At 66.7% G+C, this 57,366-nt stretch carries 50 protein-coding genes (2 of these 50 running past the window's edge); 29 read left to right on the top strand and 21 right to left on the bottom strand.

Going from position 1 to position 57,366, the window contains the following annotated elements:
- On the bottom strand, positions 1 to 1,588 hold the 5' portion of the coding sequence (locus ACY48M_RS01065) for a polysaccharide biosynthesis protein (protein ID WP_462818391.1). Its footprint begins 248 nt before the window's first position; only the first 1,588 of its 1,836 coding nucleotides appear in the window; the start codon lies at positions 1,586 to 1,588; its stop codon lies off the left edge, out of view.
- Between the two features lie 215 nt (positions 1,589 to 1,803).
- Here ACY48M_RS01065 and ACY48M_RS01070 point away from each other — a divergent pair, with 215 nt between their 5' ends.
- Genes ACY48M_RS01070 through ACY48M_RS01085 form a run of 4 tightly spaced genes read left to right on the top strand, consistent with a single transcriptional unit; the run spans position 1,804 to position 8,581 of the window.
- Positions 1,804 to 4,281, top strand: coding sequence for a glycosyltransferase (locus ACY48M_RS01070; RefSeq protein WP_462818392.1), 2,478 nt, complete (start codon positions 1,804 to 1,806; stop codon positions 4,279 to 4,281).
- Entirely contained in the window at positions 4,281 to 5,420 is a 1,140-nt protein-coding gene (locus tag ACY48M_RS01075; RefSeq protein WP_462818393.1) for an NAD-dependent epimerase/dehydratase family protein, read from the top strand. Before ACY48M_RS01070 ends, ACY48M_RS01075 begins: the two co-directional genes overlap by 1 nt.
- 6 nt (positions 5,421 to 5,426) lie before the next feature.
- Positions 5,427 to 6,704, top strand: a complete 1,278-nt coding sequence (locus tag ACY48M_RS01080) for a hypothetical protein (protein WP_462818394.1) — start codon at positions 5,427 to 5,429, stop codon at positions 6,702 to 6,704.
- Positions 6,701 to 8,581, top strand: a complete 1,881-nt coding sequence (locus tag ACY48M_RS01085) for a hypothetical protein (protein ID WP_462818395.1) — start codon at positions 6,701 to 6,703, stop codon at positions 8,579 to 8,581. Before ACY48M_RS01080 ends, ACY48M_RS01085 begins: the two co-directional genes overlap by 4 nt.
- On the opposite strand, the gene ACY48M_RS01090 is transcribed toward ACY48M_RS01085, so the two are convergent.
- From ACY48M_RS01090 to ACY48M_RS01105, 4 genes are read right to left on the bottom strand one after another with little or no spacing between them, the layout of a single operon-like run.
- Complete coding sequence (locus ACY48M_RS01090; RefSeq protein ID WP_462818396.1) at positions 8,565 to 10,070, bottom strand: DUF2142 domain-containing protein; 1,506 nt, start codon at positions 10,068 to 10,070, stop codon at positions 8,565 to 8,567. The two genes, ACY48M_RS01085 and ACY48M_RS01090, sit on opposite strands and share 17 nt — an antisense overlap.
- Positions 10,057 to 10,416: a DUF2304 family protein gene (locus ACY48M_RS01095; protein ID WP_462818397.1), complete on the bottom strand. Its 360-nt coding sequence runs from the start codon at positions 10,414 to 10,416 to the stop codon at positions 10,057 to 10,059. Before ACY48M_RS01095 ends, ACY48M_RS01090 begins: the two co-directional genes overlap by 14 nt.
- A complete protein-coding gene (locus ACY48M_RS01100) occupies positions 10,413 to 11,114 on the bottom strand; it encodes a glycosyltransferase family 2 protein (RefSeq protein WP_462819230.1) in 702 nt (233 codons plus the stop codon). Before ACY48M_RS01100 ends, ACY48M_RS01095 begins: the two co-directional genes overlap by 4 nt.
- Before the next feature lie 58 nt (positions 11,115 to 11,172).
- Entirely contained in the window at positions 11,173 to 12,045 is an 873-nt protein-coding gene (locus tag ACY48M_RS01105; RefSeq protein ID WP_462818398.1) for a glycosyltransferase, read from the bottom strand.
- A 122-nt stretch (positions 12,046 to 12,167) separates the two neighbouring features.
- On the opposite strand from ACY48M_RS01105, the gene ACY48M_RS01110 reads away from it, so the two are divergent.
- Together ACY48M_RS01110 and ACY48M_RS01115 are read left to right on the top strand one after the other, a co-directional pair.
- Positions 12,168 to 13,145, top strand: coding sequence for an NAD-dependent epimerase/dehydratase family protein (locus ACY48M_RS01110; RefSeq protein WP_462818399.1), 978 nt, complete (start codon positions 12,168 to 12,170; stop codon positions 13,143 to 13,145).
- Positions 13,142 to 14,323, top strand: coding sequence for a DegT/DnrJ/EryC1/StrS family aminotransferase (locus tag ACY48M_RS01115; protein WP_462818400.1), 1,182 nt, complete (start codon positions 13,142 to 13,144; stop codon positions 14,321 to 14,323). The genes ACY48M_RS01110 and ACY48M_RS01115 overlap by 4 nt, the downstream gene beginning before the upstream one ends.
- A 3-nt stretch (positions 14,324 to 14,326) precedes the next feature.
- On the opposite strand, the gene ACY48M_RS01120 is transcribed toward ACY48M_RS01115, so the two are convergent.
- Complete coding sequence (locus ACY48M_RS01120; protein WP_462818401.1) at positions 14,327 to 15,430, bottom strand: glycosyltransferase family 4 protein; 1,104 nt, start codon at positions 15,428 to 15,430, stop codon at positions 14,327 to 14,329.
- A 44-nt stretch (positions 15,431 to 15,474) separates the two neighbouring features.
- Between ACY48M_RS01120 and ACY48M_RS01125 the strand changes: the two genes are divergently transcribed.
- Both ACY48M_RS01125 and galE read left to right on the top strand, forming a co-directional pair.
- The gene (locus ACY48M_RS01125; RefSeq protein ID WP_462818402.1) at positions 15,475 to 16,482 is read left to right on the top strand and encodes a glycosyltransferase family 2 protein; all 1,008 of its coding nucleotides are present in this window, start codon (positions 15,475 to 15,477) and stop codon (positions 16,480 to 16,482) included.
- Positions 16,479 to 17,456 (top strand): UDP-glucose 4-epimerase GalE, encoded by a 978-nt coding sequence (gene galE / locus ACY48M_RS01130; RefSeq protein WP_462818403.1) that lies wholly within the window; start codon positions 16,479 to 16,481, stop codon positions 17,454 to 17,456. Before ACY48M_RS01125 ends, galE begins: the two co-directional genes overlap by 4 nt.
- A 17-nt stretch (positions 17,457 to 17,473) precedes the next feature.
- Here galE and ACY48M_RS01135 read toward each other — a convergent pair whose 3' ends face one another.
- The gene (locus ACY48M_RS01135) at positions 17,474 to 18,769 is read right to left on the bottom strand and encodes an O-antigen ligase family protein (RefSeq protein WP_462818404.1); all 1,296 of its coding nucleotides are present in this window, start codon (positions 18,767 to 18,769) and stop codon (positions 17,474 to 17,476) included.
- A 97-nt stretch (positions 18,770 to 18,866) separates the two neighbouring features.
- On the opposite strand from ACY48M_RS01135, the gene ACY48M_RS01140 reads away from it, so the two are divergent.
- Positions 18,867 to 19,853, top strand: coding sequence for a GDP-mannose 4,6-dehydratase (locus ACY48M_RS01140; RefSeq protein ID WP_462818405.1), 987 nt, complete (start codon positions 18,867 to 18,869; stop codon positions 19,851 to 19,853).
- A gap of 11 nt (positions 19,854 to 19,864) precedes the next feature.
- On the opposite strand, the gene ACY48M_RS01145 is transcribed toward ACY48M_RS01140, so the two are convergent.
- Together ACY48M_RS01145 and ACY48M_RS01150 are read right to left on the bottom strand one after the other, a co-directional pair.
- On the bottom strand, positions 19,865 to 21,250 hold the full coding sequence (locus ACY48M_RS01145; protein WP_462818406.1) for an O-antigen ligase family protein: 1,386 nt from the start codon (positions 21,248 to 21,250) through the stop codon (positions 19,865 to 19,867).
- A 52-nt stretch (positions 21,251 to 21,302) separates the two neighbouring features.
- The gene (locus ACY48M_RS01150) at positions 21,303 to 22,481 is read right to left on the bottom strand and encodes an acyl-CoA dehydrogenase family protein (RefSeq protein ID WP_462818407.1); all 1,179 of its coding nucleotides are present in this window, start codon (positions 22,479 to 22,481) and stop codon (positions 21,303 to 21,305) included.
- A 192-nt stretch (positions 22,482 to 22,673) separates the two neighbouring features.
- On the opposite strand from ACY48M_RS01150, the gene manA reads away from it, so the two are divergent.
- The gene (manA, locus tag ACY48M_RS01155; protein WP_462818408.1) at positions 22,674 to 23,819 is read left to right on the top strand and encodes a mannose-6-phosphate isomerase, class I; all 1,146 of its coding nucleotides are present in this window, start codon (positions 22,674 to 22,676) and stop codon (positions 23,817 to 23,819) included.
- A 22-nt stretch (positions 23,820 to 23,841) separates the two neighbouring features.
- Here the strand turns inward: manA and ACY48M_RS01160 are convergent, their stop codons facing one another.
- Positions 23,842 to 24,795 (bottom strand): GlxA family transcriptional regulator, encoded by a 954-nt coding sequence (locus tag ACY48M_RS01160; protein ID WP_462818409.1) that lies wholly within the window; start codon positions 24,793 to 24,795, stop codon positions 23,842 to 23,844.
- A gap of 101 nt (positions 24,796 to 24,896) precedes the next feature.
- Here ACY48M_RS01160 and ACY48M_RS01165 point away from each other — a divergent pair, with 101 nt between their 5' ends.
- The 4 genes from ACY48M_RS01165 (at position 24,897) to ACY48M_RS01180 (ending at position 30,069) form a co-directional block, all read left to right on the top strand.
- Complete coding sequence (locus ACY48M_RS01165) at positions 24,897 to 25,052, top strand: hypothetical protein (protein ID WP_462818410.1); 156 nt, start codon at positions 24,897 to 24,899, stop codon at positions 25,050 to 25,052.
- Between the two features lie 110 nt (positions 25,053 to 25,162).
- Positions 25,163 to 25,486: a WhiB family transcriptional regulator gene (locus ACY48M_RS01170; protein WP_462818411.1), complete on the top strand. Its 324-nt coding sequence runs from the start codon at positions 25,163 to 25,165 to the stop codon at positions 25,484 to 25,486.
- 130 nt (positions 25,487 to 25,616) lie between these two features.
- On the top strand, positions 25,617 to 28,484 hold the full coding sequence (locus ACY48M_RS01175; protein WP_462818412.1) for a glycosyltransferase: 2,868 nt from the start codon (positions 25,617 to 25,619) through the stop codon (positions 28,482 to 28,484).
- On the top strand, positions 28,477 to 30,069 hold the full coding sequence (locus tag ACY48M_RS01180; RefSeq protein WP_462818413.1) for a DUF5719 family protein: 1,593 nt from the start codon (positions 28,477 to 28,479) through the stop codon (positions 30,067 to 30,069). The genes ACY48M_RS01175 and ACY48M_RS01180 overlap by 8 nt, the downstream gene beginning before the upstream one ends.
- Before the next feature lie 25 nt (positions 30,070 to 30,094).
- On the opposite strand, the gene ACY48M_RS01185 is transcribed toward ACY48M_RS01180, so the two are convergent.
- The gene (locus tag ACY48M_RS01185; RefSeq protein ID WP_462818414.1) at positions 30,095 to 30,532 is read right to left on the bottom strand and encodes a metallopeptidase family protein; all 438 of its coding nucleotides are present in this window, start codon (positions 30,530 to 30,532) and stop codon (positions 30,095 to 30,097) included.
- A gap of 24 nt (positions 30,533 to 30,556) precedes the next feature.
- Here ACY48M_RS01185 and ACY48M_RS01190 point away from each other — a divergent pair, with 24 nt between their 5' ends.
- The 3 genes from ACY48M_RS01190 to ahcY all read left to right on the top strand — a co-directional run bounded on the left by ACY48M_RS01190 (position 30,557) and on the right by ahcY (position 33,813).
- On the top strand, positions 30,557 to 30,763 hold the full coding sequence (locus ACY48M_RS01190) for a DUF3499 family protein (protein WP_462818415.1): 207 nt from the start codon (positions 30,557 to 30,559) through the stop codon (positions 30,761 to 30,763).
- Positions 30,760 to 32,181 carry a phosphomannomutase/phosphoglucomutase gene (locus ACY48M_RS01195; protein WP_462818416.1) on the top strand — a complete coding sequence of 474 codons (1,422 nt, stop codon included), beginning with the start codon at positions 30,760 to 30,762 and terminating at the stop codon, positions 32,179 to 32,181. Before ACY48M_RS01190 ends, ACY48M_RS01195 begins: the two co-directional genes overlap by 4 nt.
- Positions 32,182 to 32,352: 171 nt before the next feature.
- Entirely contained in the window at positions 32,353 to 33,813 is a 1,461-nt protein-coding gene (gene ahcY / locus ACY48M_RS01200; protein ID WP_462818417.1) for an adenosylhomocysteinase, read from the top strand.
- Positions 33,814 to 33,917: 104 nt separating this feature from the next.
- On the opposite strand, the gene ACY48M_RS01205 is transcribed toward ahcY, so the two are convergent.
- On the bottom strand, positions 33,918 to 34,781 hold the full coding sequence (locus tag ACY48M_RS01205; RefSeq protein WP_462818418.1) for an RDD family protein: 864 nt from the start codon (positions 34,779 to 34,781) through the stop codon (positions 33,918 to 33,920).
- Positions 34,782 to 34,797: 16 nt separating this feature from the next.
- Here ACY48M_RS01205 and ACY48M_RS01210 point away from each other — a divergent pair, with 16 nt between their 5' ends.
- A complete protein-coding gene (locus ACY48M_RS01210) occupies positions 34,798 to 35,793 on the top strand; it encodes a stage II sporulation protein M (protein ID WP_462818419.1) in 996 nt (331 codons plus the stop codon).
- Between the two features lie 135 nt (positions 35,794 to 35,928).
- Positions 35,929 to 36,546 carry a hypothetical protein gene (locus tag ACY48M_RS01215; RefSeq protein ID WP_462818420.1) on the top strand — a complete coding sequence of 206 codons (618 nt, stop codon included), beginning with the start codon at positions 35,929 to 35,931 and terminating at the stop codon, positions 36,544 to 36,546.
- Between the two features lie 109 nt (positions 36,547 to 36,655).
- On the opposite strand, the gene ACY48M_RS01220 is transcribed toward ACY48M_RS01215, so the two are convergent.
- The 7 genes from ACY48M_RS01220 to ACY48M_RS01250 all read right to left on the bottom strand — a co-directional run bounded on the left by ACY48M_RS01220 (position 36,656) and on the right by ACY48M_RS01250 (position 44,345).
- Entirely contained in the window at positions 36,656 to 37,333 is a 678-nt protein-coding gene (locus ACY48M_RS01220) for a response regulator transcription factor (protein ID WP_462818421.1), read from the bottom strand.
- Positions 37,334 to 38,752 (bottom strand): sensor histidine kinase, encoded by a 1,419-nt coding sequence (locus ACY48M_RS01225; protein ID WP_462818422.1) that lies wholly within the window; start codon positions 38,750 to 38,752, stop codon positions 37,334 to 37,336.
- A 124-nt stretch (positions 38,753 to 38,876) separates the two neighbouring features.
- A complete protein-coding gene (locus tag ACY48M_RS01230) occupies positions 38,877 to 40,217 on the bottom strand; it encodes a DUF58 domain-containing protein (RefSeq protein WP_462818423.1) in 1,341 nt (446 codons plus the stop codon).
- Between the two features lie 13 nt (positions 40,218 to 40,230).
- Positions 40,231 to 41,229 carry an AAA family ATPase gene (locus ACY48M_RS01235; protein ID WP_462818424.1) on the bottom strand — a complete coding sequence of 333 codons (999 nt, stop codon included), beginning with the start codon at positions 41,227 to 41,229 and terminating at the stop codon, positions 40,231 to 40,233.
- Between the two features lie 20 nt (positions 41,230 to 41,249).
- Positions 41,250 to 42,419 (bottom strand): DUF4350 domain-containing protein, encoded by a 1,170-nt coding sequence (locus tag ACY48M_RS01240; RefSeq protein WP_462818425.1) that lies wholly within the window; start codon positions 42,417 to 42,419, stop codon positions 41,250 to 41,252.
- Complete coding sequence (locus ACY48M_RS01245; protein ID WP_462819231.1) at positions 42,416 to 43,102, bottom strand: DUF4129 domain-containing protein; 687 nt, start codon at positions 43,100 to 43,102, stop codon at positions 42,416 to 42,418. Before ACY48M_RS01245 ends, ACY48M_RS01240 begins: the two co-directional genes overlap by 4 nt.
- Before the next feature lie 7 nt (positions 43,103 to 43,109).
- Positions 43,110 to 44,345 carry a hypothetical protein gene (locus tag ACY48M_RS01250; protein WP_462818426.1) on the bottom strand — a complete coding sequence of 412 codons (1,236 nt, stop codon included), beginning with the start codon at positions 44,343 to 44,345 and terminating at the stop codon, positions 43,110 to 43,112.
- 140 nt (positions 44,346 to 44,485) lie between these two features.
- Between ACY48M_RS01250 and mtrA the strand changes: the two genes are divergently transcribed.
- From mtrA to ACY48M_RS01285, 7 genes are all read left to right on the top strand, one after another.
- Positions 44,486 to 45,166, top strand: coding sequence for an MtrAB system response regulator MtrA (mtrA, locus tag ACY48M_RS01255; RefSeq protein ID WP_462818427.1), 681 nt, complete (start codon positions 44,486 to 44,488; stop codon positions 45,164 to 45,166).
- A 34-nt stretch (positions 45,167 to 45,200) separates the two neighbouring features.
- A complete protein-coding gene (gene mtrB, locus ACY48M_RS01260) occupies positions 45,201 to 46,817 on the top strand; it encodes an MtrAB system histidine kinase MtrB (protein ID WP_462819232.1) in 1,617 nt (538 codons plus the stop codon).
- Positions 46,810 to 48,510 carry an LpqB family beta-propeller domain-containing protein gene (locus ACY48M_RS01265; protein WP_462818428.1) on the top strand — a complete coding sequence of 567 codons (1,701 nt, stop codon included), beginning with the start codon at positions 46,810 to 46,812 and terminating at the stop codon, positions 48,508 to 48,510. Before mtrB ends, ACY48M_RS01265 begins: the two co-directional genes overlap by 8 nt.
- A 111-nt stretch (positions 48,511 to 48,621) precedes the next feature.
- Positions 48,622 to 49,329 carry a ComF family protein gene (locus ACY48M_RS01270; protein WP_462818429.1) on the top strand — a complete coding sequence of 236 codons (708 nt, stop codon included), beginning with the start codon at positions 48,622 to 48,624 and terminating at the stop codon, positions 49,327 to 49,329.
- Between the two features lie 105 nt (positions 49,330 to 49,434).
- Complete coding sequence (gene hpf / locus ACY48M_RS01275; RefSeq protein ID WP_462818430.1) at positions 49,435 to 50,118, top strand: ribosome hibernation-promoting factor, HPF/YfiA family; 684 nt, start codon at positions 49,435 to 49,437, stop codon at positions 50,116 to 50,118.
- A 186-nt stretch (positions 50,119 to 50,304) separates the two neighbouring features.
- Complete coding sequence (secA, locus tag ACY48M_RS01280; RefSeq protein ID WP_462818431.1) at positions 50,305 to 53,145, top strand: preprotein translocase subunit SecA; 2,841 nt, start codon at positions 50,305 to 50,307, stop codon at positions 53,143 to 53,145.
- A 236-nt stretch (positions 53,146 to 53,381) separates the two neighbouring features.
- A complete protein-coding gene (locus ACY48M_RS01285) occupies positions 53,382 to 53,900 on the top strand; it encodes a hypothetical protein (protein ID WP_462818432.1) in 519 nt (172 codons plus the stop codon).
- Positions 53,901 to 53,942: 42 nt separating this feature from the next.
- Here the strand turns inward: ACY48M_RS01285 and ACY48M_RS01290 are convergent, their stop codons facing one another.
- Complete coding sequence (locus ACY48M_RS01290) at positions 53,943 to 54,434, bottom strand: Rv3235 family protein (RefSeq protein ID WP_462818433.1); 492 nt, start codon at positions 54,432 to 54,434, stop codon at positions 53,943 to 53,945.
- A gap of 183 nt (positions 54,435 to 54,617) precedes the next feature.
- Here ACY48M_RS01290 and ACY48M_RS01295 point away from each other — a divergent pair, with 183 nt between their 5' ends.
- Positions 54,618 to 55,244 carry a hypothetical protein gene (locus ACY48M_RS01295; RefSeq protein ID WP_462818434.1) on the top strand — a complete coding sequence of 209 codons (627 nt, stop codon included), beginning with the start codon at positions 54,618 to 54,620 and terminating at the stop codon, positions 55,242 to 55,244.
- On the opposite strand, the gene ACY48M_RS01300 is transcribed toward ACY48M_RS01295, so the two are convergent.
- A complete protein-coding gene (locus ACY48M_RS01300; protein WP_462818435.1) occupies positions 55,245 to 55,526 on the bottom strand; it encodes a helix-turn-helix domain-containing protein in 282 nt (93 codons plus the stop codon). It lies immediately after the preceding gene.
- Positions 55,527 to 55,640: 114 nt separating this feature from the next.
- On the opposite strand from ACY48M_RS01300, the gene ACY48M_RS01305 reads away from it, so the two are divergent.
- Positions 55,641 to 56,315 carry a hypothetical protein gene (locus tag ACY48M_RS01305; protein ID WP_462818436.1) on the top strand — a complete coding sequence of 225 codons (675 nt, stop codon included), beginning with the start codon at positions 55,641 to 55,643 and terminating at the stop codon, positions 56,313 to 56,315.
- Positions 56,316 to 56,317: 2 nt separating this feature from the next.
- Positions 56,318 to 57,366 carry the 5' portion of an AAA family ATPase gene (locus ACY48M_RS01310; protein WP_462818437.1) on the top strand. 217 nt of this gene lie beyond the right edge of the window, so the window shows 1,049 of its 1,266 coding nt (coding positions 1–1,049); the start codon lies at positions 56,318 to 56,320; its stop codon lies beyond the right edge, outside the window.

Consider the following 57,366-nt stretch of genomic DNA (forward strand, 5'->3'; position numbering starts at 1 on the left):
CGAGGATCAGTACTTCAGCGGGAGCACCGATTCCGCCGGCCTGCACCACGAGCTGGCATGCCTCTGGAATGGTCATGAAAAAACGCGTTACGTCTGGATGAGTGACCGTCAATGGTCCGCCCGCAGCGATGAGGGAGGTGAAAGTGGGGAGCATCGAACCCCGGCTCCCGATCACATTTCCAAACCGCACCGAGAGGTACCGCATCCCGGTCTCTTCTGCCGCCCACGCGGTGAGCTTCTCCGCCACTCGCTTCGAATGCCCGAGCACACTCGTCGGGTTTGCGGCCTTGTCAGTCGAGATATTTACGAAGGTTGTGACGTCCACGTCGCGTGCCGCTTCGAGCACATTGAGCGTGCCCTGTACGTTCGTTTGCCAAGCCTCACTCGGATACTGCTCGAGCATGGGGAGGTGTTTCAGCGCGGCCGCGTGGAATACGACCTCAGGCCGTCGGGCGCGGAAGATCTTGCACAGGCTATCCCGATCCCGGATGTCTGCGAGGATCACATCCTTCGTGTCCAGAAGACCGTGGCCGTCGACTGCGAGCTGGGTTGACTGGAGACCAGACTCGTCGCGGTCGAGCATCATCAGTTCGGCAGGTGCGAACTTGGCGATCTGCTGCGAGAGCACAGCGCCGATGGACCCGCCAGCGCCAGTGACTAGGACCCGCTTGCCCGCGAGATAGTCGGCGATCGACTCGACGTCGGTGTCAACCGGGTGGCGACCGATCAGGTCTTCTATCGACACCTCCTTCAGGTCCCTCAGGCCGGAACGTCCCTCAAGGATGTCGCTCAGCAGTGGAAAGACCAGCATGCGCAGCCCCGCGTCATCCGCCCTGTCCTTTATCTGGCGAATGAGTGCGGAGTCTGCTCGTCCTATGCAGACGATGAGCGTCGTCGCTTCCGTGTCCCGTGCGATCGCGGCCAGGTGGACCCCCGCACCCAGCACAGGCACCCCTGCGATTGAGAAATTGCTCTTAGCGGGACTGTCATCGATGATTCCGACCGGCAGGTACTTGGAAGCGCGGTTCGTCAGCATCTGGGGAATTACGAAGTTCGCGAGGTCTCCGGCGCCGTAGACTAGAGTTATCTCTGCGGCATCAGTGGGCTTGAGCCTTCGCTCCGACAGCAAGCGCCGAACGTAGCGCGCTGCACCCATGGCCACCAAGGCCATGGGGAGGGCGACCAGGACTGTGCTGCGAGGGATTCGGAAGATCGTTCCGGCGGCGAGGACTGGCACAGCCAGCACGATCGCCGTGGCCGTAGCAGTGACAGTGAGCGCCTGGACTTCGTGGAACGACCCCACCCTGAATCGACCCTTGTAGAGGTTGAAGACTCGACCGAAGCTGAACTGCAGCACGACGGCCACTGCACAGAGTGTGAGCATCGATGGCCAGTAGACGTTCTGTACTGCCAACTCATAGCGGAATACTGCCGCAAACACGAGAGCCAGAGACCATGCGGCGGCATCGAAGACGTACTGGCCGCCCACAGTCCGACGAGCGACCGCGAACCCCCGCTTCAGTGGACGGCGTTCCTGCCCGACAGGGGTGCTGCGTTCTCCGCCGGTCTCGGTAGCGCTAGGTGTCACGTTGTCCTCAGGTCGTTGTCTGCGTTGCCGGAACCGTCTCAAAAGGGGCGTGAGCCACTGCAGGCTCCGCGCAGTCTTACAGCTGTCAGAAGTCTACCGCTGTGAAAAAGGGGTTGCCCGGTGGGCGCTGACTTGACAGCCAGGTGCTGTGAGGCCTTCGCTTGACGACGCGTTGCTAGACTCCGGGGGTCTGTCTCCTGACATGAAAGGCGCCAATGCCCAAGCTCCGACCGGGGGTTGTCTCCGTCCTCCTCGTCAATTTCCGTGGCGCTGACGACACGATCGAGGCAATCGGGCACCTCGGCCAGCTCGACTGGCCGCAGGACAGGCTCGAGATCGTCGTCGTCGAGAACGGCTCCGGCGACGACAGCGCCGAGCGCATCCGGGCGGCGGCTCCCCACGTGAACCTCGTTATCTCGAAGACGAACGACGGCTTCGCCGGCGGATGCAACAGGGGAGTGGCAGCATCCAACGGCGAGTTCATCGCGCTGCTCAACAACGATGCTCGCCCCGATGCACAGTGGGTGCGGGCCGCGGTCGACAAGTTCGCACAGTCCGACCAGATCGGGGCCGTTGCCAGCCGAGTGCTCGACTGGGAGGGGGAGAATGTCGACTTCATCGGCTCCGCCATGACGTGGTACGGCATGGGCTACAAGCCGTTTACGGCGGAACCCATCCCCAAGACGCCGGACGTGCCGCAGGATGTGCTCTTCGGCACCGGATCCGCAATGTTCGTGCGGCGTGGTGTCTACGACGCGCTGGGGGGCTTCGACGAGCGGTACTTCATGTTCTTCGAGGACGTCGACCTCGGCTGGAGGCTCAACCTGCGCGGCTGGCGTTACGCCTATGAGCCGGCGTCGTTTGCCTACCACAAGCATCACGCCTCCATGGCTGAGTTCGGGCCATACAAGGAGACCTACCTTCTCGAGCGCAACGCCCTCTTCACCCTCTACAAGAATCTCGAAGAAGACGGCCTCCGCGAGGCGCTACCCGCCGCTACCATGCTCTCCATTCGCCGCGGTATCACCCGCGCTGGACTCGACTCGACCGCGTACGACCTGCGCAAACCCGGGGGTGACGACACCGACACCGACACGGTCTCCAAGCAGGCCGTCGCTGCCATGTTCGCGATCGACCAGCTCGTCGAGCACCTCCCGTCGCTGCGCAAGAGCCGCGACGAGATCCAGACCACCCGCACGGTCAGCGACAGCATGCTCTGGCGGCTCTTCGGTCAGGTCGACGCCCCCGTCTATCAAGAAGAGAAGTATCTCGACGGGTACACCGACATCGTGAGCGCCTTCGACGTGCTCGAACCGGCCGAGCGCACCCGCGTCGTCATCGTCACGGGCGACCCCATCGGCAAGAAACTCGCCGGTCCAGCCATCCGCGCCTGGAACATGGCCGAACTCCTCTCTCGCGACAACGACGTGTGCCTCGTCACCCTCTCCGGCGCAGAAGAGATGGATGCCCCGTTCCGCATCGAGCATGTGCGCCCGGGCGACGACGGCAAGTTCGCGCCGCTCGAAGCCTGGGCGGATGTCATCGTCTTTCAGGGTCACGCGATGGCCGTTTTCGAGTCCATCCGCACGAGCAGCAAGATCCTCGTGGTCGACATCTACGACCCAATGCACCTCGAACAGCTCGAGCAGGGCCGCGAACTGCCGGCCGCCCAATGGACACAGCAGGTCTCCGACGCAACCGACGTGCTCAACGAGCAGCTGCAGCGCGGCGACTTCTTTCTCTGCGCATCCGACCGGCAGAAGATGTTCTGGCTCGGACAGCTCGCCGCCCTTGGCCGCATCAACCCGCTCAACTATGACGGCGATCCCGACCTCGATGGGCTCATCAGCATCGCCCCATTCGGCCTCTCATCGACACCGCCAACGCACGAGCGCGCTGTGCTCAAGGGCGCCATGCCCGGCATCGCTCGTGACGACAAGGTGCTGCTCTGGAGCGGCGGCCTCTACAACTGGTTCGACCCCAAGTCGCTCATCCGTGCGGTCGCCCAACTGTCGGAACGCCGCGACACCGTGCGCCTCTTCTTTCAGGGCACGAAGCATCCGCACCCCGGCGTGCCCGAAATGGCGATCGTCAAGGAGTCCCGTGCGCTCGCCGCCGAACTTGGCGCGCTCGACAGCTCTGTCTTCTTCAACCCGTCCTGGGTCGACTATGCAGAACGCCAGAATTACCTCACCGAGGCGGATGCCGGTGTGAGCACCCACTTCTCCCACATCGAGACCACCTTCTCGTTCCGCACGCGAATCCTCGACTACCTCTGGGCCGAACTGCCGATGGTCGTCACGGCGGGAGACCACTTCGCCGAGCTCATCGCCGCTGAAGGCCTCGGAGTCGTTGTTGCCGCCGAAGATGTCGACGGCTTGGCCGCCGCCCTCGAGCGCGTGCTGTTCGACGAGGAGTTCATCGCCGAGGCGAAGGCCAACATCCGCCGCGTGCGCGAACGCTACTACTGGGAGACGGCCCTCGCGCCCCTCGTCGACTTCGTCGCCGACGCGAAGCATGCCGCCGACCATCGCGGGCTCACCGCCACCCAGCTCGCCGCCGCCGCACGCGGACGCAAGCAGCGTCGCCGCTCCGGGCTGATGCACGACATCGGTCGTGCCGCGTTCTACCTGCGCACGGCTGGGCCATCCGCCGTCATCGGCAAGGTGGCCAAGCGACTGCGGAGGCGCTGATGACCGCGTCACCGCGTCGCCGTGCATCCCGCAATCTCGAAACAGTCCACACCCCACACGAGGAGCAGCTCTTGGTCGCAAACACGCTCGGCACGGTATTAGTCACCGGTGGTGCCGGATTCATCGGCTGCGCGCTCTCACAGCGCCTCGCGCCTAGCGCTGCGCGGTGGGTGGTGCTCGACAATCTGCACCCCCAGGTGCATCCGAGTGCCGCACGCCCCGCCGACCTGCACGAGGCCGCCGAGTTCGTGCGGGGCGACGTCAGCAGCGAGGCCGACTGGGACCGGGTGCTCGCCGACCTCAAGCCGGACGTAGTCGTGCACCTCGCCGCCGAAACGGGCACCGCCCAGTCTTTGCACGAAGCGACTCGGCACTCCGAGGTCAACGTTGTGGGCACCACCCGGATGCTCGACGCGCTCGGCCGTCACGGGCATGTGCCGCGGCACTTCGTGCTCAGCAGCAGCCGAGCTGTCTACGGCGAGGGGGAGTGGCGCACCGCCGAAGGCACCACGGTGCTGCCTGGCCAGCGCTCACACGCCCAGTTCGAGCGGGCAGAGTGGGACTTCGCGGATGCCACGCCGCAGCCGAGCGAGGCATCACGCACCTGGCCCAGCCCCACCAGCGTCTACGGTGCCACGAAGCTCGCGCAGGAGCACATTCTCTCCGCCTGGACAGGTTCGCACGATTCCAGGCTCTCCATCCTCCGCTTCCAGAACGTGTACGGCCCTGGCCAGTCGCTCATCAACTCCTACACGGGCATTGTCTCGCTCTTCTCGCAGCTCGCCCGCCGCGGCGAGAGCATCCCAATCTACGAGGACGGGCGCATCACCCGTGACTTCGTCTACATCGACGATGTCGCCGACTCGCTGAGTGCCGTCATCACCGCGGCGCCCTCCGAGAACCCGTCACGCCACGACATCGGCTCCGGCATCGGCACCACAATCCTCGAGCTCGCCCAGGAGATCGCCCGGTATTACGATGCGCCAGCGCCACACATCACGGGTGCCTACCGTGACGGTGACATCCGCCACGCCGAATGCGACATCACTCGCAGCCTCGCCGACCTGGACTGGGCCCCAGCGTGGAGTCTGGAGCGTGGCATCGCCGCGCTCCAGGAGTGGATTGCGGCGCAGGACTAGCACCACATGGCGCAGAAACGGGGCGCGAGGCAGCCGAGCGGAATCGCGCTGATACTTGCAGCGACCCTTGTCGCAGGGGTCGCTGGTTACCTCGTCACCTGGCTCGTCTACCGCTTCGTCGGTCCCGCCGATTACGCCGTGTTCGCGGTGTTCTGGGCTGCCCTCTACCTCGTGGTCGGCGCCCTCGCCGGAGTGCAACAGGAGATCACGAGGGCCACACACCTCGTCGCGCTCGACGCACGCCGGGGTCCGAGCCGCGCGCGTGACTTCGGGCTTGTGCTCGCATCCGCCGTGGCCGTCGTGATCGCCGGGAGCGCGTGGGTCTGGGCGGATGCCGTGTTCCCCGACACCGGCACCGCACTCGCCTGGCCGCTCGCGGTCGGCGCCGGCTTCTACGTGCTCGTCGCCACCCTCAGCGGCTCGCTCTACGGAGTGGGCCAGTGGCGCTCGCTCGCCCTCATGATCGGTGCCGACAGCATCCTCCGCCTGGCGCTTTTGCTCCCCGCCCTTATGCTCACCAACGATGTCGTCGTGCTCGCCTGGCTCGTCGCAGTGCCGTTCCCCCTTACGCTCGCCATCCTCTGGCCGATCGTCCGAGGCGGCTTCGTCGGGCGGAGTCAGCTCGATGTCGGTATCCGCGTGCTCTCATGGAATGTCGCCCGCACGGTGCTCGCGTCCGCATCGACCGCCGTGCTTGTGAGCGGGTTCCCGCTGCTGATCGGCGTCACGTCCCAGGGCACCTCCCAGGCCCTGGTGGGTGAGCTAATCTTTGCCCTCACCCTCACCAGGGCGCCCCTCATCGTGATCCTCATGTCGCTGCAGAGTTATCTCATCGTGCGGTTCCGAGACCGACCATCCGCGATCATCCGCACGCTCGGGGTATTGCTCGCCGCCATTGCGGCGGGAGCGCTTGTGCTGGCCCTCCTCGCGTGGTGGCTCGGACCCGCCGTCTTCGAGATCGTCGCCGGGTACGGGTTTTCGCTCGACGGCTGGCTCATCGCCGTCATGGTCGCGTCGTCCGCCGTGATCGGGGCCCTCTGCGTGTCCGGAGCCGCGGTGCTCGCCCGCGGCAGACACGTTATCTACTCGGCCGGCTGGGTGGCCGCCGCAGGCGTTACAGTCATCCTCATGTGTGTGCCCGGCGTCGACCTCGTCACGCGGATCGTGCTTGCCACAGTGATCGCCCCCATCGTCGGGCTCGCCGTGCACGCGACCTGGCTGCTTGCGACGGCCCGCACCCCGCCGCCCAGCCCCATACAGCGAAACGAGAGCTCGGCGGCATGATCGCTCGGCAGAAGTTCCGCACAGGCTCAGCCCTGCGTGATTCCCGCTACACAGTGCCGGTCACGCTGGCACTACTCGTCATCGGCGCCGCCATCGGCACGCTGCTTGGGATGCCCCTCTGGCCACTCTTCGTCATTGCGGCCGTGCCGTGGACGGCGGCCGCAGCCTCGCGCTGGGGTTCACTCGCAGGCATAACCGGTGTCGTACTTGTATCGATGTGGTGGATGGTGATGGTGCTTGTCGCCTCACCCCTATTGCCATGGTCACTTCACGTCACCGTGACGATCGCTTGGGCGACTACAGGCATCATCGGGGCGGGTGGGATGGCGGTGAAGGGGACGAGGCTCCTCCGCCCCAGGCCCGTCACCCTCGCCACCTGGCTGCCCTCCTCCCTCGGAGGTGTCATATGGGGGGCGACGATCGCTGCCGGCGCTCTCCTCCCGGGCGGCTCCTATCGGTCTGCGGTGCTCCTCGGTGACTCCGCCAACAACGTGCTCTTTGCCAGGGAAGTACTCAGCAGCGGCGGGATCATCATCGGGGCAGAAGAAAACCCTGTGCCCCTCCCCTCCGCGCTCCTCGCCCTTGCCATGGCACCGGGCAGGGAAGGTCTCGACACCGGCGAACTGTTCCTCCACGACACCGGCGCACTCGTCGGCGTCTGGTCGATTGTGGTCGCCATCACCTGCCTGTTGACCGGCGTCGTCGCCGCCTCCATCACCGCCCGCGCTGAAGCCAGCAACACTCTCGTCGCGCTCGTCGGTGCGGCTTCATCGCTCGTGCCCCTCACCTGGTTCGTCACCGGTTACCCGCTTGAGTTCGGTTTTTTCAACGCACACGTCACCCTCGTCATTGTGCTCGCTGCATTTGCGGCCTACCTGGTGGAAGAGAAGCATCCGCCCGCAGCGCTCGCCCTGCTCATGCTGACCGCGACGTTGACCCTCACCGTATGGAGCCCATTCGTGCTCATCCCTGCGGCTCTCGGGCTCGTCGTGCTGCTGCGGCACCGGCGCACCCTCGCTGCCGCCCGCGGCTGGGATCTTGGCGTGCTGTTCGCTGCCACCGCGCAGTTTCTGCTGTGGGGCCTGCTGGTCACCCTGCCGGGATTTCTCGCCCTGAAAGACTTCTTGACGGCGCCGGGTGGCGCTCACTCGGTGCCTCGCTGGGTCTTCGTCACCATCATCCTCTGCGGCATCGTGCTCAGCCTGGCCGCGTTTCGCAGTCCGCGGCATCCGGTTGTGTTCGGCTACCTCGCGACGTCGGCCGGTGCCCTGCTTGGGCTTGGCGTGCTGCTGTACTTTTCTCGCAACGAGTCCGAACCATGGACGTACTATCCGCTGAAGTTCCTCTGGCTTGCTACCGTGTGCCTCGCGCTACTCAGCCTTGGCGTGGCCTCCGCAGCCATCGTGCACCGGCTGCGGGGTCGGCTTGCCCGCACACTTGCCTTCGTCGCGGTCGCCGCCGTGGTCGTGTCCGGCCTAACAGTGGTGCCGCGAATCATGGTCGGTGCCGACTTCAATGGGCCCATTCTGCGCATTCTGCTGGGAGAGGCGACGGGGGATGGCGAGGAGGTTCCCCACCAGATCGCCGCAATCGCCGAGACAGACCGCCCTCACCTGCTCTGGCAATCAGGTTCCCAGAATGAAGACATCATCAACTTCTGGCTCCTGCAACTCTGGGCAAACACAGTGGATACCGATCCCGAACTGCGGAAGGTCATCTACGGCCTCTACCTGCGCGACGACATTGGTGAACTGTGCCGCATCATCGAGCTCACCGACGATCGGGCGGTCATTCACTCAGCGAACACCGAGCTTCAATCGCAGCTCGACCAGGCGTGTGCCGGGCACGGAGCGACGGTGATCAGCGCCCAGCCGTAGCCTTCCAGCGGCGCACGCCGAACCAAGCGCCAACGGTCACCGCGAAGGTCACACAGGCAAAGGCGCCGAGCGAGAGCAGAAGTCCCCCTGGGGGAGCCCAGTCGGCGGAGGTGAGCATGTCGGCCCAACTTGCGTCGAGCCCGACCGTGTAGCGCCGGAGGGCGGTCGCGAAGGCGTGGAACTGCGCTGCCGACCACAGCACGGCGACGACGACGATGAGGCGCCGCAGCGGCGCGACGGCAGCAGGAAGCGCGTCGGAGAGCATGGTGGCGACGCCGAGCGCAGCGCAGACGAACACCGGCAAGATGTAGCGACCCTGCCAGATGATGCCGCCATCGGTGATGTAGACGGCCTGCATGATCGGGGGCAGCGCGACGGTCGCGCCGACGAGTAGCAGGGCAAAGACGAGCGCACGACCCCGGAGCAGCACTGCGGCGAGCACAAGCAACCCGCCCACGAGTGTCGCCCACACGGCGAAGACGAAGAGTGGTGCCTGGGTGTCGAGCCAGCCGAAGATGCCGATTGCGCCCTGCAGGTAGTCAAGGGTGGCCTGGAAGGTCCACCACGCGCCGTAGTACCACGGCGCCCCCACTCCTGGCGTGATCGTTTCGGTGATCGGATCGTCGACCGCCGCGCCGAGCGAATTGGTCGACAGCAACCACACGGCCGCGGCGATGAAGGCGAGCGCGGTGCCGGCAATCGCAACCTGGATGGGCCTGCGTCGCAGCAATGCCAGGAGTTCTTTGCCCTGCAGGAGCACGAGCGGCACGAGCAGTGCAACAACGAGCCAGAGCACCGAGAGTCCGCGCATATTGCCCGCGACGGCGGCGCCGGCAAGCACGATACCCGCGCTCCTCCCGAGCGGGAGGTGGCGTTCGCGCACGATCGTCAGCATCCCGGTGAAGGCGGCGAGGGTTGCTGTGATCTCAAGAGAGTTCGGATTGACGGTGCCGCCGAGAAAGAGCACCATCGGCGTGGTCGCAACGGCGAGACTGATGAGCGGGAGGGTGCGCCGTCGCCAGGTCCATACGAGCGCGGCCGACAGCGCGACGAACCCTGCCACGACGCCGGCGCTCACGAGCCGCATGCCATAGATGCCCGCGCTGTCGTCGGCGATCAGTGATGGCCACCCCACGAGGAGGTAGTAGAGGGGGTTGTACAGGCCGGCGGTGGTCGACCCATCGACGATCTCGTCGGTCGGGGCGGGCACCTCGGGGGCGCAATCTGCCTCTTCGGTTGAGTCGAAGGCATAACACGTCTGCGCGTGGGTGTACGAGACGTAGCGCGGAACCTCCACGACATGCCCGAACGAACCCTGCTCGCCGACGAACTCGCCGCGCACGACCGACGCCGCCTTAACGAGGTGTGCCGGTTCATCGGGTGCTGCGCCGATCGGGGTCGCGATCGCCCAGAGGCCCATGAGCAGCGCGACCGCCACCCAAACGGCGGCGAAGGGCCGCCAGAATGGGCGCACGTCAGTGTTCGTCACGGTCCGCTTTGCGCTCGAGTTCCATCTCAATAAGGGCGACGCGTTCCGCGAGCGTGCGCGTGCGCGCCTCGAGCTTTGTGAGTTCGGCACTCGCCTGGAGACACACGAAGAAGAGGATGGTGATGCTCACGAAGAAGACGAGGTTGATGGGCACCTCGATGCCGATGACATCGGCGACCCATTCGAGGGTGGCCGGAAAGATCCCGGCGATGAGCGCGAGCACGCCGGCGACAAACCACCAGATGGCGTGGCGCTCTCTGAGGAGGTGTCGACGGAGCATCTCGATGACGACGATAAGGATGAGCAGCGCGGAGGCGATGCCAAAGATGTAGCTCGTGACCGTCACAGTTGACCTTCCAAGCGGTACGCCGAGCGGGGCCTGATGAACGCGACGGTGAGGGCGAGGGCCGCCCGGCCCAGATACGCCGCCGACTTGAAGGGGTTGTGTGATGGGACGCCGCCAGCGCGGACCCGCATCGCGACCGGCACCTGCCGCACCACGAGTCCTGACCGCGACGCGATCACGAGCGCCTCAATGGTGTCGCCGAGGTACTCGGCCGGGTAGTGCTTGGCGAACAGCCTGATGGCGTTCGGCCCCGAGGCACGAAATCCCGACGTCGTGTCGGTCAGCCGGGCCTTCGAGGTGCGGCTGAGCACCGCTGCGAGCACGCGCATCGCCCACTGCCGGGGCCCGCGCACCTGGTAGTCGCCCTCGCCGGCAAATCGCGCACCGAGCACGAGGTCGGCAGCGCCGAGCTCTTCAAGCAACCGCTGCACCCCCGCCGGGTCGTGCTGTCCGTCGGAGTCGACCTGCACGACCGCTTCGAAGCCACGCGTGAGCGCGTAGTGAAAACCCACCCGCATGGCGCCGCCGACGCCGAGGTTGAACGGCAGCGTTGCAACGAGGGCACCGGCTTCGCGAGCGACAGCGCTCGTCGCATCCTTCGAGCCGTCGTCGACGACCAGCACGGTGGCACCAGGCACCTTCGCCTGCACCTCACGCACGACATCGCCGACAGACTCCTGCTCGTTGAATGCGGGCATCACGATGAGCGTGCGGGAAAGATCGGGGGACACGCTGATGATTCTAGCGACGCGCCGGTCAGTACGAACGGCGCAGCACGTGGCGCGTCAGGGTGCGGATGCCAAGCCGGTTGCCCTTGGCGATCGCGCCGGGAAGCTCGGTGAGCGCGTGCAGACGTGAGCTCACATGGTGGTGCGCGATGCGGGCGGCCCGCTCCCAGCCGAGCGCACGGAAGGCCTCCTCAGCCTCGACGAAGAGTGTGCGCTCCTGGCGAAACTTCGAGCCGTCGGGACCGGTCACCGCCGAGACGCTCGCCGAGTGGCGTCGGTAGGCGAAGACAACTTCGTCGTCGACGACGAGTGAGCCGCCAGCCTTCGCGATCTCGATTGTCATCGCGAGATCTTGCGTGACATCGAGATCGGTGCGAAATCCGGATGCGACGCGCGACGTGCGCCACGCAATGCTCGGGAAGTACGGCCAGAAGCCGCGGAGCACGCTCGCGGCGAGGGCTTCGCCCGAGAGCTGCCTCGCCCCGGTGCCGTTCGGGCGGTAGACCGCCTTGACCCGATCGGCGAGCGGCGACACCGGCAGGCCAGCCTCGTCGATCACGGTGACGCCGGGTTGAATGATGTCGGCGTCGGGGAACTCGGCGATGAGCTCACGCACTCGAGCGACGTACCCGGGCAGCATGATGTCGTCGCAGCCCATGATGACGACGAATTCGCTCTTCGCGAGTCCGACGCTCTTGTTGTAGTTGCGGCTGGGCCGCAGATTCTCTTCGTTTCGGATGTAGGTGATGCGCGGGTCGTCGATCGACTTCGCCCACTCGCCGGCCGTGAGATCCGGGTAGACGTCATCGACGATCGTGAGACGCCAGTTTGGGTCTTCCTGCGCTCGCACACTCTCGACGGCGATCATGAAATGTTCGACGCTGCCCCAAAAAGGCATCATGATGTCGAGGCTTTCACCTGGTGCTGGGGTTGCCTGTCCTGCGGTCACGGTCACTCAGCCTACCCATCGCCGCTCCGCGGAGGGCGCTCCGGTAGGCTTGAGCCCATGGATTCCCGCAGCGAGTGCACCCTGTCGACGACTCTGCGGGCGCTCTGATGCGTGTCGTCGTGACGGGCGCGGCGGGCATGCTCGGGTCGAGCATTGTCTCCCAGTGGGCCGAGCTCCGACCAGACGATGAGCTTGTGCCGCTCACGCGCGCTGATGTCGACCTGCGTGATGCCGCGGTCACCGCGGCGGCGATCGCGCACCTCAAGCCGGACGCGATCATTCATGCTGCCGCCCGCGTCGCCGGTATCACCGAAAAGCTCGAGCGGCCCGCCACCTTCTTGCAGGAGAACCTCCAGCTCGACACGAGTGTGATCTCTGCGGCGATCGCAGCAGAGGTGCCCGAGTTGCTCTACATCTCGAGTGGCGCCATCTACCCGGCGGATGTCGCGCAGCCGATCCGAGAGGAGGCCCTGCTTCACGGCCCGCTCGAGGGCGCGAATGAGGGCTACGCGCTCGCAAAGATCACCGGAACCAAGCTCTGCGAATATGCGAGTCGTCAGTACGGCTGGGCCTATCGCGCGGCCGTGCCGAGCAACCTCTTCGGGCCGGGCGACGACTACCGGCCCGGCCGTGCGCACCTCGTCGCCTCGACGATTGCGAAAGCGCACGCCGCCGTCGTGAACGGCGATGACACCATCGCTGTCTGGGGCGATGGCACGGCGCGCCGAGAGTTCACCTACGCTCCCGACCTTGCCGCCTGGCTCATCGGCCAGGTGGGCACCCTTGCGTCGTGGCCCGCCACCCTCAATCTGGGTGTGGGCAGCGACCATTCGATTCGCGAATACTATGAGGCAGCGGCCACCGCTGCCGGATTCTCCGGCACCTTCGAGTACGACACATCGAAGCCCTCCGGCGTCATGCAGCGGCTCCTCGATTCGAGCCGGGCTCGTGCGCTCGGCTGGAACCCCACCACGAGCCTCAGTGACGGCTACGCCGCGTGCCTCGCCGCCTATCTCGACACTCTCACCACCGATCAAGGATTTACGCAATGACCGAAGCACCCCAGGGATTCCCCCTCGCAACCTCGAGCTGGGACGAGGCGGAGTATGCCGCCATCCAGCGGGTCGTTGACAGCGGCCGATTCACGATGGGCCCCCTCGTGCGGCAGTTCGAAGCCGACTTCGCCGCGCACTTCGGGGCGAAGTTCGGCGTGATGGTCAACTCCGGCAGCAGCGCAAATCTTCTCGCTATCGCCGCAGCAGTGCTCGACCCGCGCATCGACCTCAACGCCGGTGATGAGGTGCTCGTGCCAGCGGTGTCGTGGGCGACGACGTATTACCCTCTTCACCAGTACGGCCTCATCCCGCGCTTCATCGACATCGACATCGACACGCTGAACATGGACCTCGACCTCGCCGAGCAGGCGATTGGGCCCAAGACCAAGGGCATTTTCGCGGTCAACCTGCTCGGCAACCCCAACGACTTCACCCGGCTCCTCGCCGTGGCCGAGCGGCACCAGCTGGTGTTGCTCGAAGACAACTGCGAGTCCCTCGGCGCCCGTGACGCCGGCACGTGGGCGGGAACCGCGGGCCTCATGGGCACCTTCAGCGCCTTCTTCTCCCACCACATCTCCACCATGGAGGGCGGGATGATCCTCACGGACGACGAGCAGCTCTCGCAAGAGCTCACGTCGTTGCGCGCGCACGGCTGGACCCGCGAGCTCCCCGACAAGAACCACGTCTTCGACAAGACCGGCGACCGCTTCGACGATCTGTTTCGTTTCGTGCTCCCCGGCTACAACGTGCGCCCGCTCGAAATGTCGGGTGCGATCGGCATTGAGCAGATCAAAAAGGTGCCGGCACTCGTGCAGGGTCGTCGCGACAACGCCGCCTACTTCGTCGAAAAGTTCGCTGGGCTCGACACAGTGCGCCTGCAGCGCGAAACGGGCGAGAGCAGCTGGTTCGGGTTCTCCCTCGTGCTCGAGGGCGCCCTCGCAGGACGCCGGTCCGAGGTTGCACACGCCCTCGAGGCGGTCGGCGTGGAGGCCAGGCCCATCGTGGCCGGCAACTTTGCCCGCAACCCCGTGATGCAGTACCTGCACGCGGTCGTGCCGGATGAGCTTCCCGCTGCAGACAAGGTGCATGTCGATGGGCTCTTCGTCGGCAACCACCACTACCCGGTGCATCCCGGCATAGACCTCGTGTACGACACGCTCGCTGCCCTGTCCTGACCGTCAGCCGGCGGGGTGTTGTAGTGCCTTTGTGAATGACGCGAGCGTCGCTTCGGCGACCCGCTCCCACGAGAACTGGGCCGCGCGCTGCAACCCGAGGCTCGTGAGTTCGTGCTGCCGCGCGGGGTCGCCGCTGAGCTGCACGACGGCGCGGGCAAGATCGACCGGGTCGCCCGCAGTGAAGTAGTCAGCGGCATCCGCCCCCACCTCCCTGAACACCTCGGTGTCGGCGAGGATGACGGGCAGGCTGATCGCCATCGCCTCGAGGGTCGGCAACGAGAAGCCGGTCGCGAGGGTCGAATCGATGAGGGCGGTCGCCGTCGCGAACAGGGTCGCGAGTTCTTCGGTCGAAACCCAGTCTTTGAGGTCGACCCACGCTTCGAGCCCCAGCTCGCGCACGAGCGGAATCAGCGGGTCCTCGCCGTGGCTGCCCGTAATCACGAGTCGGGGCCGCTGCTCGGCGGGGATCTGAGCCCAGGCGCGGACAACCGTCTCGAAGTTCTTATACGGGCTGCGCTGGCCGATCGCGAGAAACAGGTCGGTGCGCCGCGTCGTGCCAGTGCCGGCCGCGGCACCTGACGTGCGCCCCGCGAGTGGGATCACGTCGATGCGGTCGTCGGCAAACTTGAGGTAGCGGCGGATGGCGCTCGCCGAGTACTCGCTGATGGTGATGAGGCGCGACGCCCTCGCAGCGCCCTGGCGTTCCATCCACTTGACCGGGCCGGTGAAGAGCTTGGTCTGCATGAGCTCCGGATGCGAGAAATAGAGCAGGTCGTGCACCGAGATGACGACCGGCACCGACGGGTTGAGCGGGCCGAACATCGCCGGCCCGTGGATGAGGTCGGCGCCAGCAGCGCGGGCAGCGCGCCCCACCTTAAACAGCTCGCCGTAGGCCCAGCTGAAGCGGTTCTCGCCGCTCACGCCAGAATCGATCATCTCGCCGGGAAACCAGGAGTGGTCGCGCTGCATGAGCTCCGAACTCGCGTAGCCCACGAACTCGAACCCGCCGGGTCGCTCGCCGAGTCGCTGGTAGAGCTCGCGGGCATAGATCTCGATGCCCCCCTTCGTTCCCGTCGACTGGAGCAGGTTGACGAAGACGCGAGGCATGCGCCCAATGCTAGCGGCGGGGTCGCGCCGCTAGGCTCGACCGGGTGACAACCATCTCCGTGGCGCTGGCCACCTTCAACGGTGAGCGGTTCATCGCCGAGCAGGTAGGCAGCATCCTCACGCAGTCACGGCGACCCGACGAACTGGTTGTCGCCGACGACGGCTCTACTGATGCAACCCTCGACATCATTCGCGGCAGACACGATGACCTCGGCGATGGCATTGCACTTCGCATCCTCGAGCCGGGGAATCGACTCGGTGTCGCCGCGAATTTTGCCCGGGCGCTCACCGCGTGCACCGGTGAGCTCATCGCGTTGAGCGACCAAGACGATGTGTGGCATCCCGATCGACTCGCACGCGCGGCAGTCTCGTTCGAGCGCCGACCTGCTCTCCTGCTGCAGCACAGCGACGCCGAACTCGTCTCGGGCGACGGAAGCCCACTCGGTGTCGGTCTGCTCGACGCGCTCTGGGTCTCAGGTGCCGAGCGCAACCAGATTGCCGCAGGCCACGCGTTCGAGGCGAACCTGCGCCGCAACCTTGTGACGGGGGCGACGGTGATGCTCAGGGCGACGCTGCTCGACCGGGCGCTGCCGGTGCCCCCCTCGTGGGTGCACGACGAATGGCTCGCGATCATCGCTGCGGCGACCGGCGAGGTCGAGCTGCTCGATGAGCGACTCATCGACTACCGCCAGCACGGCGGCAACCAGATCGGGGCCACCAAACCGACCCTGCGGTATCGCATCGGCCGGATGCTCGAAGAGCGTGGCGACCGCTATGAGCGACTTGCGCGCCGCGCCGAGGCGCTCGCCGTGCAGCTCGAAACCTTGCCGGTTGACCCCGCTCGTGTGGCCGCAGCACACGACCGCGCCCGATTCGACCGTGTGCGCGCCGCCCTGCCCCGCCGCCGGCTTGCCAGGCTTGGCCCAGTGCTGCGCGAGCACCGCGCCGGCTCCTACCGCAGACTCTCGAGCCAGGGCACCCTAGATGTGCTCCGCGACCTGCTCCAGCCTGCCCATGATGGAATGAAGATCATGAGAGAGAAGACACCATGAGCGTGCTCGTCACCGGAGGGGCCGGCTACATCGGCTCCCACGTTGTGCGGCTCCTCCACGATCGCGGCACCGGGGTCGTCATCGTCGACGACCTCAGCAATGGCGTGTCGAGTCGTATGGAGGGCTTCCCGAGCTTGCAGATCGACCTCGCGACGGATGCCGCCCCGACCGCCGTCCGTGCCCTCATCGACGAGCATTCCGTCGATTCGGTCATCCACTTTGCGGCCCGCAAACAGGTCGGCGAATCGGTGCAGCGACCCGCCTGGTACTACTCGCAGAACATCGGATCGCTCGCGAACGTGCTCAGCGCGATCGAAGGCAGTGGCGTGAATCGGGTCGTGTTCTCGTCGTCCGCCGCCGTCTACGGCGAGCCGGCGACCGCGAGTGTTGCGGAGGATGCGCCGACCCTGCCCATCAACCCGTACGGCCAGACGAAGCTCATCGGCGAACAGCTGCTCGCGGCATCCGTTGCCCCCCTCGGCATCTCGGCGACCTCGCTCCGCTACTTCAACGTCGCGGGTGCCGGCTGGCCCGATCTCGGCGACACCGCGGTGCAGAACCTCGTGCCCATGGTGTTCCAGCGGCTCGATGCGGGCGGGCAGCCGCGCATCTTCGGCGACGACTACGCGACGCCAGATGGCACCTGCATCCGCGATTACATCCATGTGCTCGATCTCGCCGAAGCCCACCTCGTCGCGCTCGACCACCTCGAGGCCCGTCGCGCCGAGGATGCTGAGCCTGTCGCATCCGTGTTCAATGTCGGCACCGGGCAAGGAAGCAGTGTGCGCGAGGTGATCGATGCGATCGCCCGCGCGTCTGGCCGCGACCTCGATCCCGAGGTGGTGCCGCGCCGCGCTGGCGACCCACCGAAGCTCATCGCTGACCCGAGTCGCATCCGCGAGGTGCTCGGTTGGCAGGCGAAGCACGGACTCGACGACATCGTGCGGTCGGCCTGGCAGGCGCACACGGCCTGACCTCCACCGACAGCGCCTCAGAGGCCGGATGCACCATCCCGAGGCAGTCTCGTGCGCCAACTCAGGTTGCGCGACGCCATGACGGCGCACATGACGAGGGTGAGCCAGCCGAAGCCGACGAGGATAGTGCTCTCGGCGAGGGTCGTCGTCGCGAGCACCAGCAGCACGAGCGCAGGCCACACATACGTGATGGTGCGCCGCCGCGTCGCGAGCAGCCACGAACGCACCAGAGCGAGGCCCAGGAGGGCGACGAAGGCGATGAGGCCGACAAGCCCGAGCTGGAACACCACATCGACGAAGCCGTTGAGCGCGGAGGCGTGCTCACGCCCCGCCACCAGAAACCAGGAGTACGGCGGGATGTCGCGTGGCCAGATCCCGGCCCAGCCGGCACCCTGGATGGGGTTGAGTTGGGCGAGCGAAAGCACCTGCACCCAGAGGGTGTACCGCAGCTCGAATTCGCTGCCGGCGTTGAGCAGCTGGATGACGGTGCCGCGCGCAATCCACGCGATTGCGAGCCCGAAGCCGAGCGTGATGACGAGCGCGAGGTTGAGGATGCGCCGGAGCGGTTCGCCCGCTCGACGAATTCCGAAGAGCACCCCGGTTGCGACGATGAGCACGCCGAGCACCCCGGCGGTGACGGGGGACTGGGTCAGCGTGACGATGAGGAGCGCGAATCCGAGCGACGTCGCCGACACCCAGCGACTCACCGAGCGAGTTGCGAGCTCCACGAAGAAGGTCATGACGGCGATCGCTGCGACGACACCGAACTGGTTGCGGGTGCCGAGCAGGCCTTCGAGCGGCCCGCCCTGGTCGAGATTGCCTGAGATGCCGAGAAAGGGGATCGGCATGTCGATGAGCAGCCCGGCAAACACCTCGGCCATGAGCGAGAACGCGAGCACGACCCGCAGCACGTCGCCAACCGCGCGCACAAGCTGCAGCAGGTCTCGGCTCAGCGCGATGAACACCCCGAGAAAGGCCACGACCAGCTGATAGGCGATGCCGCCAAGCGACGACCAGTTGTATTGACTCCACAGGATCGACAGGGCACTCCACCCGACGAAGATGAGGAGCGAGATCGGCAGCATCCCGTGCCATTCGAGCTCGCCGCGCCGCACCCAGAGTGACCCGGCACCGAGCACCGCGATCGTGGCGAGCATGGCACCATAGCCCCACCAGCCGATCATCGCGGTGATGGGGTAGGCGAAGAAGACGGTGCCGAGGGTGGCGAGGGTCGCGGCCTTTGCGAACGCGGCAGACCCGAGAAACGCCCAGCCGGCGTCAGGGATGAAGTGTGCTCGCGGTTGGGATCCCATGGGGCATTCAGGCTACGGCATCCGTCGGGGCCCCGCGTGTAGAGTTAGGCGACCCAATCCGAGTCACACCCCACAATCTCCGCGGAGGAACATACCGATGAAGCGCGCACTCATCACAGGAATCACAGGCCAGGACGGCCTCTACCTGGGTGAGCTGTTGACCTCGAAGGGGTACGAGGTGTACGGCCTCGTTCGCGGGCAGAACAACCCGAAGCTCGACACGGTGCGGCGCATCCTCCCCGACACGAAGCTGATCTTCGGTGACCTCACCGACCTGCCGAGCCTCATGCGGGCGCTCGAAACCTCCCAGCCAGACGAGGTCTACAACCTCGGCGCAATCTCGTTCGTTGCGTACTCGTGGGAGAACGCGTCTATGACGACGGATGTCACGGGCAAGGGTGCCTTCAACATGCTCGAGGCCACGCGGCTCTGGGCTGGCGACGACGTGTCGAAGGTCCGCTTCTATCAGGCCTCCAGCTCGGAAATGTTCGGCAAGGTGCAGGAGGTTCCTCAGCGCGAGTCGACCCTCCTGTGGCCCCGCTCGCCCTACGGTGTCGCGAAGGTCTACGCGCACTACATGACCATCAACTACCGCGAGTCCTACGGCATGCATGCCTCATCGGGCATCCTTTTCAATCACGAATCGCCTCGCCGTGGGCCGGAGTTCGTGACGCGCAAGATCACCCAGGCTGTTGCGCGGATCTCGCTCGGACTGCAAGAGACCATCGCGCTCGGCAACCTCGACGCGAGCCGCGACTGGGGCTTCGCTGGTGACTACGTCGAGGCGATGTGGCGGATGCTGCAGCAGCCTGAGGCCGACGACTATGTGATCGCGACGGGCGAGACCCAGACGATCCACACGCTCCTCGATGTCGCCTTCGCCCGGGTTGGCATCACCGATTGGGCCAAGCACGTCACGCAAGACCCGCGCTTCATGCGCCCCGCCGAGGTAGACCTGCTCGTCGGCGACCCCGCGAAGGCACGCGAGGTGCTCGGGTGGACTCCCACTGTCGACTTCCGTCAGCTCATCGAGATGATGGTCGATGCTGATCTCGAGGAGCAGCGCCGCCATATCGCTCGCTGAGCTGGCGCTCGCTACTCGACCGGCGTGCGTCGAGGCATCCAGCGCTCTGGGCCGTCGATCGTGACCGCCGGTCGTCGGGTTGCGAACGCGAGATAGCTCAGCAGCAACCAGCCGTACTCGAGCAGCAACCGGCTCTCGGCGAAGCTCTGCACGATGAGCGCCGTGAGGAGCAGGATCGGCAGCAGGGCGAGCGCCCGGTCGCCACGCCGTGATGCGGATGCCCCGTCGAGCGCGATAAACCACGTGCGGGTCGCGACCGAGACCACGAGCGCGCCGAACACAATGAGGCCGATGAGGCCGAGCTGAAGAACGACGTCGAGCCACGCGTTGTGGGCGTGCAGCTGCTCCGTGTCGTTGCGAATGACGAGCCCGTCAAACGGTTCGACAAACGGCACCCAATAGCTCACCCACCCCCAGCCGGCGACGGGGCGCTCCGAGGCGAGGTCGGCGACGATGCGCCAGATGTCGAGCCGCCCAGTGAGCACGCCGCTGCGTTCCAGGGCGGAGAGCAGCTGCTCGCTCATGATGACGGCAACCGTGACGGCGCCCGTAGCGAGCAGCAGGAGCGCACTCCCCAGCGTGAGCCGCGCCGCTCCGATCGGAACACGGTGCACCAGCCACACGAGCGCCACCACGAGCACAGCAGCGGCGAGCGCGGCAAAGATAGTCGCGGAGCCGGTGAGCGCTACCGTCGCCACCGCGAGCACCAGCCACGCGATCGTGGTCACGCTGCGGCGACGCGGGGTGGTGGCATCCGCTGCACGCGGGTCGTCGAATGGCACGAGGTCACGGTCGACCCACCACTGGATGCTGAACGCGATGACGCCGATCAGGGCGATGAAGCCAAGGGTGCTCGCATTGCCAACGATGCCCTGGATGGGGCCGCCCTCGAATACCTCGCCGCGGGACCACGCGTAGGTGATCGGCACCTCATCGACCTTCCAGTCGGTGAAGAACGCGAACACCGGTTCGCGCACGACCACGGCGACGAACAGTTCGAAGACGATCGAGAGCGCGAGGATGAGTTTGACGGTGCGCGCGAGCACCCGCAAGAACGCCCGCCAGTCGAGGGTGAGCGCAAGCAGGGCGGCACCCGCCGTCGTCAACCACTGGACGAGCACGCCGAGCGCAGACCACTCGGGGTAGGCCGACCAGGCAATCGAAAGCGTTGCCAGCACGAGGAATGCGAGCAGGGGATACGGCATGCTGTCTGGCCGGATGTCGCGGCGACGACGAGCGAGCATGACACCGCCAACGATCACCAGCGCCGCGGCGACAACCCCCCAGCCCACCCACGAGATCGTGTTGCGCCAGGCATCGCCCGCGAGCAGGGTGAAGAGCCCCAGCGTGGCGAAGACTTCGACACCGCGCGACGGTGAGGGTGCGGTGCGGAGCATGGAGTCGATCCTATTGCGGGTGGTGCCGGACGTTTGTCGGGCGGGCCCCTGCTCAGACGAAGGCGGCCTTGCCCGTGATCGCCCGGCCGACGATGAGGGTGTTCATCTCGCGCGTGCCCTCGTAGGAGTAGTAGGCCTCGGCGTCGGCGAAGAACCGCATGACGTCGTAGTCGGTGACGATGCCGTTGCCGCCGAGCACTTCGCGGCACCAGGCGACGGTTTCGCGCATCCGGCTCGTCGTGAACGCCTTCGCGAGTGCCGAATGCTCGTCGCCCAGGGTGCCCTCGTCGCTCATCTGGGAGATGCGCATGCACATCGACAGGGAGGCGGTGATGTTGCCGAGACTCTTCACGAGCAGGTCTTGCACGAGCTGGTGGCTGCCGATTGTCTTGCCGAACTGCACCCGCTCGTTCGCATACTTCACGGCGGCCTCGTAGGCACCCATTGCGATGCCGACGGCGCCCCACGCGACATCCGCCCTTGTTGCGCGCAGTACGCGGGCCGTGTCCTTGAAGCTGTTGGCGCGCTCGAGCTTCAGGGCGTGCGGCACGACGACGTCGGTGAGCACGATGTCGGCGTTTTGCACCATGCGGAGGCTCTGCTTGTTTTCGATTTTGGTGGCGCTGTAGCCGGGGGTCGAGGTGGGTACGATGAAGCCCTTCACCTGGCCGTCTTCGACGTCTTTCGCCCAGATGACGACGATGTCGCTGAAGGTCGCGTTGCCGATCCACCGCTTCTCACCGTTGAGCACCCACTGCTCGCCGTCGCGGCGCGCGGTCGTGCGGAGGCCCTGCGCGCTGTCGCTGCCGCTGAGCGGCTCGGTGAGACCGAAGGCGCCGATGATCTCGCCCGCCGCCATGCGGGGCAGCCATTCTGCGCGCTGTGCCTCGCTGCCGCACTCGGCAATCGCACCCATCGCGAGTCCGTTGTGCACGCCGACGTAGGTGCTCACGCTCCCGTCGATGCGGGAGAGTTCGATCGCAACCCAGCCCCGAAAGACCGCCGAGTTTTCGAACGCCCGGGTTTCCTCCCAGGCGAGACCGGCGACACGGTGCTCTGCGATGCCGGCGATGAGCTGGGTGGGGAACTCGGCGCGGTTCCAGTGGTCGTTGACGATGGGTTTGATGTCACGCTCGAGCCACTGACGCAGTGTCGCGAGGTAGTCCTTCTCCTGCTCGGTGAGCGTGGACTCGAAGCCGTAAAAGTCGGCGGCGAGGGGTTCGAAAGCCATGGTGTCTCCGGTGGGTGTCGGTCGGCCCAGGCGACGTGGCCCGCGGTGCGGGTTGGTGCCGGGCAGGTCGCGTTGAGCCTAGGCTCGCCGTCGGGCCCGCCCAAAGCGCTTGGTACTTTGGTCTAACCCGCATTGCGCCCGATTCGCGGGTGTTTGTAGCCTGCCGTCAAGCGATTGCCCGAGGTGTTGTCGATGTTGTTGCGCATCACGAATGTTCCGCGCGCATACGCGTGGGGCTCCCGCACGGCGATCGCCGAGTTCCGGGGCGTCGAGCCGTCGGGTGAGCCCGAGGCGGAACTCTGGCTCGGCACCCACCCGGGCAGCCCCACGCTGGTCGTCGGCTCGGATGCCGCGGGCCTTCCATCGACGCTCGCCGAGGTGCTCGCATCCGAGGGCGCGGGTGCAGAGTCCGCGCTCCCGTTCCTCCTCAAGCTGCTCGCTGCCGAAACGCCGCTCTCGTTGCAGGCGCACCCGACCGCGGAGCAGGCGCGCGCGGGGTTCGAGCGTGAGAATGGCGACGGCATCCCGCTCGATGCGCCGCACCGCAACTATCGCGACCCGTTTCCGAAGCCGGAGATCATCGTTGCGGTGAGCGAGCGCTTCGATGCGCTCTGCGGGTTCCGCGATCCTGCGGAGTCGGCGGTGGCGATCCGCGAGCTCGCCGGCGACGACGACATTGTGACCGCGTTCGCCGACCGCGTTGTGTCGGAGCCGCTCGAAACGGTGCTTGAGTGGCTGCTCACGAGGGGCGATGGTGCCGACGCGCTCGTCGACCGCGCGACCGCGCTGGCGCAGCGGGCACCCGGTGCAGCGGCCGATACGGTGCGGATGCTCGCGGCCGAGTACCCGGCAGACCCCGGTGTGGTCGTCGCCCTGCTGCTGCACCGCGTGTCGCTTGCGCGCGGGGAGGCCCTGTTTTTGCCGGCGGGCAACATCCACGCGTACCTCGCCGGCTTCGGTGTCGAACTCATGACGGCGTCAGACAACGTGCTTCGTGGCGGGCTGACGCCCAAGCACATCGATGTGCCAGAACTCCTTTCGGTGCTCGACTTCAGGCCGCGCCCCGTGCCGTTGATCACGCCGACCGAGGTGGGTGCTGGCGTCGACGCGTTCAGGCCCGCTGAGGTCGGTTTTGAGCTGGTGCGCGTGCGCAACGGCGCATCGCATCTGGCCGCACCCCGGTCGATTGTGCTCTGCACGGCGGGTGCGGGGTCGGTGCGCGCCGACGGCGACACCGTGCAACTCGCGAGAGGGGACGCACTCTACGTCTCCGCGGGTGAGGATGCGGTCGTGGCGGCCGGCGCCAGCGCCGAACTCGTGGTGGCGGCAGCCGTCTAACCCGGCACGTCGCGGCGGATGCTCAGCCAGCCGCGCGCGGCCCGAAGGTGCGCCGATAGGCGGTCGGTGTGGTCTGCAGTGTCTTCACGAAGTGGTGCCGCATGACGGCGGCGGTGCCGAAGCCGCACGAAGCGGCGATCGACTCGAGCCCCCGGTCGCCCTGCTCCAGCATCTGCTGAGCCCGGAGCAGGCGCTGGCGATTGAGCCAGGCGGCGGGGGTCGCGCCCATGTCGGCGCGGAAGCGGCGGGCGAACGTGCGAGGCGACATGAGCGCCTTCCGTGCCAATTGCGCCACCGTGAGGTCTTCGTCGAGGTGCTCAAGCATCCAGTCGGCGATCGCCGCAAACGAGTCGCTCGAGCATTCCGCGACGGGGTTGCCGATGAACTGGGCTTGGCCGCCGTCGCGCTGGGGTGGCACCACCATGCGGCGGGCGATGATGTTGGCGGCGGTCGCGCCGAGCTCGGTGCGCACCACGTGGAGCGCTGCGTCGATGCCGGCGGCGGTGCCGGCGCCCGTGACAACGTGGCGGTCGTCAACGAAGAGCACGTCGCGATCGACCTCGGTGCCAGGGAACTCGGCGGCGAGCTGCGACGTGTACATCCAGTGTGTGGTGCTGCGCCGGCCGTCGAGGATGCCGGCGGCGCCGAGCAAGAACGCCCCGCTGCACACGCTGAGCACCCAGGCCCCGCGCCGTTCGGCGGCCTGGACGACCTCGATGAGGGCGGGGTCGTAGTTGCCGATGCTGTGTGCCGGCACGGCAATGAGGTCGGCATCGGCGGCGGCAGTGAGGTCATCATCAATGACCATGTCGTAGCCCATATTGGTCGGCACGCGGCCAGGGTTGGCGGTCACGATCGAGAAATCGAAGTTCGGGCCGCCCATCGCGCTGCGGTCGACCCCGAACACCTCGCAGACCACCCCGAACTCGAAGGGGGCCACGCTCGGGATGGCGAGGAGCACGATTTTCTTCAACACGGTGTTCTCCTGGCGAGGCTTCGGACGTTTGGCACGAATGTGCCGAACACTGGCAAGTCTGCCACTCGCGGCAGAAATTGCAAGTTCGTAGCGTTACTGCCATGGAAATCATAGGAATCGGGATCGTCGCTGCGGCGGCCATCACGGCAACGGCATGGCAAGTGGCGCGCGATGGACTGCGGCGGGTGCCGACACGCGAATATGGTCGAGACGATCCAGATCGCGAGGGAGTCTGGGCGCGCCGCAACCCTCGATGATCGATTGAGGCTTTACGATTTGCGACTTGACTCCGGCGAACTACACAGGTGTAATTATCCCAATGCGTTTTCTGCGCAAGTCGCACGCAGGGCCGAGGGGAGAGTGTGATATGGCGCCGGACCTACAACGGGGTGTTCCCGACGATTGGTTTGTCGATCCCGTCTCCCTCGGCGTTCCGGGGGTTCGCCGCCCCCGCATTGACGACGAAGACAACGTCCTCGCCTGGCAGGCGGACTCGCTCTGCGCGCAGACCGACCCAGAGGCCTTTTTTCCCGAAAAGGGCGGTTCCACGCGCGACGCCAAGAAGATCTGCACCTCGTGCGAGGTCCGCGTCGAATGCCTCGAATACGCACTGGCAAACGACGAACGCTTCGGCATCTGGGGTGGGCTTTCCGAGCGCGAGCGCCGCAAGCTTCGCAAGCGCGCCGTCTAAGCGCCGAGCCGTCTCAGCACTCGGCTGGCCATTGCGCTTGGCGGCACCTCCTGGCGGCATCCTGTCGCGACTCTCGACGCGCCTGCGTGTCTCGGAGTCCGCGCCGTGAGCAGCACGTAGTCTCGAACAAATGCGCCAGAGAGTCACCGTCGTGCTCGTCGCCCGCAATGGAGGCGACCTCCTTGAGCGCACCCTCGCGGCCCTCGCCGCCCAGACGCAACGCCCCGATCGTCTGATCGCGGTTGATGTCGCCTCGAGCGATGCGACCCAGTCGATTCTCGCCTCGGCACACCCCAGCCAGCTCCTTTCGCTGCCGCACCGCGCATCCTCGACCTTTGGTGCCGCCGTCGCCCACGCCGTCGACGGTGGTGCCTCAGACGATCCGGATGCCGAGTGGCTGTGGCTGCTCGCCCACGACGGTGCGCCGCACCCGCGTGCCCTGCAACAGTTGCTCGCCGCCGTCGAAATTGCACCCTCGGTAGCGATCGCCGGGCCGAAGGTCATGGACTGGGCGCGGCAGGATGTCATCCTCGACTTCGGAGAGTCGATGACCTCACGCGGGGCGTCGGTGGCGCTCGTGGAGAATGAGCTCGACCAGGCGCAGCACGACATCACGGAGGACGTCCTCGGCGTCGCGGCGAGCGGAATGCTCGTGCGTCGATCGGTGTTCGAGGCGATCGGCGGCTTCGATCCCGGCCTGCCGGGCATCGACGCGGGGCTCGACCTCTGCGTGCGGGCCCGCCTCGCGGGGCATCGGGTCATCGTCGTGCCCGGCGCCAAGGTTGCTGCGATTGGCGGCCCAGCAGAGTTCGACCGCCCCGGCATGAGTGCCACCCGCCGGGCGCGGCTCGCGCGCACCGCGCAGCTCCACCGACGTCTCGTCTACGCGCCATCGCTCGCGGTGCCGCTGCACTGGCTCAGCCTTGTGCCGCTCGCCTTCCTCCGCAGCCTCTGGCACCTTTTGGCGAAGCATCCGTCTCGCATTCCAGGGGAGTTTGCCGCGGCGATCGCCGCTGCCCTCGACAGTTCGGTCGCTCGCGCCAGGCGCACCCTCGCCCGCTCGAAGCGGGTGGGCTGGGCTGCCATTGCGCCGCTTCGGGTGACGGCGGCCGAGATGCGAGAGCGGCGAGGGCAGGCCAGAGAAGTATTCGCCGCCTCGGCAGCCGCCGAGCCGGCGAAGATCGGCTACCTCGGTGGTGGCGGGCTGTGGGTTGCCGTCTTTGCGGCGATCGCGAGCATCATTGCGTTCGGGCCGATCCTTGCCGCGAGTGCCGTCTCCGGCGGCGGGCTCCTTCCCCTCAGCGCCAGCATCGGCGAACTCTGGGCCAACGTCGGCATCGGCTGGCGCGAGATTGGCACCGGCTTCAGCGGGCCAGCCGACCCATTCGCCGCGGTGCTCGCCGTGCTCGGCACCCTCACCTTTTGGTCGCCGTCACACAGCATGGTCGCGCTCCTCATCGCGGCGATGCCGCTCGCAACCGTCACCGCCTGGTTCGCGGCGCGCAGGCTCACCTCCGTGCGGTGGATCCCGCTCGTCGCCGCAATCGTGTGGGCCGTGGCCCCATCCTTCCTTTCGAGCCTCATGACGGGGCACCTCGGTGCCGTGATCTCGCACATCCTCCTGCCGTGGCTCGTGCTCTCGGCCATCAAGGGTGCCCGCTCGGTCTCGGCGGCCGCCGTCGCCGCGCTCCTGTTCGCCGTCATCGCGGCAAGCACCCCCGTGCTTGTGCCGGCCCTTCTCATCGCCTGGATTGCCTGGATGGTGGCGAACCCGCGAGGGCTCGGCCGGCTCATCGGCATCCCGGTGCTCGCCGCCGTGCTGTATGCGCCGCTCGTGATCGAGCAGATTCAGCGCGGCACACCCCTCGCCCTTCTCGCCGACCCTGGGGCTCCATCGGCCGCCGGGGCCACTTCCGGCTGGCACATGGCCCTCGTGAGCGCCTCGGAGGGGCTCAACGGTTGGGCGAGTGTCGTTGCGCAGCTCGGCCTCCCGCACGGCAGCGCACACGTCATCGCCGCCGTGCTCCTGGCGCCCATCGGCATCCTCGCGATTCTCTCCCTCGTGTTTCCCGGCACCCGGCGTGCCGTGCCGTCACTCGCGCTCGCCTTCCTGGGGTTTGCCACCGCCGTGCTCTCGACCCGGATCGCCGTCGTTGCGCTCGGTGATAGCACCGTGTCGGTGTGGTCTGGCAGCGGTCTCAGCCTGTTCTGGCTCGGGCTGATCGGAGCGCTCATCGTCGCACTCGAAGGGCTCGAGGCTGCCGATCGACGGAGCCGCCTCGCTGGCATCGCGGGCGTTGTCGTCTCATTTACGACGCTCGCGGTTTCTGTGCCGCTGCTGCTCGCCATGCACCTCGGCACCGCCGACATCCGCGCCACCGATGGCCGGCTTGTCCCCGCCGTCGTCGATGCGGAGGCCCGCACCTCGCCACAGATCGGCACGATTGTGCTCACCCCGACCGGCGAAGGGGCGCTCCTCGCGACCCTGCAGCGAGGCACAGGAGCAACCCTCGATGCCCAGTCGACACTGGATGCCACGGCGGCGACCCTCAGCGATGACGAGCAGACACTCGCACGGCTCGTCGGCAATCTCGCATCGCGCGGAGACTATGACCCCTCCGATGATCTCGAAGAGCTCTTTGCGGGGTTCATCGTGCTCGCTGACCCCCCGGCAGGCCTCACTCAGGAGGAGCAGCGCGCCGCCGACGCTGTCGCAGAGCGCACGACCGACTCGCTCGACGGCAAGGTAGAACTGACCTCCGTCGGCGACACCGCCCTGGGCATGCTGTGGCGGGTGGCCGAGCCGCCTGCCGACACGCTCGAGACGAGGGTCGGCAATATCGACACCCTCGAGGGGCGCATCCTGCTCGCGGTGCAGGGCGCGATTGCGCTCATCGTGCTGCTGCTTGCGGTGCCGACGCAGCGCCGTCGCAAGCCGCGCGCGCAGTCGCTCGGCGACGAGCCGGCAACGACATTTGATGAGGAAACCGATGACTGAGCCACGCGACGACCACACGACGCCCGGCAGCAGCGGGAGTGCCGGGCGGGATAGTGACGGAACTGGCGACATCGATCTCTCGGCGACCCCGGCCCCCGTGTGGGAGTCCGGGCTCGACGCCGGGTACGACGATCCGGAGCCCGAAGTGCCCAAGGCGCCGCGCACGCTCAAGGGCGCCGCAATCGTCTCGGCGCGGCTCGTCACGGGCCTGATCGGTCTCGCGATCGCGGTCGCCGTGCTCGCGGCTGCCATCGTTCTCCCTCTACCAACGGTGTCTGCCGAACCGCCAGCGGTCACGGTGACTCCCGCGGAGGCATCGCAACAGCGTGTCTGTGCCGGGCCCCTCCTGCGGCTCGGAGACGACAGCGGGGCGCAGGCCACCACCGCGTCACCGCTCGGCGACCCGACGCTCACGATCGGCGTGAGCGACGGCGACGCAGACGAGACGGTTGCCTCGAGCGACAACGGGGCAGGGGCAGACATCCTGAGCCTTGCCGATGCTGACGGCGACGGCGCGCTCCTCGCTGGGAGCCAGGCCCAGACCGTTGCAAGCGGCGACTTCGTCGGCTCGGCCGCGGCCGAATGCCTTGAGCCGCGCGATGACACGTGGCTCGTTGGCGGTGCCACGACGACAGGGCGGACGACCCTCCTCACCGTCGTCAATCCCGGTGAGGTCACCGCGACCATCGACATCACGGTGTACTCGGATGCCGGTGCCGTGAGCGCACCCGGAACCTCCGGTATCGCGATCCCACCGGGCGAGCAGAGGGTCTACTCGCTCGCGGGGCTCGCCCCTGGGCTTGCGAGCCCGGTCGTGCGCGTGGAGAGCGACGGAGCCCTCGTCGTCGCGACCCTCCAGCAGTCCACCGTGCGCACGCTCGAGCCCGGCGGCATCGACATCGTGACGGCGGCGACGTCCCCGTCGACTGAACTCACCATCCCCGGCATCGAATTCGCCGACCACGAAACCCTCGAGGCGGCGATCACGGGGGAGGACTACCTCGACCTCAACGCCGCTCTCAGATTCTTTGTGCCCGGTGAGGAGCAGGCTCACGCGACTGTGACCATGGTGCCGCTCGCTGAGGCGGGCGGCGAGGCGGTGGGGGAGCCCATTGACATCAGCGTGACGCTCGACCCTGGGCGCGTCACCGAACTCCCGATCGCCGAGTTCGAGCCCGGAAGCTATGCCGCCACGATCACGTCAGACGTGCCGATCGTCGCCGGCGTGCGCACCGCAAACGTCAACGATGACGGCGAAAACGACTTCGTGTGGCTTTCGGCGGTCGAGCAGCTCGATGACGATGCGCTCGTTGCTGTCGCGCGCGGCACGAACCCCGTGCTCAACCTTGTCAATACGGGTGACCAGGCCGCCGAGGTGGTGCTCTCACGCGGGGACGCCGAGCGCACGATCGAAATCCCAGCGGGTGGCGGGGTGTATCTCACGGTCGCCGCCGGTGTCACTTACGGTCTCAGCGGGGCTGAAGGCATTGCGGCGAATATCGGCTTTCGAGGAGACGGCACCATCGCGGCGCACACCGTGAGCCCCAGGGCGCCGAGTTCGAGCCCGATCGTCGTCTACCCCTGAGCTCACGTGACCTGAGCCGGCGCGGCTAAATGTGGCGAAAGCGATCCGGTGCGAGTTCCCACGGGTCTTTGCCGAGCAGCTCGGCGACGGCGCGAAAGACGCAGCTCTCGATCACCATGCGCCGGTGCAACTCGTCATCCCGGTGCAGGCGTGCGAGCCGCTCGATCGGCAGACGATAGAGCACGATGCGTCGCTGGTTCGGAAACACGCTCCACCGTGCGACGCCACCCCGCAGCCCCGCCGCCCCCGGCACCGCGGCGACCTCGAAGCGGGCTTCGGCGAGTTCATCCGGCCACAGGTCTTTGAGATAGCCAGCCGCCGACGCGACAGTCATGTCGAAGACGTCGAGGCGGGTGCGCAGCGGGGGCAGGTATGGGCCGGACACCGAGGCGCGGATGCCACGTCCGTGACGATCCCGACCGCCGCCGCGCTTCGATGCGCGTGTGCTGCGGGTTCTGGGCATATGGCCAGTCTAGGCTGGTGCCAAATGGATGGACGGCCCTGCAGCAAGGTCGCGTGTGCGAGCACCGCGGTCTCCACGCTCACCTACGATTACCGCGACTCGATGGCGGTGCTCGGCCCGCTCAGCAGGCAGGCGGAGCCGCACAGCTACGACCTCTGCGAGCGGCACTCTGAGCGGCTCTCGGCGCCGCAGGGGTGGCAGGTCATCCGTCATGTAGCTTTGGGGGCATGAGCGCCTCCACCCCGATCGACCTCGCACCGTTCATTAAGGCCTACGACGTGCGAGGGCTGGTCGGCAGTCAGCTCACCGATGAGGTTGTCGCGGCGCTCGGCGCCGCATTCGTCGACGAGGTGGATGCTGCGGGCGGCGACATCATCGTCGGCCACGACATGCGCGATTCCTCACCCGCCTTCGCTGCAGCCTTCTCGAAGGGGGCCCGTGCGCGCGGCGCCGATGTCGTACTCATCGGACTTTGCTCGACCGACGAGACCTATTTCGCCTCCGGCAGCCTCGATGCGCCGGCCGCGATGTTCACCGCAAGCCACAACCCCGCGACCTACAACGGCATCAAGTTCAGCCGCGCCGGGGCCCAGGGCATCAGCTTCGACACGGGGCTCAAGGGCATCCGCGACCGCGCGACCGCGTACCTCCGCGACGGTATCGAGTCCGTCGAGACGCCGGGGTCGCAGCGTGAACTCGACGTGCTCGCCGACTATGCCGCATACCTGAGAGACCTCGTCGATCTCTCGAGCATCCGCCCCCTTCGCGTCGTCGTCGATGCGGGCAACGGCATGGGGGGTCTCACCGTGCCGGCGGTGCTTGGCACGAGCGCCGGCCTTCCCGGCCTACCCCTCGAGATCATTCCCCTGTATTTCGAGCTCGACGGCACGTTCCCCAACCACGAGGCGAACCCCCTCGACCCCGCGAACATCGTCGACCTGCAGGCCGCTGTTCGCGAGCACGGCGCCGACCTCGGTCTCGCCTTCGACGGCGACGCCGACCGCTGCTTCGTGGTCGACGAGCATGGAGACCCCGTCACGCCGTCCGCAGTCGCGGCGGTCGTTGCCCTCCGCGAAATTGACCGTGTCCGCGCCGCCGAACCAGAGGCCGAGATCACGGTCATCCACAACCTCATCACCTCCCGCATTGTGCCCGAAATGATCGAAGATGCCGGGGCCACCGCCGTGCGCACTCGGGTCGGCCACTCGCTCATCAAGGATGAGATGGCGGCGACCGGCGCGATCTTCGGCGGGGAGCATTCGGCGCACTACTACTTCAGAGATTTCTGGGGTGCAGACAACGGCATGCTCGCGGCCATGCACCTCCTCGCCGAGTTCGGCACGCAGGATGCCCCGCTCTCCGAGTTTGCGCGTCGCTTCAACCCCTACTTCCAGAGTGGCGAGATCAACTCGACCGTCACCGACATCCCGGGCGCCTACACGCGCATTGTTGACGCCTTCACGACGGAGGGCGAGTTCGACGAGCTCGACGGACTCACGGTGAGCGGGGCATCCGAGGCAGGGTTTTGGTGGTTCAACGTGCGCCCCTCAAACACGGAGCCGCTGCTGCGGCTCAACGTCGAGGCGAAGGACGAGTCAGCGATGGCGACCGTGCGCGATCGGGTGCTGGCCCTCATCCGCGCTGAGTAGTAGCTCCGTCGCGTCGAGTAGTAGCTTCGCGACCTCGGAAATTCAGGAGATCCTCACGCTGAGATCGGGTCGGTCCCCGGTACTTCGGCCAGGCAGGCGAATCTCCTGAATTCTCGTGATGCCGGGTCGCTCCGCAGGCAAAGCCTCGTGGCGGTCTGCGAGAATTGTCGGATGCCTTCCTTTGACTTCAAGGTCGCCGACCTGTCCCTCGCCGAGTCCGGCCGCCACCAGCTTCGCCTCGCCGAGAATGAGATGCCGGGCCTCATGGCCCTGCGCGAGGAGTTCGGCCAGGCGAAGCCACTCGCCGGCGCCCGCATTGCCGGCAGCCTGCACATGACGGTGCAGACGGCCGTGCTCATCGAGACCCTTGTCGCACTTGGGGCTGGGGTGCGCTGGGCGAGCTGCAACATCTTCTCGACCCAGGATGAGGCTGCCGCCGCGATCGTCGTCGGCACAGGCACCCCCGAGTCTCCCGCCGGAGTGCCGGTCTTCGCTTGGAAGGGCGAGAGCCTTGAGGAGTATTGGTGGTGCACCGAGCAGATCTTCGATTGGAGCGCCGAAGCATCCGCCGCCGGTGCCGACTGGATCGGCCCGAACATGATTCTCGATGACGGCGGCGACGCGACCCTCCTCGTGCATAAGGGGCGCGAGTTCGAGCTCGCCGGTGTGGTTCCGGATGCCGCGTCGGGCGACAGCCACGAATGGTCCGTCATCCTCGACACCCTCCGTCGTTCGCTCACGTCGAGCGCCGACCGCTGGACGCGCATCGCGGCGGAGCTGCAGGGCGTGACGGAAGAGACGACGACCGGGGTGCACCGCCTCTACGAGCTCGCCCGCGGCGGGGAGCTGCAGTTTGCGGCGATCAACGTCAACGACTCGGTGACGAAGTCGAAGTTCGACAATAAGTACGGCATCCGTCACTCGCTCCCGGACGGGCTCAACCGGGCGACCGATGTGCTCATCGGCGGCAAGGTGGCGTTCGTCTGCGGCTATGGCGACGTCGGCAAGGGCGCCGCCGAGGCGCTGCGGGGCCAGGGCGCTCGCGTCATCGTGAGCGAGGTCGACCCGATCTGCGCGCTGCAGGCCGCGATGGACGGCTACCAGGTCACGACACTCGAATCGGTCATCGACCAGGTCGACATTGTCGTCACCGGCACCGGCAACAAGGATGTCATCACTGTCGAGCACCTTCTGGGGCTCAAGCATCTCGCGATCGTCGCCAACGTTGGTCACTTCGACAACGAGATCGACATCGCCGGTCTTGAGCGCCTCGAGGGTGCCGAGTGCGTCGAGATTAAGCCGCAGGTGCACGAATGGCGGCTGCCGAGCGGCCGGAGCGTGCTGCTGCTGAGCGAGGGGCGCCTCATGAACCTTGGCAACGCCACGGGGCATCCGTCGTTCGTCATGAGCAACTCGTTCACGAACCAGGTGCTCGCCCAGATCGAGCTTTTCGCCCACGGCGACCGTTATGAGCGGGACGTGTATGTGCTGCCGAAACACCTCGACGAGAAGGTCGCGCGACTCCACCTCGATGCCCTCGGCGTGAAGCTGACACGGCTCAGTGCCGAGCAGGCGGCGTACATCGGCGTGAGCGTTGATGGCCCGTACAAGGTCGACCACTACCGGTACTGATTCGCCTCGCCGGTTGAGTAAGCCCGCGAGGGCTGTATCGAAACCCGGGATCGCTCGCGTGGTGGTTTCGATACGCTCGTCCCTCGCTACTCAACCGGCGGCAGTCAGCGCTCCGGGAACCGGTGCGGAAGCCCGCCGAGCACCGGTTCGAGTGCCGCGAGGCGTGCGCGTTCGTCGAGCAGCGCGCGGTATTCACGATCGCGCCGCACCGCAGCGACGCCCGCGAGGAAGATCTCGGCGTCGCACTGTGGCACCGGCGAGACGAAGCGGCTCGCTTCGCTCGCAAGGTCGTGGGCGAGGCGTTGGCGCGAAAGCTCGGAGTGCCCATCGGCCTGACGCAAGAACTGGGCGATGCGGCGCGAGAGCCCACCGGGCATCCGCGCAACGTCGGCTGTCGCCGACCAGTCGACGAGTTCGAGCGGCACACCGAACACAGGCGGGGTGGCCTTTGATACGCGCTCGTGTTGGCTGTAGGTGCCGGCCATGACGTCGCCGAGCCGCTTCGATCGGCTGTTCAAGAGCGCCGTGATGGTGGCGATGCCGCCGAGGGTCATGAGGATCTCGATCACGCCGACGAGCGACCGGATGAAGGCGTGCCTGAAGCGAATGGCGCCGCCGTCGTCACGGACGATGCGAGCGCCGATGGCGAGTTTGCCGAGCGAACGACCCTGCGTGATGGTTTCGACGGTGGTGGGGACGACGACAACGCACAGAACGAGCATGGCGACGGTGATCGCTGTGAGGGTTGCTTCATCGACGAGCTCCGACACGAGGGGCGTCGAGATGACGAAAAAGACACCGAACACGACAAGAAGGTAGACGACCCAGTCGATGATCGCTCCCGCCGCGCGAAGGATGAAATCGGCGGGTCGCAGGGCAAGCGCCACGGCCTCGCCGGTGATGAGCTCCTCTTCGGCGAAGGGGGCGACGGCGGCGGGTGTGATTGCTGCGGCGGGCTCCCTCGACATGCCAGTATCTAATCAGATGGATATTGACGCCTTTGCCGCAGCGCACCGCGATGAGTGGGATGAACTGACCCGCCTCGGGGCGAAACGTCATTTCACGGGCGCGGAGGCCGACGCGCTCATCGAGCGTTACCAGTCGGGCGCGACTCATCTCTCGGCGCTCCGCACGGCGACCGGGCCGTCGGTGCAGGCCGATCGCCTCTCGCTCGCGCTTTCCCGCGCGCGTCTGCGGTTCACGGGGGCAGGCAGCAATGTGATGCGTCAGCTGCCACAGTTTTTTGGTGCGCAGCTGCCGGCGGCGTTGTATCGCATCCGGTGGCTCTCGCTTGCCGTCACCGCCGGCACCGCCGTCGTCGCGGTGCTGTTCGCCTGGTGGGCCCTCCAAACGCCGGGGGTGCTCGCGACCTTTGGCACGGAGGAGTTTCGGCGACAGTTCGCGGAGGAAGACTTCGTCGCGTACTACTCGGAGCACCCGCCATCATCGTTCACGGGCCTGGTGTGGACCAACAACGCGTGGATTGCGGTGCAGTGCATCGCGTTCGGCATCGTCGGTGTCTACGTGCCCTACCTCTTGATCGCGAACGCGCAGAATCTCGGGTTGTCTGCCGCGATCATGGCCGAGAATGGCCGACTCGACTACTTCTTTCTCTACATCGCCCCCCACGGTCAGCTCGAGCTATATGCGATCTTCGTCGCTGCCGCCGCCGGGCTCGCAATCTTCTGGTCGTGGGTCGCTCCAGGGGCGCGGACCCGTGGCACGGCGCTCGCGGAGGAGGGGAGGGCGCTCATCACGGTGGCGATCGGGGTCACGCTCGGGTTGCTGCTCTCCGGGGTCATCGAGGGCTACATCACGCGTCTCGACTGGCCATGGCCGATCAAGATCGGGATCGGCACGATCGCGCTCGCTGCGTTTCTCGCGTACCAGTGGGTGCTTGGGCGTCGCGCCGCGCTCGCAGGCGAGACCGGTGACCTCGACGACTTCGAGGCGGGCGCACGGCGCCTCGTCGCTGGCTGAGCACCGAGCATCGCCCACCGCGCACGCCGCCGCAGATGAGAACTTTCTCATCTCAGCGGCGCGGCGCTCTCATCAGCAGACGGAATACTTCTGACCGTCTGTCGGAGCGCCAACCCAGCGCTCGAGAGGAGCCCAGTGCGATTGAAGCCAGTGCGATTCAGGCCAGAGCGAGCCAGGCCAGTGCGGGCTCATGGCGCCATGTTCACTGTTGGCGGCGCCGTGGTCGTGGTCGGCCTGCTCGCAGGGGGAATCGCATCGGGTGCTACGACGCTCTCGGCGAGTGACCGTCAATCAGAGGTTCTCGGCATCGAGGGCGTCTCCGGCACGGCCGCCGACCGGCTTCCTGTCGATAAGGAAAAGCGCATCCCCGAGGCACCGTCGGTCAGTGCGGATGCGGCGGCACCGCCACCAGCGGCGGCCCTTGATGCGGTGGCTCCCGAGGCTCCGGTTTCTCCTGTTCCCGCGGTTCCGGTTCCGCCCATCGCCACGCCGGACGCGCCGGTCGAAGTGCCTCCAGTGGCGCCCGTGCCGACAGGCCAACCGGCAGCGACGGTGTCGGACCGCGATGGCACTGCCGTCGATCGACCTGCCGAGCCCGCAGAGTCGGACAACGACCGTCAGCATCCTGAACGTGGCGGGGGCTCCGAGGGCAAGTGGCAGGGTGAGGGGCGTGACGCGCCTGAGGGCGTGAAGTCACGCGACACCGACAACGACGAACGGGGCGGCAAGCCTTACGGCGACGGTAACGGGTAGCTGTTCGCCGTGGGCACGGTCACTCGATGGCCGTGTGGGGCGGGGGTCGGCGGGTCGGGACCTGCCGACCCCCTTCGACCCCGCGGGTTTTTGCTGGCTGCGTCGCGTCTCAGATGGACTGGCGGCTTGTGAGGCGGTAGCCCATTCCGCGCACTGTCTCGAGACGGTGGCGGCCAATTTTCTGCCGCAGGTATCGCACGTACACGTCGACGACATTCGATCCTGGGTCGAAGTCAAAGCCCCACACCCGGCTGAGCAACTGTTCCCGGCTCAAGACCTGCTCCGGATGCATGAGGAACTCTTCGAGCAGGGCGAACTCTCGCGCGGAGAGATCCACCGCGACGCCGCCGGAGCGCACCCGCCGCGTCTTGAGGTCGAGCTCAAGGTCGACGAAGGTGAGGCTGTCGGTTCGCGTGGTTTCGGACTGGGTGTCTTGCAACCGCACTCGCACTCGGGCGAGGAGCTCATCGAAGCGGAAGGGTTTCGAGACGTAGTCGTTGGCGCCGCCCTCAAACCCGGCGACGGCATCCTGTGCCGAGTCGCGTGCCGTGAGGATGACGACAGCGATGGCGTTGCCTTCGGCCCGGAGGTGCTGCAACACCTCGAAGCCGTCGAACCCCGGCAGCCCGATGTCGAGCACCATGAGGTCGAACTGGCCGGTCCTGGCGGCGGCGAGGGCCGACGGCCCGTCGCGTTCGACTTCCACGCCGAATCCGGCCGACCGCAGCCCCTTCTTGATGAAGCTGGCGATGCGGTCTTCGTCTTCGGCCACCAAAATCCGTGCCATCTATCGTGTCCTTCCGCGCGGATGCCGTGTGGTGCGCGGCAGCCTGATGACGACGCGGGTGCCGATTCCGCCGCTCACCGCGAACGCCGTGCCGCCGTGCGCCTCTGAGATGGCCGCGACGATGGCGAGCCCGAGCCCTGACCCTTCGACGCCGCGACCCTCGTCGGCCCGGGTGAAGCGTTCGAAGACGCGAGCGAGGTGGTCAGCGGAGATCCCTGGGCCGTAGTCGCGAACCCAGAGATCGACGGTCGATCGCCCGAGCTCATCTGCCGACGTCGCGCTGCCCATCTCGATGGCACTGCCTGGCGGTGAGTATTTGGCGGCGTTCTCCGCGAGTTGCAACCAGGCTTGCGTGACGCGGCGGCTGTCGAGCCTGGCCTTGGCATCCGCTGTTGCCGTGAGTGACCATTCGTGGTCGTTGGAGAGCATCCGAGCTTTGGCGAACACGGTGTTGGTGAGATCGCCGACGGGCGTCTCGCTGGTGCGCACGAAGCCTGGGGTGCGGCTTTTTGCGAGCATGGCGATGTCTTCGACGAGGATGTTCAGCCGGTCGAGTTCGTCGATCGCGATGGCGCGGGTTTCGTTGATGTCCTCCGGATGCTCGGGGTCGAGCAGTTCGAGGTGGCCGCGCATAATCGTGAGGGGCGTCTTGAGCTCGTGCCCCACATCGTCGAGCAGTCGGCGTTGGCTCAAGAACCCCTCTTCGAGTCGCTGCAGCATGCCGTTGACGGTGCGAGCGAGATCGCTCACGTCGTCGCGCCCGATCACGGTGATGCGCCGCGAGAGATCGGTTTCGGTGATGCGGTCGGCCGTGTCGCGGAGCCCTCTGATGGGCTTGAGGAGTCGGCCGGCGACAGCCCAACCGACGAGTCCGACGAGACCGAGCGTGACGGCGGCGAGCGCGGCGTAGGTGCCGAATGCCTGCGAGATCGATTGGAGTTCGGCGTCGAGGTTGTAGGCGGCAACGTAGAGGCCGTCGTCGGGGTCGCCCTCGATTGAGATGGGGATGATGACGTACCGCAGGGTGCCCGCGGAGGCTTCGGCGGTGCCCATCACGACGCGTTCTGGGTGAGCCTCGCTGAGTATGCGGTCGATGAAGGCGGCATCGTCGTCGATTCTGAACGCGAGGTCAGATGACGGAACGAGGGCCGGCCTGCCGTTGATGATGCCGACCGTGCTCTCGTTGTGGTCTGGGAGTACTCGCTGCATGGCTTGCGTCAGAAACGCGGCGACGGTCGACGGCGGTTGTTCGAGCTCGCCACCGTCGGCAATGAACTGGAGGCCTTCGACCGTCTGCGTGAGCCGGTCGTCGATTCCACCGAGCACACGCTCCCGCTGCAAGATGTAGGCGGCACTGCCCGCGAGGGTCATACCGAGGGCGGTGACGAGCAGGATGGACGTGAGGATGCGCGATCGCACCGATCGTAGGGAGTGGGCAATTCGCTGGAACCTCACGTGCCCATTATGGGGGCCATGAGGCCGATTCTGACGGTTCGATTCTGCGGTGGTGTCGGCGGCCGCACCGGTGTCACGCCCGAGCGCGTCAGAGCAGTCCGGCCGCCTTGAGCGCAAGGTATCGGTCGGCGAGGGCTGGCGGGAGGTCGCTCGGCGTGCCGGTGACAACATCACCACCGAGTTGCCGGATGGCGGCAGAGACGCGCGTCGTGTCAAGGAGGGACCGTTCAGCGGCGGCCGCGCGGTACACGTCCTCCCGCCGCGCCCTCGTGCGCGAGGCGTCGAGCACGGCGGGGTCGGTGACGGAGCACACGAGCACGCGATGCTTGCGGGTGAGCTGGGGGAGCACCCCGAGGAGCGCCCGCGAGTTGCCGGGGGAGTCGATCGAGGTGAGGAGCACGACGAGCGAGCGACGGTTGGTCACGGACTGCACAAGCGCCGGCACGGCGGTCCAGTCCATCTCGAGAAGTTCTGGGTCTACGGGGGCCATGACGGTGACGAGACGATTGAGCAAGTCCCCACCCGTGGAGCCCTGCACGCGACCACGAACCCGTCGATCGTAAATGATCGAGTCCACCCGGTCGCCAGCGCGCGAGGCGAGCGCGGCGAGCAGCAGCGTCGATTCGAATGCCGTGTCGATCCGCAGTTCATTGTCGATGCGCGCGGCGGAGGTGCGACCGCTGTCGATCACGATGACGATGCGGCGGTCGCGTTCGGGGCGCCAGGTGCGCACGACGACGCGTTGACCAGAGCTTGAGGTGGGGTCTCTGCGTCGCGCGGTCGCGCGCCAGTCGATCGACCGCACGTCGTCACCGCGCACGTATTCACGCAGCGAGTCGAACTCCGAACCCTGGCCGCGGATCATGATGCTCGTGCGGCCGTCGAGTTCACGCAGGCGGGCGAGGCGTGATGGCAGGTGCCGCCGAGAGTTGAAGGGGGGTAGTACTCGAATGTGCCCCGGCGCCGCGAGCGTGGCCTGTCGTGCCGCGAGACCGAGGGGCCCGGACGAGCGGATGGTGACGTGGGCGCTCCGGCGTTCACCGCGGCGGAACGGTGTGAGCGTCAGTGCAATGGCGCGCCGCTCACCACTCGGAATGGTGACCTCGCGGCGCGACGGGGAGGCACCCGCTGACGGTTCCCAGCCGTCCCTGACGAGCGCGCGCACTGTGCGGGTGCCGGCATTCGTGAGGAGGAGGGTTGCGGCCGCCGGCTCGCCGAGTCGCACCCGATCTGGCAGCTCTCGCCCCAGCGTGATCGCGCGCGGCGATCCGGCGAGCGTGAGATCGAGGGCGGCAGCGAGCAGCACGACGAACAGCCACCCGAGGAGCACCCAGGTCGCACCAATCGCACCGCCCGTGACGCTGGGAAGCACAATGATCGGGGCTATGCCGATCGCGAGCAGTGCCGCGAAGCGGCCGGAGACGCTCATGAGCGGCCGGTCATCAGATCGGCACCCGCACCTGCTGGAGCACGGCACGGAGAATCGAGTCTGCCGTGACACCTTCGAGCTCGGCCTCTGGGCGCAGCTGCAGTCGGTGACGCCACACGGGCAGCGCCATCGCCTGCACGTGGTCTGGCGTGATGGCGTCGAATCCGCTGAGCCAGGCCCAAGCTCGTGCCGCCCCGAGCAGTGCGGTGGTGCCGCGGGGGCTCACCCCGAGCTTCACCGAGGGGCTCTGCCGGGTGCCGCGGGCGAGGTCGACGATGTAGGCGAGCACATCGGCACTCGCCCCGATCGTGCCGACCTCTGCCTGCGCGGCCGCGAGACGCTCGGGTGTGAGCACGGCAGCGACACCGGCGGCGGCGAGGTTGCGTGGGTTGAATCCGGCGGCACTGCGAGCGAGCACCTCGATCTCGTGGTCGCGCTCCGGGACATCGAGCACGAGTTTGAGCAAGAAGCGGTCGAGTTGTGCCTCCGGCAGCGTGTAGGTGCCCTCGTATTCGATGGGGTTCATGGTGGCGGCGACGAGAAAGGGTGCCGGCAGTGCGAGCGTCTCGCCGTCGACGCTGACCTGCCGCTCCTCCATCGCCTCGAGCAGGGCGGATTGGGTCTTGGGGGGTGTGCGATTGATCTCATCGGCGAGCAGGATGTTCGTGAACACCGGGCCCTCCCGAAACTCGAACCCGCCAGACTTCGCGTCATACACGAGCGACCCCGTCACGTCGCCCGGCATGAGGTCGGGGGTGAACTGGATGCGCTTCGTGCCGAGCGCAAGCGATCGGCTCAGCGTGCGCACGAGCAGGGTTTTCGCGACGCCGGGCACCCCTTCGAGCAGCACGTGTCCGCCCGCGAGCAGCGCAATGATGAGGCCCGTGACGGCGCCGTCCTGTCCGACGACCGCCTTGCCGACCTCGGCGCGCACCCGGGCGAAATCATCGCGCAGGCCCCCTGCGGTCGCTGCGTATTCCGGTGTGGCCGTCGCGGTGGTGTCGTGCGTCATCGGATCATTCTCCTCTTCGGTCATGGTGTGGTCGCCGCCTGGACGGCGCGTTCGAGTTCGAGCAACTGGTCCGAGAGCTCGATGAGCTCGCGGTCTGAGTGGGGAACAGCATCGACCAGGAGCCCGCGCACGGTGCGGAGGGGGGCGCCGGTGAGCTCCGCGACCATCGCGGCGACCTCGTCGACTCCGGCCGTGCGACCGAGCCGCACGCGCGAGGCGAGTCGCTGTATCGTGCCGAGTCGCAGTGCGTCGAGGGCGCGCAGGCGTGAGGATGATCGCTGATACAGCCGAGCTCGACCCTCCATTGTCTCGGTCGCGCGCACCGTGACGGGCAGATTCTCGACGACGAGCGGCCCAAGCCGTCGACCGCGCCAGACACCCGCAGCGACGACGACGATGATGAGCAGCACCAGGACCTGGCTGACCCACGGTGGGGTGAGTTGCGCGAGGGAATCGCCTTCGACATCGCCCGCTCCCGGCACGTACCAGACAAGATTGTCGTGCTCACCGAGAATGCCGAGCGCGAGTGCCGCGTTGCCGTTGTCGGCGATGCGGTCGTTGGTCAGCGCGTCGGTCGTGCCCACCACCGTAATGGTGCGAGCTGCATCAGGAATCTGCACGAGCGAGACCACGTCGTCACCGCTATCGAGGCAGAGCGACACGCTTGGGTCATCGCCGAGGTAGCGGTAGCCCCATCCGTCGCCAGTGACAGTGCCGGCGCGCTCCACCGCGCCGACGGCACAATCCGCGTCGAGTTCACCCTCGACAACCCCGGCGAGTGCGACATCCGGCGCGATCGCCTCAAGGTGCAGAAACTCGGGATCGAGCAGCACGAGGTGGTCGCCGAGGCCCCCGGCGGTGCGCGCCGACTCGGCGTCGAGGATGCCGTCACGATCGTGGAGCACGACCGTGGTGGCATCCGTTCCAATCGCCGCACGGGTGGCATCGAGCGAGTCGGTGATGGTCACCGTCACGCCCTGCTCGCGCAGGACCTCCACAACGGCCTTCGCGCCCTCGAGCCCTGGGCTCGTCGGGTCGAGGGGAACACCGAGTGGCCGGTTGGCGCCAGAACCGAGGAGCGACACGATCGCGATGAGGAGGGCGACGACACCGAAGATGGCCCAATAGAGCCACCGTCTCGCCGTCGTGCGCACGGTAGGGGTGAGCACCGTCTGTTCCGTCGTCGTCACGCTTCGACCCTCGCTGCCACCGGGGAGTTGGCGTCGAATGACGGCCGCGCTGCCCGCAGCGCACGCTCAAGTGCGGCGACGTGCTCGTATTGCTCGCGCGAACCCTCGTGTTCGAGGTAGCGCACCTCGTCGAAGTTGTCGGCCGCAGCGCCGATCGCGGGCGCGTGCACGGGAAACGCGCTCGCAGCCCTGGCGGCGAAGTCTTGCGCGGTGGTGCCAGGGAGCGCGGTCACGATGGTGCGCTCGGCGAGACCGCGAGCGATCGAGCGGAACATGTCGGTCACGGCGTCGACCCACCGTTCCTCCGCCGCGCTGAGTTCCGCCGCACGCCGCAGCGCCGTCGCGTCACGGTCATCCTCGGGCCCGAAGAGCTCCGTGGCTACGCGGCTGCGGCGGTCGAGGGCAGGCTTGCCGAAGATAAACACTGCCGCGACGACGATGCCGGCAATGAGAAGCAGGACCAGGAGGAGACCGAGACCTTGCCCTCCGCCGCCGAGCTGCGGGTCGAGCGACGTGAGCCACTCCCACAGTGCCGCAGAGAGCTCGTCGAACCAGCTCGGCTGTGCCTCGAGGTATTCACGATCGGAGAGCTCGCGAAGCATCCACTCGCGGGCCTCGTCTGCCTCGGGGTCGACCGGCACGGCAGGCAGAAGTGCGCGCTGCAGCACCGTCGACGCCAGCATCACGCCGTCAGGCCCACGGTGAGTCGGATGCTGGTGGCGGCGTCGTGCTGCCTGACTGCCACGACGGACGACCGGTTGGGGCCGACCACCCCTGTGCCGGCGCGTGCGTCACTGAGTAGGGGTCGGCGAGGTCGCTGGCTCCCGCATCACGCTGCTCGACGAAGCGCGAAAGGTCGAGCTCGAGACCTTCTTTGCGCATGCGGAGGTCGATGTAGATGAGCCCGTTTGTGGCCGACTGCACCACCATCGCCATGGCAGAGATCGCGACGACAAGCGCAAGGAACAGCACGTAGACGCCGAGCACGACCGCGACGGCGAACCCCTCGTTGGTGCCGTTCGGGTCGATGAGGAACGACAGCATCGAAATCAGAATCGAGATCGGAGTCGAGATCACCTGCATCGCAACACTGAGAATCACCGATACAAGGATCTGCACACCGAAGGTGCGCCAGAAGAAGCCGTTCGTCAGCTGCCACGAGCGACGGATTGCCGCACGAAGGGTGCGGCGCTCGACCATGAGCACGCTGGGCACGAGCGAAATCTTGGTGCCAACCCAGGCCCCGAGTACGACAAAACCGAGACCGCCGAAGATGCCGATCGCGACGCCGATCGCTGCCCCCACCGCCCCCATGACCACGACGAGGAGGGCGATGAGCCCGCCAAACACGGCGATGATCACGACCACGGCCGCGACGAGAAGGAGGGTCCAGCCGATCAATGCCCAGAGTCGACCACGCGCCCGTGCCCAAAGCTGCCGCAGCGTGAGCTTCTCGCCGAGTACGGCCCGCGCGACCTCAAGCACGACAATGCCCTGCAGCAGTGCGACGACCGCGACACTGAGCAACATGGGGACGAGGTTGACGAGCAGGATCGCAAAAATGCTGCCAGCCGTGACCTCATCGAGGTTCTCGGCGCTCACATTCTCCAGTCGCGCGAACATCGCGAAGAGCGAGGCCACCAGAACGACGACCGTGACGAGCCCAACGAGGAGCTGGGTGCTGAGAGCAAGGCCCAGCAGCGGCCTCGGGTTGCGGCGCAGCGCCCGAAACGAGGCACCGAGCAGCGTGCCGAGCGTCATGGGGCGAAGTGGTACAAGTCCCGGCTGCGATGGGGGAGACCACTGCGGGGCGGTCGCCCCTGGTGCCGGCTGGTAGGGCGTGTGCCCTGTGCCGCTCGCCGCCGGGTCTCCCGGAGGCGACCACTGTGTTGGCGTGCTGCCGGCGTCGTCGACTCCGTCGCTCACGGTGCCCCCTCAGGTTGATGCTGACGTTCGTGCAGGCTGCGGATGCGGCATCCGCCCTTCATGCTGGCATACTCGACTACTCTTGTGCGAAAGCCTGCCCATCCTGTGTCACATGGGGTGCCGACTGCGAAGACGGGACGATGAACACTCGAATCCTGGTGGTTGACGATGACCCCGCTCTCGCCGAGATGATCGGCATCGTGCTGCAGTCCGAGGGGTTCACGCCGTCATTCTGCGCCGACGGCAGCGGTGCGCTCGACGCGTTCCGCACCGAGCGCCCAGATCTCGTGCTGCTCGACCTCATGCTGCCGGGCAAGGACGGCATCGAGGTGTGTGGCGAAATTCGGGGCGAGTCTGGCACCCCGATCATCATGCTCACGGCCAAGTCCGATGCCGCAGATATTGTGCGCGGGCTCGAGAGCGGCGCCGACGACTACGTCGTCAAGCCCTTCAACCCCAAAGAGCTCGTCGCCCGCATTCGCACTCGCCTGCGCCCGCTGACCGACTCGGGCACCGAGGTGTTGCGGGTCGGGGACCTCACGATCGATGTCGCCGGTCACGAGGTGCGACGCGGCGCATCGCCCATCAATCTCACGCCGCTCGAGTTCGAGCTGTTGCTCGCGCTCGCGCTCAAACCCCAGCAGGTGTTCACGCGTGAAATGCTGCTCGAACAGGTGTGGGGCTACCACTACAAGGCCGACACGCGGCTCGTCAACGTGCATGTGCAGCGGCTGCGCGCCAAGGTCGAGCTTGACCCGGATAATCCGGTGATCGTCACGACCGTGCGCGGGGTCGGGTACCGGGCCGGTGGCGGGCGCTGACCCTCCCGCCACCCTCCTGGCGGTGCGCTGGCGGATGCTGCGGGCGAGCGCCCTGCGCACGTGGCGGAAATCTCTCCAGTTCCGCACCGTGGCGATCACGGTTGTGCTTTCGGGCCTCGCCGTTATGGTGATTGGCACCTACATGTCTGCCGTCATCGGCAGCAACGTGTTCACCTCCCGGCGCGATCAGGTCGAAGCAGAACATGCGCGGGCCACCCTGCTCGCGCAGGACTACTTCGACAATGCGCTCGCCGCCGATGAGGCGAGTCAGGTCGACTTCGACACCCTGAGCATCGATGTGCAAAACGCCATCCTGTCGTCGACCACGAGCCCCGGCAGCACGGGGTTTGCCATGCTCCGCGTGGCAGGGCAGAGCACACAGTTCACCCTTCCGGCGACGCGCAGTCGCGGCTTCGACTCGTCGCTGCTGAGCGACGAACTCCGCACCCTGGTGGTGCAGGAGTCTGGCCGTGTGTACCTGCAGTCGGTGACCCTCGAATCCGGTGAGCCAGGCATCGTGACCGGGTCGCTCGTGTCGGCGCCATCGGCAGGCAACTACGAGTTCTATCTCGTCTTCGATCTCTCGGAGGCGCAGGCCACGATCGACTCGGTGCAGCAGACGCTCATCATCGGGCTTTCGGCCCTCGTGCTGCTCATCGGCGGCGTCACGTGGCTCGTCGTGCGGCTCGTTGTCGCCCCCATCAGGCTTGCCGCCGAGACGAGCGAGCGGCTGGCCGCCGGCCAGCTCGAGCAGCGCATCCCCGAGCGGGGTGAAGATGTCATCGCGACGCTCGCTCGATCGTTCAACGGCATGGCCGACAGCCTGCAACAGAAGATTACGAAACTCGCCGAAGTGTCGCGGATGCAGCAGCGCTTCGTCTCGGACGTCTCGCACGAGCTCCGCACACCACTCACCACGATCCGGCTTGCTGGCGACGTGCTCTACGACCAGCGAGCAGATTTCACGCCGACAACCGCGCGTACCGCCGAACTTCTTCACACGCAGGTTGATCGCTTCGAAACGCTGCTCGCCGACCTGCTCGAGATCAGCCGCTATGACGCCGGGGCGGTCGAGCTTGAGCTCGAGCCGACGAACCTTGTGCGGCTCGTCGAGGATGCCGTCGAATCGATGGAGCCGCTTGCTGACGAGCGTGGCTCAACCCTCGACGTCGTGGCGCCCGGCGGGTACTTCGCAGCCGATGTCGACCCCCGACGCATCCGGCGCATTCTGCGCAACCTGCTCGGCAACGCGGTCGAACACGGCGAGGGCAAGCCCATTGTTGTCACGATCGACAGCAATGCCACCGCCATCGCACTCACGGTGCGCGATCACGGTATCGGGATGAATCCGGCCGAGGTCGATCGCGTTTTCGACAGGTTTTGGCGAGCAGACCCATCGCGCCAGCGGACGATCGGGGGCACGGGGCTCGGTCTCGCGATCGCCCTCGAAGACGCCGCGCTGCACGACGGCGTGCTCGAAGTCTGGTCAGAGCCAGGGCTTGGCACGTGTTTCACGCTGACGCTGCCGCGTGAGCGTGGGGGCGAAATCGGCGAGCCGCCGCTCGCCCTGCCGCCCGAAACTCTGCCGCCCGAAACTCTGCCCGAGACGCCGCTCGAGACCGGCTCGCACAGAGGAGAATCCGATGCGTGAACCCCGTCAGGCCAGACGCTCCCTTCGTGTTGCCGCCGCCACACTGCTCGTGATCGTCGTCGTGCCGCTGCTCGCTGCCTGCGGCGGCATCCCGCGCGACGGGGATGTGATCACGGGGGCAGAGGTGAGCCAGCAAGATCCGGGCGGTATTGAGTACATCGTTGAAGGGCCAGAAGAGGGATCCACCGTCGAGGAGATTCTCCGCGGCTTCGTCAACGCATATAAGGGCTCGGGCGACTACGACGTGGCAAGGCAGTTCCTCAGCTCCGATTTCGGCACCGAGTGGGACCCTCGCGAAAGTGTGCTTGTGCACTCGGGTCGCGTGAGCTTCGTGGCCGTCTCAGACACCGCTATGGACTACGTCGTCAATGCAACCGCATCGGTGGATGCCACCGGCAGCTATCGCGGGTTCACTTCGGCCCCATCAACCCTGCACTACGAGTTCGTGCAGGAGGACGGCGAATGGCGCATCAGTTCGGCCCCGAACGGCATCGCGCTCACGGTGGGCACCTTCGAGGCCATTTTCGGGCAGCACGTGCTCTATTTCATCGACGCGGGCGGCAGCGCGCTCGTGCCAGACCTCCGTTGGTTCCCCGCTGGCACGGCGGCTACCCGCATCGTTTCTGCGTTGCTTGCTGGCCCGCCAGCGTGGTTGCAGGGCGCCGTGACGACCGCGTTCCCGGCCGGCACTCAACTCACGTCGCCGAAGCGTGTCGCGATCGAAGGCACGACTGCTGAGGTTGATCTCACGGTCGAGGCGCTCTCGGCGACCGCCGCACAACGCCAGCTCATGCGGCTGCAACTCGAATCGAGCCTCGGGCTTGTCCCTTCGGTCACCACTATTGCGATTTCGGTGAATGGCACAGATCTGGCCATCGCCGACCCGAGCCCCGGGTTGCCGCAGTCGCGCATCCAGGTCGATAACCGACCCCTCGTGCTGCATGAGGGAAGCTTCGGCTACTACGCAAACGAACAGGTGTCGATGATCGAGGGTGTGAGCGACGAAGTCGTCGCCCTAGAGCCTTCTGCGGTGACGTTGGGCGCCGGTGGCAGCGTAGCGGCCGTTCTCAACGCCGAAGGTGTCTCGATTGTGCGCCGCAGCGGCGAGGTCGCGCTGCTCGATGCCAGGGCGGGCCTCGTCGCGCCGAGCCTCGACGGTTACGGCTACGTGTGGTCGGTGCCGGCAGATGACCCGACGGCCCTGCGCGCCGCCGGGTTCGACGGCACCGTGTATGAGATCGCGACGGCACTCCCCGCAGACGCGCAGGTTGCGGCGATCGAAGTCTCGCGTGATGGAGCTCGGCTCGCCGTGCTGCTCGCAACGCCGGGTGGACCCCGGCTTCTCGTGATGGCCATCGTGCGCGATGCGAGCGCCGGCAATGTGCCGACCACGCTCGGCGAAGCGGTCGTTGATAGTTCGGAAGACAGCGGTCTCGCGATCGATCTTGCGTGGGTCGACGAGACCACGGTCGCGACCCTCACCACTTCCGGCGACACCCCGACGGTCGCGACGCATCAGATCGGCGGTCGACGCGACACCCTCGGCTCCCCAGACTCCGCGGTCGCGATCGTTGGCGGCAACAGTGAGGCTGGTCTTCGTGTGCTCGGCGAGGACGGCATCATTGCAGCGCGCCGCCCGAGTGGCTGGCAGACCACGCAGATCGAGGCCGACCTCTTGGCCACACAGCGCTGACGCCAGTCAGGGCGTGAGGAGCGCTCCTCCCCAGACGCTCCGAACCGTACGATCCCGAGAGGCGCGCTATTCGCACCCCATCCGGCCCTGCACGCTGGCCATGCTGGTCGCATGTTCGGTGCCCCCATGCGCGACCTCGTGGCGAGCGCATCCCTCGACGCGCTCGCGGTGCTCCTCCCTGTCGCGTGCGCCGGGTGCGGCCGCCCAGATCGCGCACTATGCGAGGGGTGTCGCGAGCATCTCCGCGGCGTGCCGCTGCGGCGGATGCTTGAGCGCAGCGATGGCAGCAGTCTCGACGTGTTCGCGGCTTTGCCCTACGAAGGGGTCGTGCGTCGGAGCATCCTCGCCCTCAAGCAGCAGGGCCGCACCGATCTTGCTCGCGTCCTCGCGCCGCCGCTCGCCACTGCGATCGATGCGGCACTCACGACCTTGCCGGGGGTGAGCGACGCGCCGCACGGCATCCAGCTCTGCGCGGTCCCCCAGGGGTCCACCTCGCGGCGCGAGCGTGGCTACGACCCCGTGACGCTCCTCGCGAGACGGGCAACAGGCGTGCGCGTCGGGCGGATGCTGCGCCACACCGCCAGCAGCGCGCAGAAGCACCTCGGGGTCGAAGCTCGGCGTGCCAACATTTCGGGTGCCATGCGCCCGCTCCCGGGCCTCGCGGGCTCGTGGGTGCTCCTCGTGGATGACGTCGTGACCTCGGGTGCAACCCTCCTTGAGGCGGATCGCGCGGCCAGGCTGGCCGGTGCTGTCGTGCTCGGAGCGGCCGTGCTCGCGGCGACGCCGCTGCGTTCTGCGGCTCAAAGCAACTGGTCGTGATCTTCTCGTGACTTCCACAGGTCCCCACCACTACGGTGGTCAAAAGAGGCGCGCTAGTCGGCCTGGTTCGCGGGTGGTGCGTCGCAACAGAACCGGGAGGACGCCATGGAAATTTCCATCACTGGACGCAATGTGGGGATCACGGATCGGTTCCGTGATTATGCGACCGAGAAGGCGGAGAAGGCCACCCATCTGGCACCGAAGGCGCTCGCCTTCGAGATCAAGGTGAGTCGGCACAACGAGAAGAATTCGAGCACTGGCGATGATCGCGTCGAGTTGACGGTCATCGGGCCGGGGCCGCTCGTCCGTGCAGAGGCAGCGGGTTCCGACAAATACGTCGCCTTCGACATCGCCCTCGACAAGATTGTCGAGCGCATGCGCAGGGCAAAGGACCGCAAGAAGGTGCATCGCGGGCAGCACCGCCCAGTCTCGCTGCGGGAGGCATCCGCTGATGGATTCAGTGTCGTCGATATCACCCCGGCGAGCCCGGAGGTCATCGAGAAGGTCAGCACGGGCTCGGTGCCGGCACAGGAGGCGGCGCCGGAGCCCGGCGATGACGACTGGAGCCCGGTCGTCATTCGCAAGAAGGTGTTTCCGATGGTGCTCATGAAGGTCGACGAGGCGGTCGATCACATGGAGCTCGTTGGGCACGACTTCTTTCTCTTCGTCGATGCTGAGACCGATCGCCCCAGCGTCGTGTACCGGCGCAAGGGCTGGGACTACGGCGTCATTTCGCTCGAAGATGCGGTCATCGACGAGGTCAGCGGCGCTCGCCGTGCGCGCGTCTAATTTAACGGTCGGGAGGGCATCCGGTGTTCGGATGCCCTCCCGCCTCGTCTGCAGGGAGCCGACAGCTAGGATTGCTACGGTGAAGGGTGCTGTGCCCGCGCGCCGTTCCTCTGCCGTTCGCCTACACTGCGACGCCGATGGAAACGTGGGTGGCATGACCCGACGAAATCTTTGAGGAGCTATTCGGTGGCAAATGTTCTAGAGCGTGTTCTTCGCGTCGGCGAGGGGCGCACTATGCGCAAACTGCAGCGATATGCGGCGGCAGTGAATGACCTTGAGAGCGACTTCAAGGAGCTCACCGACGACGAGTTGCGCAACGAGACGTCTGAGCTGCGCGAGCGCTACTCCAACGGTGAGTCGCTCGATGATCTGCTGCCTGAAGCGTTCGCCGCCGTGCGCGAGGCGGCCGTGCGCACCCTCGGAATGCGGCACTTCGATGTGCAGCTCATGGGTGGTGCTGCGCTTCATCTGGGCAACATCGCCGAGATGAAGACCGGTGAGGGCAAGACCCTGGTGGCGACGCTCGCTGCCTACCTCAACGCGATTCCTTCGCGCGGCGTGCATGTCATCACGGTGAATGACTACCTCGCGAGCTACCAGTCAGAGCTCATGGGCCGCATCTTCCGTGCGCTCGGCATGACGACCGGATGCATCGTCTCGGGTCAGACTCCAGCGCAGCGTCGCGAGCAGTACGAGGCCGACATCACGTATGGCACCAACAATGAGTTCGGTTTTGACTACTTGCGCGACAATATGGCGTGGCAGGCGTCCGATATGGTGCAGCGCGGACACCAGTTCGCGGTGGTCGATGAGGTCGACTCGATCCTCATCGACGAGGCTCGCACCCCGCTCATCATCTCCGGCCCGTCCTCGGGCGAGGCGAACCGCTGGTTCACCGAGTTCGCGTCGATCGCCAAGCGGCTCATCCCCGGTGTCGACTACGAGATCGACGAGAAGAAGCGCACCGTCGGCGTGCTCGAGCCCGGCATCGAGAAGGTCGAAGACCACCTCGGCATTGACAACCTGTACGAGTCGGCGAATACCCCGCTCATCTCGTTCCTCAACAACTCGATCAAGGCCTCGGCACTGTTCAAGAAAGACAAGGATTACGTCGTCATGAATGGCGAAGTGCTCATTGTCGATGAGCACACCGGTCGCATCCTCATGGGCCGCCGCTACAACGAGGGCATCCACCAGGCGATCGAGGCGAAGGAGGGTGTCGCGGTGAAGGCCGAGAACCAGACCCTCGCCACGGTCACGCTGCAGAACTACTTCCGCCTGTATTCGAAGCTCTCCGGCATGACCGGTACCGCCGAGACCGAGGCCGCCGAGTTCATGAGCACCTACAAGCTCGGTGTTGTCGCCATCCCGACCAACCGGCCGATGCTGCGCATTGACCAGGCCGACCTCGTCTACAAGAACGAGACGATCAAGTTCGACCAGGTCGTCGAGGACATCGCCGAGCGACACGAGAAGGGCCAGCCCGTTCTCGTCGGCACCACGAGCGTCGAAAAGAGCGAGTATCTGTCCAAGCTCCTTGCAAAGCGTGGCGTCAGGCACGAGGTGCTCAACGCAAAGAACCACGCGCGTGAGGCTGCGATCGTGGCGCAGGCCGGTCGTCTCGGTTCGGTCACTGTCGCTACGAATATGGCCGGTCGAGGCACCGATATCATGCTCGGTGGCAACGCCGAGTTCTTGGCGGTCGCCGAGATGAACCAGCGCGGACTCAGCCCCGTCGACACCCCGGATGAGTACGAGGCCGCGTGGGACGAGGTCTTCGCGCGGGTGAGCGCCGAGGTCAAGGTTGAGGCCGACAAGGTTATCGCCGTCGGCGGTCTCTACGTGCTCGGCACTGAACGCCACGAGTCTCGCCGCATCGATAACCAGCTGCGAGGCCGCTCCGGTCGACAGGGTGACCCTGGCGAGAGCCGTTTCTATCTCTCGCTCACCGACGACCTCATGCGCCTGTTCAATTCGCAGGCCGCCGAGTCGCTCATGGGCCGAGGCAATGTGCCAGACGACATCGCGATCGAGTCGAAGATCGTGAGCCGCGCCATCCGCAGTGCCCAGTCGCAGGTCGAATCTCGCAACGCTGAGATCCGCAAGAACGTGCTCAAGTATGACGACGTGCTGAACCGACAGCGCGAGGCCATCTACGGCGACCGCCGCCACATCCTTGAGGGTGACGACCTGCACGAGCGGGCTCAGCGGTTCCTCGAAGATGTTGTCGGCGAGGTTGTCGACGTGCACACCGCCGAGGGTCACGCCGATGACTGGGACTTCGACGCGCTCTGGACGGAGCTTCGCACACTGTTCCCAATCTCCATCACGCCGGACGAGGTGATCGAAGAGGTGGGCACCCGCGGCAAGGTCACCCATGACCTCTTGCTCTCCGAAGTGCTCTCCGACGCAAAGCTCGCCTACCAGCGGCGCGAGGAGACGCTCGGTGCCGCCGCGATGCGGGAGCTCGAGCGTCGTGTCGTCCTGTCGGTGATCGACCGTCGCTGGCGTGACCACCTCTACGAGATGGACTACCTCAAGGATGGCATCGGGCTGCGTGCGATGGCGCAGCGCGATCCTCTTGTCGAGTACCAGCGCGAGGGTTTCGCGCTCTTCCAGACGATGATGGGTCAGATCCGCGAAGAGGCCGTTGGCTTCCTCTTCAACCTGGAGGTCGAAGTGACACCCTCGGGTGCCGCGGCCACCGCTCCCGTTGTCGCAGCGAAGGGCCTCGGGGCCAGCGCGCTGCCGGAGCAGGCGCTAAAGTACTCGGCGCCGAGCGCAGACAACGGCGGCGACGTCGAGGTCCGCAATGCGCGAGGTCAGGTCGACCAGGCATCGACGGCGCGCGAGCGTGCGCAGCAGACGGCCGCCGCAGCTACAGCGCTCGGTGCCGCTCCTGGTGCGCAGCGGCCAGCAGCAGCCCAGCCCTCCGCGGGGCAGCGTGGCGCATTCGGGCAGCCTGCCGCAGGCGCTGCCGCTCCCGCGAACCGTGCCCAGCGCCGCGCCCAAGGAAAGAAGAAGTAGTCGCACCTTCGCGCATGCTCGGGAGGGTGCTGACGGCCGCCGCGGCTCTCGCGGTGACTGTCGGTGCCCTCTCTGCTTGCGCGTCCGTGACACCGACGGAGCCGAGTGCCCCGTCTGGGGCGTCGTCTTCGGCGCCAGCAACGACGGCAGCGCCGTGTCCGGTCGATGACCCTGTCGCGTGGGGAGATGTTGCCGCGCTGGCTGTGGTCACTGACGGCCTGGGCGACTACTGCGCGGTGACCCCTTGGCCCGGAGCCAAGGCGATGCGGCTCGATGAGGAGATCGTCGATGAGGGTGCGCTCCGCCAGTGGGGCTTCTCCGAGTCGGATGCTCTCGCCGCACAGCAGGCGGCGGTCACCTTCGTCGTCGAGGTCGCGCTCGACTCCCCATTTCTCGACGCTGCTGACGGCGCCTCTCCTGAAGCGATCTCGGAGTGGCTCGCGTCGACTCCGTATTCGTTCGCCGAATTCACGCCGGCCGACACGATTGTGCTGAGCGGCCGACTGCCTCAGCTTGAACGTGACGGCGGGCCCCGAGCCTCATCGATGACGGTCGAGGTGGTGAGAGTAACCGCGCAGGGCGGCAAGGCGGGGCCTACTGCGATCATCGTGCAGCTGGCGGTGCAGTCGCTGTACCGCCCGGCCGACGGCTCGGAGGAGATTCCGGTTGCCACGAAGTACACGATCGGATCGGATGCTTCTGGCGCGATCGTGAGCCTCGGATACGGCTTCGATGTCGGCTCCGACAGCGACTGAGCCGCGTAGTGGCCGCTCGCGTGCGGCGCGCGCGTGCCGTCGTTAGAGCACGTTGATCGCCGTTGCCCGCCACCGGGCATCGAGGCCTTCGAGGCGGATCGCGACGGCCCGCGTGCGCGCACGACCGTGCACCACGACGACGGCTTCGACAACGCCGTCGCGTGGTTCGTCGCTCACGATCGAGCCGATCGTGAAGCTCGGTCGGGCGGCCTGTTGGCCGCGCGCCCGTCGCGCGCGATCAGAAAGCACGACGCGCTTGAGCAGATTGCGGTAGACGTCGTCGGTGACCCAGCGGGCGATCTGCTGAAGGTCGCGCGCCCCAGCGAGGATCTCTACGACACAGCGCGTCAGATTCTCGAGCAGGGGTGCAGGGTCGGGGAGCGTCGATGTCGGGGCTGGCTGGTGGCCGAAGAACACCTCCGGCTCGAATGGTGCCCTGATGACTTTGCTGGGCAGGCGCACGCTCGACGTTCGAGCGGTGGCGAGGGCGAATGGCGCTGGTTCGGGCACCTGTGCGGGCAGGGCGTGCGTCATGATGGCTCCGTCGAGGGCGTCTCGAGCGACGTGGATTGCTCGATCGAGGGGGTAGGGGGATTCGGTCTACCCCCGTTCGGGGGCATAGCGACTCAACCATGCAGATGAGCAATAGTCCATGCCCCCGATTCGGGGCTGTGGAAAACTCGTGTCTCGGCCGCGAAGGTGGCCTACCGTCGCTCCATGCGCTGGGACAACCTCTTCGATGATCTCGAGAGCCAGCTCGAGGGCGAACTCAGGGCTGACGAGGCCGACCTCCGGGTCGAAGAAGAGCGCCTCCGCCGCGCCCGTCGTTCGCTGCGCGAGCGGTTGGTGACGCTCGCGGCGAGCGACACAACACCCTCTGGCACCATCCGACTGCTTCTCGCCTCGGGGCGCACGCTCGATCTCCGGCCCGCGACGATCGGTCGCGACTGGGTGTCGGGCGAGGTGGTGAGGGATGCCGGCATCCGCGGACACGGCGTTGTGCCATTCGGGGCGGTCCACGGCATCGTTCTCACGCGCGATCAGGTCGAACGGAGCACTGAGCGCGACGAACCACTCGACGGAATGGCTCGGGACGGACCAGTCCGAGACGGGCTGTCGGCGAGGCTCGGTCTCGGCTATGTGCTCCGCGATCTCTGCCGTCGGCGAACTGCTCTCGACATCACTCTCGTCAGCGGGTCAGCCGTCCATGGCACGATCGATCGTGTCGGGAGAGACCATCTCGACCTCGCCGTTCATGAGGCGGGGGTGGCGCGGCGCGAGCGTGCGGTGTCCCACTACCGCCTCGTCCCGCTGCAGTTCATCGAGACTGTGCGAACCGGTTGATCAGTGGGGACGGATCGTGAGTTCTGGGATATCGGCAAACTGCGACTGGGTCCAGAGCCCGTGCCGTCGGTTCTCTTCATACTTCGCTTCGATGTATGACTCGAGCACGGTGCGTTCGACACGCCAGTGCCCCGCCGCGCCGACCTTGATTGCCGGGAGTTCGCCAGAGCGCACGAGACCATACGCCTGCGCCGCCGAAATGTTCAGGATCTCGGCGACGTCGGCGATGGTGAGGAACCGGCCGAGTGGCGGCGGGGTTCCAGGCGCATCAAGGCCAGTCATATGTCGATTATGCGCTCCTCCCCCTGAGGGTTGGCGGGCTGTGGATAACTTTGCGCATTGCGCGCTGGATATCCGCACCATGGTGCCGGTACACGCCCGGACCAGAGGAGATCGATGAGTTCATCCAGTGGCAGTTCGCCCTCGCCCGCTGCAAGCTCGCTCGGCGCCGGTGATCGGAGCGGACGAGGGCGGTCACGATGGCTCGACGTGCGCCTCGTTATCGGGGTGGTGCTCGTTGGCGCATCGATCACCGGGGTTGTGAGCATCGTGATGGCGGCCGACCAGACCGTGACGGTCTATGCCGCGGATACGGCGCTCGCGGTAGGCGATGTCGTCACGACGAGCGACCTTGTCGAAACCGAAGTCCGACTCGGAGCGGTTGCTGGGCAGTACCTCACGCCGGAGACCATGCCTGACGCAGGGATCATTGTCACCCGCACGATCGGATCGGGTGAACTCGTTCCCACGGCCGCCGTCGGCGAGGCGGATGGCGAGGACTGGGCGTCGATCATCGTGAGTGTCACGGGGGAGCTTCCGCGTTCGGTGCGCGAGGGCACGCTCGCCGACCTCTGGGCGGCATCAGACGGAGACGAAGAGGGTTCCCCTGGCATCATCGCGACAGGGGTCACCATCGTCGCTGTCGCTGACGAGGAGAGCATGATCGCCGGTGCCACCGTGCTGAGCGTCGAACTGCTTGTGCCGCGTGACCGCATCGCACGGGTGCTCCAGGCGCAGTCCATGGGCGACACGCTCTCGCTCATCCCGGCCGCAGTGCCGTTGGGCGGATAACTATGGCCCGCATTGCATTCGCCGTATCGGCGGCCGCCGAAGATTCCCTCGTCGAAAGCGCACGAGACCACGGTCACGACGTTGTCGCCCGATGCGGCAGCGCCGACGAGCTCGCGTCGATCCTCGATGCCACATCGGCCGATTTCATCGTCGTCTCGTCGGCCGAGCGCTACCTCACTCCCCGTCTGCTCGCCGAATCTGACCGTGCCGGCGTTCGCGTCGTCGCCATCAACGACACGGATGCTGGCCGTCGTCACGCGATCACGGTCGGGCTGCACGAGGTCGTCGATGCGGGGGCCGACTGGGCGATCATCGAGGGCGTCCTCCTCGCTACACCCCTGCGCGCGACAACGCCGGTCGCGCGCGCGGACGGGCGGGGAACGGTGATTGCGGTGTGGGGCCCAGCAGGCTCTCCTGGTCGCACCAGCGTTGCCATCAATATCGCCGCCGAACTTGCCTCTGCCGGACACACGGTGGCCCTCGCCGACGTCGATACCTACAGCGGCTCGGTCGCACCGTCGCTCGGTCTGCTCGACGAGGCACCCGGATTTGCCGCCGCCTGTCGCCTCGCTGGCAGCGATGCCCTTACCAGCCGCGAGCTCGAGCGTATCGCTCAGCGCTATTCGTCGCCGCACGGCAGCTTCTGGGTGCTCACCGGCATCGGGAGGCCCAGCCGATGGCCGGAGCTCTCGGCTTCGCGGGTCGCTGGCGCGCTCGAGCTGTGCCGCGACTGGGTCGACTACACGATCATCGACACGGGATTCAACCTGGAGAACGATGAGGAAATCAGCAGCGACGTGTTCGCACCTCGCCGCAATGCCGCAACCCTCGAATCGCTGCGCGCGGCCGATCAGGTTGTTGCGGTCGGCGCTGCTGATCCTGTCGGCCTCTCCCGGTTTTTGCGCGCCCACGTTGACTTGCTCGATGCGATCGTCACCGAGCGCGTGCTCGTGGTCATGAACCGTGTGCGGGCCGCCGCGATCGGGGCGTCGCCAGCGCGGCAGGTCGCACAATCACTCGAACGCTTTGGCGGCATCGCTGCGCCCGTCAT

This window comes from Homoserinimonas flava (genome assembly GCF_054969005.1).

Coding starts and splice junctions, on each gene's coding strand:
- ACY48M_RS01185 (WP_462818414.1), bottom strand. CDS start 30,532: ATGCCCAGAACCCGCAGCACACGCGCATCGAAGCGCGGCGGCGGTCGG.
- ACY48M_RS01300 (WP_462818435.1), bottom strand. CDS start 55,526: ATGACTGGCCTTGATGCGCCTGGAACCCCGCCGCCACTCGGCCGGTTC.
- manA (WP_462818408.1), top strand. CDS start 22,674: ATGTTGTTGCGCATCACGAATGTTCCGCGCGCATACGCGTGGGGCTCC.
- ACY48M_RS01290 (WP_462818433.1), bottom strand. CDS start 54,434: ATGACGCACGCCCTGCCCGCACAGGTGCCCGAACCAGCGCCATTCGCC.
- ACY48M_RS01100 (WP_462819230.1), bottom strand. CDS start 11,114: ATGCCCGCATTCAACGAGCAGGAGTCTGTCGGCGATGTCGTGCGTGAG.
- ACY48M_RS01180 (WP_462818413.1), top strand. CDS start 28,477: ATGACTGAGCCACGCGACGACCACACGACGCCCGGCAGCAGCGGGAGT.
- ACY48M_RS01205 (WP_462818418.1), bottom strand. CDS start 34,781: ATGTCGAGGGAGCCCGCCGCAGCAATCACACCCGCCGCCGTCGCCCCC.
- ACY48M_RS01270 (WP_462818429.1), top strand. CDS start 48,622: ATGTTCGGTGCCCCCATGCGCGACCTCGTGGCGAGCGCATCCCTCGAC.
- ACY48M_RS01245 (WP_462819231.1), bottom strand. CDS start 43,102: ATGCTGGCGTCGACGGTGCTGCAGCGCGCACTTCTGCCTGCCGTGCCG.
- ACY48M_RS01150 (WP_462818407.1), bottom strand. CDS start 22,481: ATGGCTTTCGAACCCCTCGCCGCCGACTTTTACGGCTTCGAGTCCACG.
- ACY48M_RS01265 (WP_462818428.1), top strand. CDS start 46,810: ATGCGTGAACCCCGTCAGGCCAGACGCTCCCTTCGTGTTGCCGCCGCC.
- ACY48M_RS01175 (WP_462818412.1), top strand. CDS start 25,617: ATGCGCCAGAGAGTCACCGTCGTGCTCGTCGCCCGCAATGGAGGCGAC.
- ACY48M_RS01235 (WP_462818424.1), bottom strand. CDS start 41,229: ATGACGCACGACACCACCGCGACGGCCACACCGGAATACGCAGCGACC.
- mtrA (WP_462818427.1), top strand. CDS start 44,486: ATGAACACTCGAATCCTGGTGGTTGACGATGACCCCGCTCTCGCCGAG.
- ACY48M_RS01220 (WP_462818421.1), bottom strand. CDS start 37,333: ATGGCACGGATTTTGGTGGCCGAAGACGAAGACCGCATCGCCAGCTTC.
- ACY48M_RS01085 (WP_462818395.1), top strand. CDS start 6,701: ATGATCGCTCGGCAGAAGTTCCGCACAGGCTCAGCCCTGCGTGATTCC.
- ACY48M_RS01115 (WP_462818400.1), top strand. CDS start 13,142: ATGACCGAAGCACCCCAGGGATTCCCCCTCGCAACCTCGAGCTGGGAC.
- ACY48M_RS01165 (WP_462818410.1), top strand. CDS start 24,897: ATGGAAATCATAGGAATCGGGATCGTCGCTGCGGCGGCCATCACGGCA.
- ACY48M_RS01070 (WP_462818392.1), top strand. CDS start 1,804: ATGCCCAAGCTCCGACCGGGGGTTGTCTCCGTCCTCCTCGTCAATTTC.
- ahcY (WP_462818417.1), top strand. CDS start 32,353: ATGCCTTCCTTTGACTTCAAGGTCGCCGACCTGTCCCTCGCCGAGTCC.
- galE (WP_462818403.1), top strand. CDS start 16,479: ATGAGCGTGCTCGTCACCGGAGGGGCCGGCTACATCGGCTCCCACGTT.
- ACY48M_RS01190 (WP_462818415.1), top strand. CDS start 30,557: ATGGATGGACGGCCCTGCAGCAAGGTCGCGTGTGCGAGCACCGCGGTC.
- ACY48M_RS01305 (WP_462818436.1), top strand. CDS start 55,641: ATGAGTTCATCCAGTGGCAGTTCGCCCTCGCCCGCTGCAAGCTCGCTC.
- ACY48M_RS01105 (WP_462818398.1), bottom strand. CDS start 12,045: ATGATGCCTTTTTGGGGCAGCGTCGAACATTTCATGATCGCCGTCGAG.
- ACY48M_RS01120 (WP_462818401.1), bottom strand. CDS start 15,430: ATGCCTCGCGTCTTCGTCAACCTGCTCCAGTCGACGGGAACGAAGGGG.
- ACY48M_RS01135 (WP_462818404.1), bottom strand. CDS start 18,769: ATGGGATCCCAACCGCGAGCACACTTCATCCCTGACGCCGGCTGGGCG.
- ACY48M_RS01210 (WP_462818419.1), top strand. CDS start 34,798: ATGGATATTGACGCCTTTGCCGCAGCGCACCGCGATGAGTGGGATGAA.
- ACY48M_RS01170 (WP_462818411.1), top strand. CDS start 25,163: ATGGCGCCGGACCTACAACGGGGTGTTCCCGACGATTGGTTTGTCGAT.
- ACY48M_RS01140 (WP_462818405.1), top strand. CDS start 18,867: ATGAAGCGCGCACTCATCACAGGAATCACAGGCCAGGACGGCCTCTAC.
- ACY48M_RS01145 (WP_462818406.1), bottom strand. CDS start 21,250: ATGCTCCGCACCGCACCCTCACCGTCGCGCGGTGTCGAAGTCTTCGCC.
- hpf (WP_462818430.1), top strand. CDS start 49,435: ATGGAAATTTCCATCACTGGACGCAATGTGGGGATCACGGATCGGTTC.
- ACY48M_RS01230 (WP_462818423.1), bottom strand. CDS start 40,217: ATGAGCGTCTCCGGCCGCTTCGCGGCACTGCTCGCGATCGGCATAGCC.
- ACY48M_RS01075 (WP_462818393.1), top strand. CDS start 4,281: ATGACCGCGTCACCGCGTCGCCGTGCATCCCGCAATCTCGAAACAGTC.
- mtrB (WP_462819232.1), top strand. CDS start 45,201: ATGCTGCGGGCGAGCGCCCTGCGCACGTGGCGGAAATCTCTCCAGTTC.
- ACY48M_RS01195 (WP_462818416.1), top strand. CDS start 30,760: ATGAGCGCCTCCACCCCGATCGACCTCGCACCGTTCATTAAGGCCTAC.
- ACY48M_RS01080 (WP_462818394.1), top strand. CDS start 5,427: ATGGCGCAGAAACGGGGCGCGAGGCAGCCGAGCGGAATCGCGCTGATA.
- ACY48M_RS01295 (WP_462818434.1), top strand. CDS start 54,618: ATGCGCTGGGACAACCTCTTCGATGATCTCGAGAGCCAGCTCGAGGGC.